A 57107-nucleotide genomic window follows, 5' to 3' on the forward strand; every position below is an offset into this window, starting at 1 on the left:
CGCGCGAAGTCCACGGGTTCGGAGCCCATTGTCATGAAAATTGAAATGGACGGTGGCCACGGCGGCGCGTCCGGCCGCTATGAGGGCTGGAAGACTCGCGCCTGGGACTACGCGTTCCTGGCCGACGCGTTGGGAGCCACTTCGCTCCGCTAGGCACTCCCCCAGTACGACGGCGGCCGGCAGGCCAAGGTTGTTGGCCGCCGGACCGTCCCCACCCACCAGAGGATGCCCGCCAAATGCCCCGCCAAGCCTAGAGTGGGTGCATGTATGGAATTGGCGAGCTTTTGTTCGGCCGGATGAACGGCCCCCTCGATGTTGCATCCATGGCCTTGACGATCCTTGGCGCGCTGCTGATCTGCGCGTCACTGGGACTGCTGGCCCGGCGCAGCGACACGGGCTGGTGGCTGGCGGGGGCCGCGTTCCTCTTGCAGGGGCTGGCGCAATTGATGAACTTCCCGGGACTTCTGGCGGCCTCGACAACCGGGCTACTGATGTTTGCCGCAGGCGTGGCCATCCCGCTCGCCGTGGCGGTGGGATCCGCCGCGTATGGGTTTCTGTCCTTCCAGAAGCTGCCGCAAGCATCCCGGCGGCTTCGGACTTTTGCGCTGCGGCCGTTCAGTGGCGTGGACCTGCTGGCACCGGCAGCCGTGGCACTGGTCTACGCACTGGGGTCGATGCTCGTTGTGGCCTCGATCTTTGCGGGGTTCTCCGCCCCGCTCGCCCGCATCCCCTGGGCGTCCCTGCTGCTCACCGGCTTTCTGATGGGCTTGCTGCCGGCCGCGCTGGTAGGTCTGGCCCACCGTTCACGCTGGGCGTGGCTGCTGGTCATCGTGGCGTCCGTGGCGTCGGTCTATTCCACCACCATGCTGGCTCAGGGCTCTGTGCTGATCTTCCTGTTCGTGGCCCAGGCAGCCCTGGCGTTCCTGGGCTGGCAGCGTTGGGGAACCTTCCCGACTTACGGCCCGAAAGCAGCCCGGTGAGACAGCGCTTATGCCGCTGGCCTGATCGTGCCAGGCAGGAAAGGCAGCCACGGCGCCGAGTACACCAGCGGAACCGATGCGCCCGGTTCAACCGTGAAGTTCACTTCGCCAAATTTCCATATCCGGTTGAACAGGAAAATGGTCACAGTTGCTGCATCTGCGCCAGGAACCTTCCAGTTCCTGGTTCCCCACTGGGTTGGCTGGGCCACCCCGTCCACAACGACTGTGGGCTTGGGGAACCAGCCCAGCCAAGGCTTGCGCAGGGTCAGCTCAAAACGGCGTGTGGTGTTTGTCGGCTCGATCACACGTTCCAGCCTAACGCTTGCCGGCCAGAGTTTCTTGATCAGGATAGTGCGCTGGCCAGCACTCCAGCCCTCGATTTTTTGAATGCGCCGGCAGCTGCTCGGGAGCGCGCGGGAACTCACAGCCGCTTCGCATAAGCTTCCTTGGGTGATTACTGAGCAACTGCAACCCCTCACCGCTGTCGACTCTTGGTGGCAGTCGGTGTTGTCGGGTTTTGTCCATGCGGAGACCCCCGCAGTCCCTGTCGCACTTTTACTTGGCATTGTTGCTGCCGCAGTGATTCTGAGCATCCCGCGAGTGACCTGGCGTTGGTTTGGCCTCTACGTGACGTTTGTGCACGAGCTCGGCCACGCCTTTGCCGCCCTGATGACCGGCCGGTTTGTGCACGGCCTCAAGATTGGGCTTGATCATTCAGGGCAGCTGGTCAGCAGCGGTCGGCGCGGATTTAGCGCCACCTGGTCAGGTTTTTGGGGCTACCCAGCCCCTGCCGTGGTTGGCTTGGCACTAGTCTGGTCCGTATCAGCCGGCTGGGCAGGCGCCGCCGCATCCGTGGGCGCATTGGTGCTCCTGGTGGCGTTGATCTTCCTGCGCAATTTCACCGGCATCATGGTGGCCCTAGTGAGCGCAGCCATTGCCCAATGCCTAGTCATGTTCGCCAATCAGCAAACCGTCAACTATGTGATCTTGACTCTGGGCATCGCCCTGGGCGTCGGCTCGGTCCGTGACTTTTTCAAGGTGGCGGCCGTCCACACCCGACGCCGCAATCAACTAGCCAGCTCCGACGCCTACATCCTCGCTCAGTCCACCGGTGCGCCGTCGTTCATCTGGCTTAGCGGCTTTGCCATCATGATCGCCGGCTCAGCCGTGTGCTCGGCATACCTGCTGTGGGGCATGCTGGCCCGCTAGACCTAAGCCCGGCAGTGGGCGGGAGCTAGAGCCGGAAAGCAGCCACCACGACGGCGCCGGAAATGACCATGCGAATATCCGCAGTCGCTGCACCACGGTGAGATGGCAGCTCGAAGCTCATCTCGCCACTGCTCCCGGCTGGTATATCCAGCGCCACCCACGGCACCCAACTCCCTGCTGCCCCTGCCCGCTCAAAGGCGAGGTGTCCGCCGTCGCTCCTGGCGACGCGCACCATGCCTCGGCCAGCCGGGCCTGCCGGAACCGAGGCTGGGGCACTGGCCCAGTTGCGGTATTGTGCCACTGCCCTCTGATGCCCCGCCAGCACAGCGACGGCCGTCCCACGGAGGTGGGTTTCGGGCACCAGTTCCAGACCATGGGCAGCATCAAAATGCTCGGCGCGCACCTGATCCCCGGCTTGCCTGTCAGGGCTGCCCGCACCGGATAGGACCACTCTTGCCGCAAGGGGCAGGTCTGCGGCTGATTTACCGGCCAAGAAAATATACTCACCAGGCTCCGTGAGCATGCGCAGGGCCGTGACGCTAAAGGTGGCCAATCGCTCGCGCGCAACCCTCACGGTAACGCGGCGCTGCTCGCCTGCTGGTACTTGGACCCTGCTGTGGCCGGCCAGGAGACGGTGCGGGAACTCAAAGCGATGTCCCGGCGCTGCGACATATATCTGGACCAGTTCTTGCGCATCCCGTGGTCCGGTGTTGCGCACGGTGACCGTCACCTCAATCCCCTGCCCGCCGTGATCGGCAACGAGCAGTTCGCTGTACTCAACCTCGGCATAGCCCAGGCCGTGGCCCATTGCGTAAAGCGGTTCAGCTGTCGAATACTGGTAAGTAGCGCCGGCCGCGATGATGTCATAGTCCAAAATATCGGGCAGGTCCGAGTCCTTGGCAAACCACGTCTGTGGGAGCCGTCCGTAAGGCTCAGCCGACCCGGAAATCACTGCCGCCAGTCCGTGACCCAGTTCCTGGCCTGCGTGCGAGGACCACAAAATCGCCGGCACACTCGCCAATTCACCCAGAGCGTACGGGTAAGAGGAAATAATCACCAGGACCGTATTGGGGTTGGCTTCACGCACCACCTGCACCATCTCCTGGTCGCGCTGGGCAAGCTCCAGAGTGCACCGGTCCAGTGTTTCCCGCCCACCCAGGTGGGGATCGTTTCCAACCACGACGACGGCGACACTCGCCGCGGCGGCCGCCTTCGCCGCAGCTTCCAAGCCATTTCCGGCCATCCTGAGGGTAAAAGTATCGGCAACCTCGATGGTGCCGGCCACCAGCAATGCACTGCCAGTATGAGTTTCCACGTGCACCCATTTTCCGGTGCCAACATGCTGAATCCGCACGCAGCCGTCGCTGCCGCGGTGCAGGCGGAAGGTTTCCTGGACAATCCAGCCGCCAACTCTGCTGGCGCTCGGGTACAGATAGCCGTCATTTCCGGCAGCCAGCAGCAGCCCGTTCGATCGTGCGCGCAGAGTGACTTCCCCGCCGCCCCAATCCTGCAGTTCAAAGAGCTGGTCCGCGCCCGCCGCCGCGGACGTTGCCGCCAGGGCTGCCGTGTCACCGGCGCTGCCCAAATAACATCCGGTGCGGATGCTGCGCAGGGCCACCACATCATGCCCGCCAACTGCTGCCACCTCTGGGTAAAGCTCGCCAAGCCCCTCAGCAAGGCTGAGCGAATACTCCGGCGTCCCGCTGTACCAGTCGGTGAGAACGTGAGTTCCCAGCGCACCGATCACGGCCACCTGCCCGGGTGCAGCTGACAGCGGCAGCAAGGGGCCCGGCGTCGAATTTTCAGTTGAAGCGGCCGGCGCATTATTGGCCAGTAGGACCACGGATTTGGCCGCTGCTTCACTGGCCAGCAGCCGGTGCGCTTCGCTTTGACTGGCCCCATCGGGCCCATCCGCGTACGGGTTCGTTTCGGCACCGAATTCCCCGGTGGCCGCGCGCAGGCGCAGCAGCCGCAGGACACTGGCGTCGACGTCGTCCATGGAAATCAGCCCGCGCTCAAGTGCCTGCTCCAGATGCGAAATTGAGGGCGCGGAATCTGCGCCGTCGTCAGTGAAATTGTCCACCCCGGCCAACAGCGCAGCAGCATAGGCTGCCGGGGCGTCAGGAAAATACTTCTCGGCCTTATACAAGCTCGTGGGCGCACCAGCATCTGTCACAATCGTCAGCTCGGAGCCTCCGGGCCACTGGCGCAAGTGCTCCGCCACCAGGTCCGAAACGTGGGCGGGCATGCCGTTGACGAGATTGTAGGAGAGCATGACGGCACCCACGGCACCATCGGCGATGGGCGTGCTGTAGGCGGGCAGTTCATATTCGTGCAACACCCTGGCGCGCAGCTGCGTGGAGGAGACGTTACGGTCCACCTCATTGTTGTAACCCAGAAAATGCTTGAGGGTGGGAGTAGTTTGCCAAACATTTGGGTCATTGCCACGCAAGCCCTGGCAGAAGGCCGACGCCAGCTTGCCTGTCAGCACCGGATCTTCGGAAAAACCCTCCTCGTTCCGCCCCCACAACGGGTGCCGCAGCGGGTTGACCACCGGCGCCCACACGTTGAGGCTGATCGATGGATCTGCCGCGTGTTTTGAACGCACTTCGACCCCCACCGCTTCACCCACGCGACGCAACAGATCCTCATCCCACGTGGCAGCTAGTCCCACGGGCTGCGGGAAAACTGTTGCCTTCCCCAGCCAGGCCACGCCGTGTGCTCCTTCGGTGCCGGTCTGGAACGCGGCAATACCCAATAGTTCCACGCCCGGAGAATGCTGATGCAGCATGGCCAGTTTCTCTGCCGTGCTCAGCTGCGCCAGCAGTGCCTCAGCAATCCCGCCGTGCACTGCTGGCTGTGTCGTGGATGCCGAATCAGTGGACGCCATCAATGGGTGGGCAGGGGGCAGAAGCATGACTGGTCCTCAAGGATTAGGCATTTGCTGTTTAAGCGCTTGCGTACGGGATTGCGTTTCATTCTTACATCAATATACCTGTGAGGTACAGCACAAAATATTGTTGCGTGATTGACACCACATGCCTTAGGCTCGACTCAATCGAAGCGCATCGACACATTCTTCAACGATTTTCCAATCTTTTCCTTCGGGTGCTGGACCCGCACCGAAGAATCCATGAGACACACCATCACAAAGGAGTGACACATTATGAAGAAGCATGAATCGGCAACACCCACAGGCCTTGGCACCAAGAATCTCAACCGTAGGTCTTTTCTGGGACTTGCAGGTATCTCCGCCGTTGCCCTGAGCACGGCGGCCGTCCTGACATCCTGCAGCAACGGCGCCAGCAAGGCCCAAGTGACATCTTCCTTGGGTTTGGCTGATTCAGTGGCGAAAGTTGTCCCCAGCTACGTCCCCATCGATCTGGTGACCCCTGACATTGCCAGCGTCAACGGTTCAACTCCGGGATTCACCACCATCCCTGCCACCTTGGTCAAATCCGTCACTGAAGTTCCGGGCAAGGGTGGAAGCTACAAAGCCATGACCCCCGCCTGGTGGACAGTACCGCCGGCCTTGGCTGACAACAGTTACTACCAAGCAGTCAACAAAGCCCTCGGCGCCACCATCGATTTCCAGGTCAACGATGGAAACAGCTACGGGGATAAGATCCAGACAGTCCTAGCCTCCCCCAAGGACGTCCCCGACTGGGTGGTCATCCCCTCGTGGAACCTGCCTCCGCGCTTTAGCCAAGCCGTGACCACCGTCTTTGAAGACCTTTCCCCGTACTTGGCTGGCGACAAGGCCAAAAAGTACCCCAACCTCGCCAACATCCCCACAGCGGCCTGGAAATTCAGCGCCTTCGCCGACGGACTCTACGGTCTCCCTTACCCGTCCACGCTCATTACTGACGCCATTTTCTACCGCAAGGACATCTTTACGGAGATGGGTCTGGAAGCCCCCAAGAGTGCCGATGAATATCTGTCCATCGCCAAGGAACTGACGGACCCGGCCAAGAAGCGTTGGGGTTCCGAGGATGTTTGGAACGGTGCGCAGCTGATGTTCGGAGTGGTCCCGAAATGGGATCTCGTTGACGGCGCTCTGGTCAACAAGGTGGAAACCGATGAATACCGCGCAGCTCTGGAATGGATCGCCAAACTCTTCGCCTCCGGCGCGGTTCACCCCGACGCCGTCGCCGGCAACTTGCAGCAGGCCAAGTCCCGCTTTGAATCCGGCGCCTCCCTCATGTCCACTGACGGGCTGGGCAGTTGGCATGAATCATTGGCCCGGGTACTGCCCACCAACCCCAAATACGACATGCAACCCATGGATTTCTTCTCTGCCGACGGAGGCAAGCCCACCCTCTTCCAGGGCTCCCCGGCCAGCATCTTCAGCTTCATCAAGAAGAACAGCGACAAAACCAAGATCGAGGAATTGCTCGCGCTGGCAAACTACATGGCAGCCCCGTTTGGAACCGAGGAATACCAGCTGATCAACTTCGGCGTTGAAGGCGTCCACTTCACCAAGGACGATCAGAACATTCCCCAGACAACCGATAAGGGTCGCGCGGAAGTGGCAAGCACTTACGCGTTCCTGGTCAACTCCCCCATCGTCAACGCAAAGGTCCAGTACCCGGGCTACGTGCAGTCCGCCAGCGAGTGGGAGGCCCGCCAGGCCCCGTTCGTCAAGGAGCCGGAGTTCTTTGGCCTGCAGATCGAAGAGCCCAGCAAGTTCGGTTCACTGAGCAAGCCCTTTGACGATCTGGCCATGGACATTGCCCGCGGCCGCAAGAAGATCAGCGATCTAGATGCCGCGATTGCCACGTGGAAGAAGAACGGTGGCGATGAGCTCCGGGAGTTCTACACCGGATTCCTGAGCGCGTGAGCGGGCAGCGTTCCATGAGCACCCTGTTGAAGACGGACACTGATGCCGTCACGGGAAACGGCGCGCCAGGCGGGCGCGCCGACTCCACCAAAACCCGTAACAAGTCCAAGCTGGCCCCTGGCGTCAGGTCCAGCCTCGGTCTCAAGGCGAGATTCCGCCGTGACAAATCCTTGATCTTCATGACGTTGCCGGCGGTTCTGCTGTTGGCAGTTTTCGCCTACGTACCCATCATGGGCAATATTGTGGCGTTTCAGGACTACTCCCCGTTCGTGGGAATCGCGAACAGCCCGTGGGTTGGTTTGGACAACTTTGCCAGGGTTCTCAGTGATTCCAACTTCTGGGTTGCCGTCAAGAACACCCTGGTCATTACTGCGTTCCAGCTTTTCTTCTTCTTCCCCATTCCCATTGTCCTGGCGATCTTGCTCAATTCGCTCGTGCGTCCGTCACTGCGCGCCACCATCCAAGCAATCGTCTACCTACCCCATTTCTTTTCATGGGTTTTAGTGGTTGCCGTATTTCAACAGATTCTGGGTGGGGCAGGGTTGCTCAACCAGCAGCTGCTGGCCCATGGTTGGCAGGGGCTGGACATCATGACCAACCCGGACACCTTCTTGTTCCTGATCACCTCCCAATCTATTTGGAAGGATGCTGGCTGGGGCATGATCGTGTTCCTGGCGGCATTGAACGCCATCGACCCCTCACAATATGAGGCGGCTGCGGTGGATGGGGCCAACAGATGGAGCCGCATGTGGCACATCACCTTGCCCGGTTTGCGACCGGTCATCATCTTGCTTCTGATCTTGCGTCTTGGCGATTCCTTGTCGGTCGGCTTCGAACAGCTGATCTTGCAACGCGATGCTGTAGGCGCCGGCGCCTCGGAAGTTCTCGACACCTTCGTTTACTACACCGGTGTCCAAAACGGCGACTGGAGTTATGCCGCAGCCGCCGGGCTCCTCAAGGGCTTGGTGTCGCTGGCACTGATCCTCGGGGCCAACAAGATTGCCCACCTATTCGGCGAAGCAGGGGTGTACTCCAAAAAATGACCACCATCGAGAAGTCCCAGAAGAAACCGGCCGGCCTGCGCTGGCCACGCAATGAGACACCTGCCCGTGCAGCGTGGGAAGAGGAACCCTCACTCACTGTCAAGGCGGCCAAGTCAGCGACGTTGATCGTTGTCGTCCTAGCCGTGCTGCTGCCCCTATACACAATCGTCCTAACCAGCTTGTCCTCCCAGTCCACCATCACCAACGCCGGGGGGCTGGTGATTATCCCCGGCGAAATCAGCTGGGACGCGTACCGGCAAATCTTCACAGGCGGTGTTGTCACCCGGGCCATCATGGTCAGCGTCGGCATTACGGCCGTCGGCACCATCTTGAGCATGGTGGTCTCAGTACTGTGCGCGTACGGACTGTCCCGCCCCGGCACCTTGGCACACACGCCGCTTCTGTTCGTCTTGTTGATCACCATGTTCTTCGCAGCCGGCATGATCCCGTCCTACCTATTGGTCTCCGGCCTGGGCATGATCGACAGCTACGCGGCACTGATCCTGCCCAGCTGTATCTCCGTGTTCAACATCATCATTTTGCGCGGGTTCTTCATGGGCATCGATCAAGGCATCTTGGACAGCGCCCGGATTGACGGCGCCAGCGAGTGGCGCATCCTGGCTCAGATCGTCATGCCGATGTCCAAGGCTGTCACCGCCGTGATCGCACTGTTCTACGGCGTGGGCTACTGGAACGCGTTCTTCAACGCCATCTTGTACATCAACGACAGTTCGAAGAACCCCCTTCAGGTGGTGCTGCGGTCCTACGTACTGCAGGGCGTTTCCGTGCCCGGTCAAATCGCCGTCGGACAGGGAGTAGCCGCATCATTGGCCCTGCAGATGGCTGTGATCGTTGTGGCCATGGTGCCGATCCTGTTTGTGTACCCGTTCGTACAAAAGCACTTCACCAAGGGCGTCATGATTGGTGCGGTGAAGGGCTAATGCACTCGCCCATCCTTGGATTCGCTTGTCACAGCCACAGTGGTGCCACGTTCGACCAGCGTGGGCACAATCAAGCGCACCTCCGTCGGCTTCTCGGAATGCATCCGCTCCATGACCATCTCGACGGCGGTCCTGCCAATGTCGTGCGCGGGGATGCTCACAGCAGTCCACGGAACGGTGCTGGCCAACGCCACGTCGGTGGGGGCGATGGCCACGATGGACAGGTCCTCGGGAACCCTCAAGCCCATGGTGGCGAGGGTGTCCCGCAGGAACGGGATCAGGAATTCGTTGTGCACTACAAGACCCGTTGCTGCCTGTGGTCCCGTGACGAGTTCCTGGAGCGCCTCAACCAAGGCACTCGAGGTTGGCTCACAGGCGCGGCTGGCGAAGTGGGCGCCGGCGTTTCGGCAGGCCTCCTCGAAGCCACTGCGCACTCGATCGGCGTAGGTCGCATGCCGTTCAAGGGATGCTTGCGGAGAGCCGATCAGGGCAATCCGGCGATGACCCAGCTCCACCAAGTGACGGACGGAAACCCGGGACGCTGCGGCGAAATCAAAGTCAACGCAGCTCAGACCGTGGGCATCATCGGGTACCCCAATCAAAACTGCAGGCTTGCGCATCTTGGCCAGCAGCGGGATTCGCGGGTCCCTGGCCTCGATGTCCATCATGACCAGACCATCAACCACCGATTGAGACGTCACCCGTTCAATGCCACCGATGTCGTCCTGGGTCAAGAGCAGCACGTCCTGCTCGAAGTTGCGTGCCGTAGTCACCACCGCGGCAACAAACTGCATCACAACGCTGACGTTGACGTCATCGCGCAAAGGCACCACAAGCCCCAAAACATTGGACCTGTTCGAGGCAAGTGCACGAGCGCCAGCGTGGGGACTGTAACCGAGTTTTTCAATGGCGGCCAGAACCTGATTCCGGGTGTCAGCGGAAATGGTCCGCTTCCCGCTGAGCACATACGACACAGTGCTGGTGGATACCCCGGCGGCCCTGGCAACATCATTCATCGTGGCCATGCCACACTCCTTTTTCAGCCCATCCCAAGCTCACCATCGTAGCGAACCGCTTCGATACAATCTGAGCACATTTTTCAAGACATATCCACAAACATGCAAAGAATTTCGTCGAAATACGCAGCTTCAGTTTCGATTCAGACTACTTATGCCAGAAGGAATTTCATGAACAAGCAACGCCTCGGATTGGCACCGTCAATGCCGAGTGACGGGCTGCTCTTCGGGGCCGACTACAACCCTGAACAGTGGCCCCGGGAAAGTTGGCCGGAGGACATCAGGCTCATGCAGGAAGCCGGGATCAATCTGGTCACAGTCGGTGTGTTCAGCTGGGCGCAGCTGGAACCGGCAGAGGGCCAATGGAATTTTGCTTGGTTAGATGAGGTGTTGGACTTGTTGCATGCTGGCGGCATCAGGGTCAGCCTGGCAACCCCGACGGCATCACCCCCTCCTTGGCTGGGGAAAAAATATCCTCGGACTCTGCCCACGGATGCCCACGGTCACACACTTTGGTACGGCTCACGCAACCAATTCAACCCCTCATCGACTCAATATCGCGCAGCCGCGGCCCGCATCACTGAGCAACTGGCAGCAAGATACTCTGACCACCCGGCCTTGGCCATGTGGCATGTGGGCAATGAACTGGGCCAGATTAGTTACGACGACGAAACAGCGTGCGCATTTCGCCGCTGGCTCATGGACAGGCACACCTCACTGGAACGCGTCAACGCGGCCTGGGGCACCACGTTCTGGTCCCAGCAATATTCAACATGGGAAGAGATCCTGCCACCACGCAGCGCCCCGTATATTGGCAATCCCAGCCAGGAGTTGGATTTCAAACGCTTTACCTCTGACCAACTGATTTCCTTGTACCGGGCAGAGCGGGACATCATCACACGCCATGACACCGTCCATCCCGTCACCACCAACATGATGGGATTCTTTCCGGGCCTGGACTACTTTAAGTTGGCCAAGGAAACGGACTTCGTGGCCAATGACTGGTACACGGATCCAGGCGATCGGCAGTCGTGGCAGCTAGGTTCGCTGACTCACGATCTGTGCCGCGGCCTCGCCGGAGGGACACCCTGGTTGTTGATGGAGTCTGCCACCTCGGCGGTGAACTGGCGCCCCCACAATGTGGCCAAAGACCCCGGAGCCTTGCGAGTCGACGCACTCTCAGCCGTGGCCCGCGGCGCCGACGGCGTGTGCTTCTTCCAGTTTCGGCAATCGGCTTTCGGCGCCGAAAGGTTCCACTCTGCAGTGGTTCCACTGGCCGGAGCCGAGACCCGGGTGTTCCGCGAAGCTGCCGCGTTGGGAGCCGAAATGGCCCAATTGGGGGCACTGGCCGGCACCACCAGCCAGGCAAAGATCGCGATCTTGTTCGACTGGTCCAGTTGGTGGGCGGCGGAGTCCGCAGCCCGCCCCTCGTCGCGGCTCAAAGTCATGGACCAGCTACTGGCCTACTACCAGCCGTTGCTGCGGCATGGCTTGTCCGTGGAAGTTGTGCATCCTGACTCGGCGTTGAAACGCTTTGACCTAGTGCTGCTGCCCAACCTGTTCATTGTGGGACAGGAACAAGCCACTGCGTTAGAGCACTATGTCGCGGACGGCGGGCACATCCTGGTGGGTCCTTTCAGCGCCGTAGCCGATGAGGAGGCCAAGCTGGCTACGGGCCGCTTCCCCAAGATCCTGTCCAACGTTTTGGGTGTTTCTGGTGAAGAGTGGCTGCCCTTGGCAGAGCCCGTCCCCCTAGTTTTTACCAGTCCTGACGCGGATGCGGGCGTCCCAGACACCCACGCAACCCTGTGGTCTGAGGATCTGGAAGTCCACGGTGCCCACACGCGGACTCTGGCCTGCTTTGCTGGGGGTCGTTTGGCGGGGCAAGCTGCCGTGACGGCAAATCCGTGGGGTGCCGGGGAGGCTTGGTACGTCGGGGCAGATCTTCCCGCCCCAGCCTTGGCATCACTGGTCATCTCCGCCGTTACCGCGGCTGGTATTGAAATTCCGGTGCCGCAGGGGCTGCCCGACGACGTCGAAGCCGTAGAGCGCGCAGGCAAGCTCTTCCTACTCAACCACGGTCCCGCCACCTGCTCCGTGGACATGCCCGGCAACCACGGCACCACCACCAGCATCACCCTTCCCCCGTACGGGGCCACTGTACTTTCACAAAAAACGAATCGAGTATTTTCATGAAATTCACCGACGGCTACTGGATGCACCGCCCAGGAATCACCGCACTCAACCCCCAGGACGTTTCAGATGTTGTCGCCGAAGGCAGCAAGCTTTCGGTGTACGCCCCCACCCAGCCCATCAATGCCCGTGGCGACGCACTCAACTGCCCGCAGCTGACCATCACCTTTGATTCGCCATTGCCGGACGTCATCTCCGTAACCATTGAACATTTTCAAGGCGCCTTGGATCTGGGCCCGCATTTCGAGGTGGCGGAGACCAACCCGGAGGTCAACATAGCGATCGGCGAGACGGAGACGGTGTACGCCTCGGGCGCCTTGAGTGCACGAATCAAGACCGACGGCGCCTGGGGCGTTGACTTCATGGCCGGCGGCCACGTGCTCACCAGTTCCGTACCCCGCAGCATCGGCCTCATCAGCGATGCCGCAGGCAAGAACTTCGTGCACGAACAGCTCACGCTCGGCGTTGGAACCAATGTGTACGGCTTAGGCGAACGGTTCGGCGCCTTCGTCAAGAACGGCCAGTCAGTTGACATCTGGAATGAGGACGGCGGCACCTCCAGCGACCTCGCCTATAAGAATGTGCCCTTTTACCTGACAAATAGCGGTTACGGGATCTTCGTCAACCATCCGGAACAGGTGTCCTTTGAGGTGGGCTCGGAAGTTGTTTCCCGCACACAGTTCAGTGTTGAAGGCCAGAAGCTGCAGTATTTTGTCATTCATGGGGACACCCCGAAGGATATTTTGGCCCGCTACACGGAACTGACGGGACGCCCGTCCCGGATTCCGGCCTGGTCCTACGGGCTGTGGCTCTCCACCTCGTTCACCACCAACTACAACGAAGAAACTGTCATGGGATTCATTGACGGCATGGAGCAGCGCGGCCTGCCGTTGTCAGTTTTCCACTTTGACTGCCACTGGATGCGTGCTTTCCACTGGTCAGATTTCATCTGGGACCCCGCCACGTTCCCGGACCCTGAGGGCATGTTGGCACGTTTGCACGACCGCGGCCTGAAGGTTTGCGTCTGGATCAACCCCTACATCGCCCAACGCTCCTACCTGTTCAAGGAAGGCATGGAGCTGGGGTACCTGGTAAAAAAGGAGGATGGCTCCCTCTGGCAGTGGGACATGTGGCAGGCGGGCATGGCACTGGTGGACTTCACCAACCCGGAAGCCACCCGCTGGTACCAGGACAAGTTGCGCACCCTGCTGGGCCAGGGCGTGGATTCCTTCAAAACAGACTTTGGCGAACGGATTCCCACCAACGTCCGCTGGCACGACGGTTCCAGCCCCGAACGCATGCACAACTACTACGCGCAGCTCTACAACCAGGTGGTCTTTGACCTGCTGACCAAGGAGCTGGGCGCTGGTGAGGCAGTCCTCTTTGCCCGCTCCGCCACTGCCGGCGGGCAAAAGCTGCCCGTCCACTGGGGCGGAGACTGCGAATCGACGTTCGCCGCAATGTCCGAGTCATTGCGTGGCGGATTGTCACTGGCATCCTCGGGTTTTGGGTTTTGGAGCCACGATATCGGCGGCTTCGAGGGAACCCCGGACCCGGATATCTTCAAGCGCTGGATTGCCTTTGGTCTGTTGTCCTCACATTCACGCCTGCACGGTTCCAACTCTTACCGGGTCCCGTGGCTGGTGGACGATGAGTCCAGTGAGGTTCTCAAACACTTCACCGAACTTAAGATGCGCCTGATGCCCTATCTGCTGGCCAGTGCCGAGGAGGCGTATGCCTCAGGGACGCCCATGATGCGCCCCATGTTCCTTGAATTTCCGCAGGACCCGGGCTGTGCTGGCCTGGATCGCCAATACCTGCTGGGCCCGGATTTGCTGGTTGCCCCGGTCATGGACGCCAGCGGTACTGTTCAGTTCTACCTGCCCGAGGGAACCTGGACTCATCTTGAAACCGGTGGGCAGATCAGCGGACCGGGCTGGCACACCAAGACCTTCTCGGTATTCCAAGCCGCCACCTATGTCCGGCAGGGTGCTGTAATCCCGCTGGGAACCGTCTGCGACAGGCCAGAATATGATTGGTCAAGGGAGGTTGAGTTCGTAGCTTTTGCCCCCACCGAGGGCCAACAGTCGATCGTGCGAATTCCCCAGCAGGGCGGCGGCAGCGCCGTCTTTGACGTCACCGTGACGAACGTGAGCAGCAGCGGAAGCCACGTCGCCGCCGTCGAACGCGTCGATAACGCCGGGATCAAATGAGCATCGACCAGAGCATCATTACTGAGCGGATGCTCTCAGCAGCGGAGCACCCGGTCATCCGGGGATTCCATCCCGACCCTTCGATTTGCCGCGTCGGCGACGACTACTACCTGGTCAATTCCTCCTTCGAGTATTCACCGGGCGTGCCGTTGTGGCGCAGCTCCGACCTGGTGAACTGGACGCAGATCGGGAACATCCTGGACCGCGCCGACCAATTTTCGGCCGGAGCCGCAGGGTCCAACGGTGGAATTTACGCCCCCACGATCCGCCATCACGACGGTCGGTTCTGGATGATCACCACCAACGTCTCGGGAGAGCCCGGGCAACTTTTGGTCTCCGCAACCAACCCGCAGGGGCCATGGTCCGCCGCTGTCATCATCCCCGGATTGAACGGCATAGATCCAGATCTGGCCTGGGGCGATGACGGCACCTGCTACGTGACCTTCTGTTCCAATGATCCCGAAACCTCAGGCATCGCCCAGGTGCGGGTCGACCTCGAGCACGGGATTGCGTTGGAGGCTCCGCGGCGCCTGTGGCAGGGCACCGGCTTGGCATATCCGGAGGGGCCGCACCTGTTCCGGAGGGGCGAATGGTGGTACCTGCTGATCTCCGAGGGCGGGACTGAACGGGGGCATGCCATCACCATGGCTCGCTCGCGTTCACCGCAGGGCCCCTTCGAATCGGCGCCCAACAACCCGCTGTTCTCCCGCCGCAGCACCACATTCCCCACCCAGAATACGGGGCACGCGGATTTCATCGAGTGCGCCGACGGATCATGGGCCATGGTCTACCTCGGTGTCCGCCCGCGCGGCGGCACTCCGCTGTTCCACGTCAATGGACGCGAGACCTTCGTGGCCAAAATAGAGTGGGATCGCAGTGGCTGGCCCACCATTGTGCCCGATGGATTCGCTGTGCCTGCCCCGCACGGCTTTACCGATGATTTCACCGGCCCCGGGCTTGCCCCGCGCTGGATCTCACCTGGTGCCGGGTTCTCGGACTTTCTCAGCTTCCATCCCGAGGGCGGGGTTGCACTTCGAGCAGCGGCAGCCATTAACGAAGCACCGGCCCTGCTTTCCGTGCGGGCTCAGGACGAACGGTGGCGATTCACGGCCGTGTTGGAGCTGCCGACGGCGGCCGGCCTGCGAGTGCGCATGGACGAGAGGCACTGGTACGAGATCCGGGTTGTGGACGGTGTTGCCCAGGTGCAGGCGCAGATCGGCCCGGTGCACAACGTCGTCGTGGACCAGCAGCAGCTTTCCGGATCGAGTGTGGAGTTGATGGTTGAGGCAGCGGATCCAACCTCAAACGGACCGGACGACCTCAGTTTCTCCGTTGCCGATGCCACCGGAACACGTGAGCTCGGCCGCTTGGACGGGCGTTACCTCTCTACCGAGGTGGCCGGCGGCTTTACTGGCCGCACCATCGGGGTACATGCCCTCGACGGTGTGGCGCGGCTGCTCCGGGTCAGCTACGAACCGTTGGAGTAAGGCGCGTCTAAAAAGTCCGCCGGGCCCAGCGCCGTCCAGTCCTTTTCACTGACATGCACGACGGCGCTGCGTCCGCCCCAGCGCAGCGTCACCGCCCCTGCGGTCTGCTGTGTGCGGGCGCGCAGCCGGGCTGAGCGCAAAGCCGGCGTTCCAGTGGGTGAATGCCAGGCCAGGTCCAGTTCGAGTCCGGGGCGCACCACCAGCCCGCGGGCAGTTCCGTCCGGCCACACCGTCGGCATGGCCGGAAGTAGATCAATACTGCCGCCATGGCTTTGGACCAGGCACTCAAGAACTGCTGCCACAAAGCCAAAGTTGCCGTCGATCTGGAAGGGCGGGTGGGCGGCGAACATGTTCGGGTACAGGCCACCAGCATGGGGGTTGTGCTGCTCGCCAGCGGTCCTGAACATCAAAACCAAGAGTCGCTCGACAGCTTCGGTGTCCCTGAGCCGGGCGCGCAGGGCCAGCTTCCAGGCCAGCGACCACCCGGTGGAATCATCGCCCCGGGCGTCGAGGGTCCGCGCCACGGCATGGGCCAGCGTGGGGGTCAGCTCGGTCTCGCCGGGGTAGGCAAAGTACAGGTGCGAGACGTGCCTGTGGGTTGGTTCCGGCTGACCGAAGGGCTGGGCCCATTCCTGGACGGTGCCGTCCACCGCCAACACAATGGCGGGCAGGCGCTCCAAGGCATCCCGGATGTCAGCTACGAGGGGCTCCCCCGCCGGTGCCAACTCGAGTGCCGCCCGGAAGAGCCTGCCGATGATGGTGATGTCCGCCGTCGAGCTGTGGCTTGCGCCCGCCATGACGCCGTCCGCTGTCAGGAAGTGGTTTTCCGGGGAGGTGGACGGGGATGTGCCCAGCGTGCCATCCAGCTGCGGGACCAGCCAGCCTAGGGCGAATTCGCTGGCACCCTTGATGACCGGCCAGGCCCGTTCGGCAGCGAATTCGCTGCCGCCGCCGTGGCGGACGTGTTCCCACAGATGCGTTGCCAGCCAGGCACCGCCCATGGGCCAGAAAGACCATGCGGCGTCGCCAGCAACAGGTGAGGTGAAGGCCCAGGCGTCACTGTTGTGGTGGGCCACCCAGCCGTCGAGCCCGTAGACGGTGCGTGCCGTGTGCCGTCCTGCAACAGACAAGGCGTCCAAGAGGTCAAAGAGCGGTTCATGGCATGGTGCGAGGTTTGCCCCCTCGGCCGCCCAATAGTTCATCTGGGTGTTGATGTTGATGGTGTAGTTGGAGCTCCATGGCGGCTGCATGGATTCGTTCCAGATCCCTTGCAGATTGCCGGCAAGGGTGCCCGGGCGGGAACTGCTGATCAGCAGGTATCTGCCGTAGTTAAAAAGCAGGGCGGCGAGCGCCGGGTCGGAGGGGCTCTGGCGCAGGCGCAGGTTCAGTGGGTGTTCCGGATCTCCGGTGGGCTGGCCGAGATCCAGCTCCGCTCTGTCATAGAGTTCGCTGTGCGCGCCAATATGGGCGTCCAAAAGCTCATTGGAGGCACGTGCCGAGGCTGATTGGACACGCGCCGTTGCCAGCTTCAGGGGCGCGGCCTGATCGGTGTTCAGTGCCTGCGCCGATCCCACGAAGGTAGTTCCGGTGGAAAGGACGATGCGCAAACGGGAGACGCCGGCGGCAGCCAACACTCCGCCGTCGTGCGTGCCGTAATCCTGGTCAAGGTCCGTGCCGTCATGCTGCCAGTGCGCCACGACGGCGCCGCGCAACGATTCCCGGCCGGGCTGGTCGTATTGCACACCGGTGGGCGGGTTGGCGTGGGAGGGAGCCACGTCCGTGGGCAGCCGAAGCTGCAGGCCCAGGGATCCGGGCTGCACCGTTGATTTTTCCACCCGCAGGGGGCTGGACAGCGCGGCGCTAACCCTGGGCAGGCGGCCGCCGGCGACCCGAAGCTCCAGCACCAGCACCTGGTGAGCGGCCGAGACATACACCTGCTCGGTGATGGTTCGACCGGCCACGGTGTAGCTGTGTTCATGCACTGCGCTGCGCAAATCCAGGGCGCGGCGGTAGTGCAGCGGCGTTTCAAGGCTCGCCGGGTCGCCGAAATCCAGGTCCAGCAGCAGCTCGGCAAAGGGCAGGTAGCTTTGCGTGTGGGCCGTGGTCAGCGTGGCCAATTCCAGCTCCGCGGCGGCGTGCTCCCCGGCGTCGAGGGCTTCCCGGGCCCGGGCAACAACGCCCGGCCCATCAACCAGCGTGGGCCCGTTCGCGGCTTCGCTGCCGGGAGACCCAGACCAGGCAGTGGCGTCATTGAGCTGGATCCGGGCCTGCCGGGTGCCGCCGTAACACATGGCCCCGAGCTGCCCGTTGCCCAACGGTAGGGCTTGGGTAAATTCCTGTGCTGGCGTATCGAACCACAGGGTGTGGGCGTCCGATGTTCTACTGGCCGAGGTCAGATCCGTCAGCAGTTCACCGGCCGGGCAGGGTTGTGTCATGGTTGCTCTCTGGCGAGGGGATTGGCGAACGTGACAGGGCCGCGTTCACAGTCCATGCTTCCAGAAACGCCAGCCCCTCAGTATTTTGTGACGCGCAAAAGCGGCTGGATTCTCAATCAACTTTCACGCCGTAGTGGAGATGGACGACGCCGTTGCCGAACCTGCGCTGTTCCAGCAGTTCCAGCGAGGTACTGGCACCGTCGGGCAGTGCCCGCTTGCCGCCGCCCACCATGACCGGCGACATCAGCAAGTGAATCTCATCCACCAATCCAGCCTTGAGTGCCTGTCCGGCCAGTTCGGCGCCGCCCACGGAGAGATCCGTTGTGGCTTCCGCTTTCAACCTGCGGATGGAATCCGGGTCAAAGGTGGGCTCTATTCGCGTGTTTGCTGCGCCGGGTTCGCTCAAGGTTGTTGAGTAGATGATCTTCTGGGCCTGATGCCAAATGGCGGCGTAGTCCTCCATTTCCTTGGGCAGGCCGTCCTGTCCGTAGAAGGTGTCCCACACCTTCATGACGTCGTAGAGGCGCCTGCCCAGCAGGTATGTGCCAATGGGGCGCTCAAGGTCATTGACGAAGGCGTGAACCTCCGCGTCGGGCGTGCTCCAGTCAAAATTGCCGGCAGTATCTGCAATGTAGCCGTCCAGTGACGTGATGGCGGCGTAGATGAGCTTGCCCACGGATATAGCCTCCTACGAGTCGTTGAGCTGTCCTTTCCCAGTATTCGCTCCCCCTCTTGGTGAGGGAAGCTATTTGCCCATTTTCTTCAGCAGCCATTTCACAATTTGGTCCGTCTGGCTGCCAAAGGGGTTTTCATCAACAACATAGGTCCAAGTGGTGGAGCCCCTGCGGATGCCCGCAGCCTCCAGGTCTACACTGCCGTCCACTATCTCCAGCGCCCCCACCGTGGCCAGGGCAGTGTCATTAACGGCGTCGAAGAAACCCTCGAAGGCCCTGATGGTCTCGCGCCGGAATTCATCCAAGGGGTTTTGCCGCCCCAGTGCCCGCAGGTGGATGGCCGCGCGCTGTTCCGAAAGCAGCGCCAAGTGATCGCTCCAGGCCGCGTCTAGCTCAAAGAGCATGATGGCCTTGCAGATTTTGGCCGTCTCTTCCCCGCCCAAGGCGATGCGAAGATCGAGCAACCGAGCGGTGCCTTCGCCCGTGGCCTCACCGTCAAGACGGTCTTCAAGGGATTCCAGAAGCTCCAGGGCTGCGGCGTCATCGGCCAGGATCCTGTCGCGCTCGGACAGGACCACCTTGCGCTGGTAGGCAATCAACTCGTTATATTTCCAGGAGTTTTCCTGTGTGGTGAAGCGTTCCTGCTCGGCCAGGCGCTGGGCCCTGTCCAGGAGTCGAGACACGCCCTCCCTGGTGACCAATCCGGCGTCGTCAGCGTCCTGGGACACGGAATCACTGAGTTCCAAGCCGTGCGCCTCCTGCCCGTTGGCGGCAGGGTCCTCCATGCTGGAGAAGACCACACTGGCGCCGGGATCGCCCTGCCGCCCGGCCCGGCCGCGAAGCTGGGCGTCGAGGCGGGGCGAATAAAAGCGGCCCACGATGATGACCAGCAGCCCGCCCAAGGCAACCACATCTCCGTGATCTTGCTCGTTTGCGCCGGTTCCGCCCAACAGAATGTCGGTGCCGCGCCCCGCCATCTGCGTGGACACCGTGACCATGGCCTTGCGCCCGGCCTGGGCAATGATCTGCGCCTCCACACTGTCATTGCGGGCGTTGAGGATCTGGGCGTCAACCCCGCGCCCTGCCAAGTTGGCCGCGAACCGCTCCGAGGTGGCAACGTCATGGGTGCCGATGAGGACTGGTTGGCCGGCGGCATGGGCCATTGTTGCGGCCTCGATGACAGCGGCATCGCGCTGGGCCGCCGTGGCGTAGATCTGTTCCGGACGGTCATCGCGAATGCATGGCTTGTGGGACCGAATGCGGCCCGCATCCAACTCGTAGTTGTTGCGCAGGTACTCCGAAACCGCCACGGCCGTGCCGCTCATTCCGGTGACACTGGCAAAACTCTTGATCAAATCCCGCACCAGCAGTTGATCGAGGACCTCGCCCTGTTCGGTTTTGTGCAAGCCTTCCTTTGTCTCCACGGCCGCCTGCAGACCGTCCGGCCAGCGCTGCAGATGCGCCACCCGTCCGCGCGAATCGGAAACAATTTCCGCCTTGCCGTCACGCACAATGTAATCAACGTCGCGCTGCAACAGCACCTGAGCATGCAGCGCCACGTTGATGGATGAAAACAGCGGGGTTCCTGCCGCTGAATAAAGCTCGACGTCGGGCCACCGGCCCTCAACGCGGTGCAGGCCGGCATCGGTCAGGGAAACATTGCGTTTGTCTGCTTCAACCGTGTAATCAACCTCGGGCCGCAGGGCACTGACAAAGCTGGCCACGTCAACGCTTTCCAGTTCCGCCCTGGCCGGTCCGGCCAGAACCAGCGGAACTGTGGCTTCATCGACCAACACGGAATCGATCTCATCAACAATGCAGACATCGAACGGTTGCAGGATTGATTGTTCTCGCTCCGTGCACGTCCGTTCCCTCAGCACGTCGAAACCGAGCTCGTTGACGGAGACATAAACAATGCTTGCCCGGTAGGCCGTTTTGCGGGCGGCTGGCTCCATTGCTGATGTCACAGCTTGGGCAGCAACGCCCAAAAGGCCAAAGAACGGACCCATCCACGCGGCATCGCGCCGGGCCAGATAGTCGTTGACAGTGAGGACATGGGCGCGGTTCCCCCGCACTGCGTGGGCACCGGCTACCAGGGCTCCGACGAGGGTTTTTCCTTCGCCGGTATCCATCTCCACAACAGTTCCACGCAGCATGTTGGCGGCCGCCAGCAGTTGCGTGTCGAAGAGGGTCATACCCAGCGACTCCTGTACCAACACGCGGGCGCAGAACAAGTAGCCTTCCAGCTCCGGGTCGCTCCATTGGGTGGCCTTCTCAGGCGAGGAATCCCGCAAGGTGGCAAGGACTTCGTGCGCCTCTGTGAGGCTGTTCGAGACTGTTTTCCCCTGCGAAGCGGGCTCGTGGGCCCTGTTCACGACCCGGGCCACAAGCTGCTCCAGCCCCGCCGTGTCCACCACTCCCGGGGTGTTGAGCAGCCAGTTCTTGAACCTGCTGCCGAGCTGGGGCCGGCTCTTGGCCGCCTGCGGCTTCCCAGATGCTTCCTTTTTCATACGCATTGCCATTTCAACCCATGGTTGTTAGTGATCTTGCTTCTTACTGCCAGCCACTGTGCGAGCTATGGTTCACGTCACAATTCGAACAATAGTGGCCTCATTCCGCACATTCCATAGTTCGGCACTATTTATCAGCTACCGTAAGCATAGATTAGCGCCCAGCGGCGTTCCCCCTCAAAATGTTATCGATAACTTCGGGCGATTCGTCCCACCGGAAAGGCCCTATGCGCATCATCGACAAGATCATGAACTTAGTGGCTTTGCTGTGGCGGGAAGCCCTAAAATTCGGCGCCGTGGGCGGGCTGGGCTGGATCATAGACAACGGAATTTACACGATTCTGTGGCACGGGCCCATGTCTGAGGGCACCATCAAGGCCCGCGTGATTTCCACCATTGTTGCCACCTTGTTCGCCTGGTTTGCCAATCGCTACTGGACGTTTCGCCACCGCCGTTCGGAACGGGTGTGGAAAGAGTTCGCCTTGTTCCTGGTCATGAATGGACTGGGCCTTGGCATCGTGCTGGCCTGCCAAGTCATTTCCCGTTATGTTCTGGGCTTCACCTCCTTCAGCGCCGACTTCATTGCCGGCGGTGTGATCGGCCTAATCCTGGGCACCATCTTCAGGTTCCTGGCATACCGGTACTTCGTTTTTACCGAAGAGCTCAGCGATCTGCCCGTCGCAGCGCGGGGCGCAGTCTCCGCCGGCCCTGCGTCCACGCAGGCGGCAACCACCAGCGCCCGGGCACTGATCAGCGCCGGATCAGGCAACTAGGCGCCCGCCGCAGGCTCAGCGGCTCCGCGCAATAACGGCGTCGAGCTCGGCAACACTCACGCCATGGGCCAGCAGGAACGCACGAACATTCATGCCGCCCACAAATTCCTGCACAGCCTGGCCGCGACCGTGCACCACCTCTGCCAGCTCAGCCTGGTCCAAATGCCGTTCATAGGGATGTTTAACGGGCGCCACCAAATGCCATTCGTTAATGCCGCGCGCCGCCAGCTCGTCCTCCCGCGCCACCCGTTGCGCCTGCCCCAGCAAGGCCAGCAGCATGGTGGCGATCAACCCGGTCCTGTCCCGCCCGGCCGAACAATGAATCACCACAGCACCCTGCGCCGCCGCCAGCTCCTTGAAGACGGCCGCCACCTGGTGCGGAAAGAGGCGCAGAATGTCTGCGTAGAGCCGGGGATGGTTCATGTATGGATGGAAAAGCTCTTGATACGCTGGATCCGCCGGGTCCTCAGTCGGTGAATGCACGACGGCGAACTTCGCCATGGCCACCCCGCTCACCTCCGGGTCGCTTGGCCTGCGCTGGCGCTCCCCGGGGTTCCGAAGATCGATGACCGTGCGGATGCCGTCGTTGTAAAGCTGTTCCCACCCATGCTCGGTGAGCCATTCGCTGCGGCCCATCCGGAAGATGTCACCCGTGAGGCGACGTGCATTGACGGCACCTTCCCACTGCGGCGTACTCAACGTTTCTTGGACAAGCGGTGGTCAAGGCCGCTGCGGACCTGGGGCCACTCGGCAGCCAGAATGGAGAACACCACGGTGTCGCGCAGGGAACCGTCGGGCATGCGGCGATGGGCCCGCAAAACGCCGTCCTGCTTGGCACCCAGCCGGGTAATGGCCTCGCGGGACTGAAAATTCATCCAGTGCGTATTGAATTCAACCGCCACACAGCCAAGCGTTTCAAAGGCATGGGCCAGCAGAAGCCGTTTGCTGTCCGGATTGGTTCCTGAGCCTTGGCTGCTGGCCGCGTTCCAGGTGTAACCGATTTCCAGGCGCGGCAGTTCTGCATTGATATTGCAATACGTGGTCATGCCAATGATTTTTCCGGCTTCCCCCGTGACAGGGTCGTTGAGCCGGGTGGTGAATGGAACCATTGAGCCGATTTCTTGCGCGGCTAACCGCCGTTCAATCTCGTCCTTCATGGCCTCCGGCCGCGGAACCGAGGTGTACCAAAGGTTCCAGAGCTCGCCGTCAGATGCGGCAGCCACCAGGCCGTCATGGTGACTCATACTTAGCGGCTCGAGGGTGACGTATTTTCCGCGCAGGGTCACGGGTGCAATTGCAGTCATGGAAAGACCCTAGCGGACTGTCCTGCGGCACCTGAAAGTGCGTCCAATCGCGTCATGCTCTCCGGTCAATAGTTGACGCATCAATTAATAACTGGGATGATTTTATTGAAGCTTCAATAAATTGACGCTCGGCGCTTCTTTCTGAAGGCCTTTCCATGACCGACACGAAACGTTGAGATTCCCATGCATAACCTTGCACTGAACACCGCTGCCCGTACCGTCCTGCGTATTGTGGTGGGCTTCCTGTTCGCCGCCCACGGCTGGCAGAAGTACAACGAATTCACCATCGCCGGCACCCAGGGCGCTTTTGCCCAGATGGGCGTCCCCGCCGCAGATGTAGTCGCTCCCATCATTGCCACCTTGGAATTGGTCGGCGGCATCGCCTTGATTTTGGGCCTCGCCACCCGGCCCGTCGCAGCCCTGTTGACACTGAACATGCTCGGCGCCATCGTCTTGGTCCACGCCTCCGCAGGCGTCTTCGTTGAGGCTGGCGGCTTTGAACTGGTGCTCCTGCTCGGCGCCTCAGCCCTCGCCTTGGCCCTGGTTGGCCCCGGCAAGTTCTCCTTGGACAACGTCCTCTTTGGCCGCAGCAACTCCAAACTGCGCATCCTGGCTTAAATACTGCTGGACGACCACCGCAAGCACGGGCAGACTCGTCTCATGGCGTATTCATTGCAAATAGTTGTTGACTGCCACGATCCGCACGTGCTTGCCGACTGGTGGGCCGAGACCATGGGTTGGCAGGTGGAACCGTCGGATCCGGACTTCATCCGCTCCATGGTGGAAAAGGGATTCGCCACGGCGGAGCAAACCCTCACCCACAAGGGATCACTGGTCTGGGCGATCGGGGCCGCCATCACCGCTGGAGCGGATGCTGGCCCTGATCAACCCAGGATCCTGTTCCAAAGCAGCCACGAGAACAAGGTGGGCAAGAACCGTGTCCATTGGGATGTGCGGCTGGGCGGCGAGGATAGGGCCACCGTCAGATCCCGTCTGGAAGCCCGGGGTGCCACGTTCCTCTGGGCAGCTGGTCAGGGACCGCACTCCTGGTTCACCATGGCTGATCCAGAAGGCAACGAATTCTGCATCAGCTAGGACTCGCCCGGCGGCAATGGCCGCCGCCCAGCATCAACACACCGCCTGCCAGCTAAGATCGTTAGGGTGAGCAGCGCGCAGAATCTTCCAGATCAGGTATCCGACATTTTCGACCCCACCCGCTGGCGCGTGGTTGAGGGCTTTGACTTCACCGACATGACATACCACCGCCAGGTGGAACGCAGCGAAGACGGCACCATCACCAGGGACCTGCCCACTGTGCGCATCGCCTTCAACCGCCCCGAAGTACGCAATGCATTCCGCCCGGGTACCGTTGATGAGCTGTACCGTGCCATGGACCACGCCCGCATGACCCCGGATGTGGCCACCGTGCTACTGACCGGCAACGGCCCCTCCCCCAAGGACGGCGGGCATTCCTTCTGCTCCGGCGGTGACCAGCGCATCCGCGGCCGCGACGGCTACAAGTATGCAGACGGCGAAACCAAGGAAACCATTGACCCCGCCCGCGCCGGCCGCCTCCACATCCTGGAAGTCCAGCGACTCATGCGCACCATGCCCAAGGTAGTCATTGCCGTGGTCAACGGCTGGGCTGCCGGTGGCGGACACTCCCTGCACGTGGTCTCAGACTTGACCATCGCCTCCCGCGAGCACGGCAAGTTCAAGCAGACCGACGCCACGGTGGGATCCTTCGACGCCGGCTATGGCTCGGCCCTGCTGGCCCGCCAGATCGGCCAGAAATCAGCCCGCGAAATCTTCTTCCTGGCCCGCGAATACTCCGCCGATGACATGGTCCGCATGGGTGCCGTCAACGAGGCCGTGGACCACGCCCGCTTGGAAGAAGTAGCGCTGGAATACGCCGCCGACATTGCCCGCCAGTCCCCACAGGCCATCCGCATGCTCAAATTTGCCTTCAACCTGGCCGATGACGGCCTGGCCGGCCAGCAGGTCTTCGCCGGCGAAGCCACCCGCCTGGCCTACATGACGGACGAGGCAGTGGAGGGCAAGGAAGCGTTCCTGGAAAAGCGCGACCCCGACTGGTCCTCCTTCCCGTACTACTTCTAATCCCCCTATATATAGGTACTCATGAACATTGAACCCCTGCTCAAGGCACTCTCGGAAGCTCTCGCCGGCGAAAGTCCCGCAGTCCAAATCGCCCCCGACGGCAGCTTCATCCTCATCCCGCAAAACGAGCTGGGACTGCCAGCTGGGAGCGAAACGGAGATTGCCGCCGTCGTGCTGACCTCAGGGAGCACCGGCACACCCAAGCGCACGCTGCTGAGCGTTGACGCGCTGGCGGCGTCGTCGGTGGGCACGGCGCTGGCGCTGCGCGGTGAGGGCCAGTGGCTGCTGGCACTGCCCACGAACTATGTGGCGGGCCTGCAGGTTTTGGTGCGCAGCTTGTTCGCCGGGACCCGCCCGTGGGCCATGGACCTGAGCGGCGGATTCACCCCCGAGGCGTTCACCGAGGCGGCGCTGGAGCTCACCGACAAGATGCGCTTCACCTCGCTGGTGCCCACCCAGCTCAGCCGCCTGCTGAACAATCCGAGCGCCGAGACGCTCACGGTGCTGCGCCGTTTCAACGCGATCCTGCTGGGCGGCGGCCCCATCAACCCCGTGCTGCTCGAGGCCGCGCGCGGTGCCGGCCTGAACGTGGTCACCACCTACGGAATGAGCGAAACGTGCGGCGGCTGCGTGTACGACGGCGTCCCGCTCGACGGCGTGCAGCTCACCATCCGCGATGGCTTGGTGGTGCTGGGCGGAGACGTGGTTGCCTCCGGCTATCTGGACAACGCCTCCCTCACCGCGGCATCCTTCTTCGAGGAAGAGCACGACGGCGAACTGGTGCGTTGGTATTCCACCGGGGACTTGGGCGAACTGGACGCTGAGGGACGGTTGCGCGTACTGGGCCGCGTGGATGATGTGATCATCAGCGGCGGCCTGAAGGTTTCTGCAAGCACAGTCACTGACGGGCTGCACAAGGTGCAAGGTGTTCGGGAAGCATTTGTGGCCCCTATTCCTTCGGCGGAATGGGGCCAGGCAGTGGCGGCCATGGTGGTTGGCTCGTGCTCGTTGGCTGAGTTGTTGGACGGGGCAGCGGCAGTCATGGAATCCCATGTGGTCCCCAAGACTGTGGTGTTTGTCTCCGAGCTGCCGCTGCTGGCCACGGGAAAGCCCGACAGAACGGCGATTCTGGCCGCACTTGCGGACGCTGCGCTGGCGCCGAATGCGGAAAATGGGACAACTGCCCGAGCATAATTGCCGCCCACGCGGCAGAATTAGCTAGGCAGGCCCGCCGTCCGGGTCCGCCCAACGATTTTTTCACTTTTCTTTAAGCATCTAAGGAGTAACGCCGTGGCCACTGTGGGGCAATGGATAGCTGGGGCTCGATTGCGGACTCTTCCCATGGCAATAGCTCCCGTAATCATCGGTACAGCCGCAGCCTTCGACATGGGCGCCCTGCACTGGGGGCGGGCTGTGTTGGCAGCCTTGGTGGCGTTGTTGCTGCAAATTGGCGTGAACTACGCCAATGACTACTCCGATGGCATTCGTGGCACCGATGAAGTCCGGGTTGGCCCGCTGCGTCTGGTGGGCAGTGGCGTGGCGAAGCCCGCCCACGTAAAAATGGCGGCCTTCGGTGCCCTGGGCTTGGCCATGCTGGCCGGGCTGGCACTGGTGGTCATGTCCCAAGCCTGGTGGCTGCTGCTGGTGGGCGCCGGCGCGGTTCTGGCCGCGTGGGGCTACACGGGCGGCAAAAACCCCTATGGATACATGGGTTTGGGCGACATCTTCGTGTTTGTCTTCTTCGGGCCGGTGGCCACCTTGGGCACCACCTTCACCCAGGCCGGGGCGGTGAGCACGGCGGCAGTGTTGGGTTCCATCTCAACGGGGCTGATCGCCGTCGCACTTCTCATGGCCAACAACGTCCGAGACATCCCCACGGACACGGAAGTTGGCAAGCGCACTCTCGCGGTGCGGCTGGGCGACAGGAATGCCCGGCTCAGCTATGTGGCGATGCTGGCACTTTCAGTGGTCCTGATGCTGTTCCTGGCTCCGGCGAAGCCGTGGATTTTGCTGGTCCTGCTGCTGATCCCGTTCATGCTGATGCCCAGCTGGCTCATGCTCAAGGGCAAGAAGCGCAAGAGCCTCATCCCGGTGCTGCAACAGACGGGGTTGATCAACCTTGGCTTCAGCGTACTTTTCGCTGCGGCCATGGTGCTCAGCGCACTCTAAAGCGTTAGGCCTGTTCGGGTTCGCGGCTTGACTTGCGGTCGGCGTCCACCCAGATGTCGGGGTTCTCATCAACCAGCGCGTCCTCGGCGTCGGCATCTGCCATGGCACCGGATGACTGGGTGGTGGTGGCGTTGGGGGCAAACCTGTCGGCGATGACAGAAGTGGCGCCGTCGCGCTGCTTGCGCAGGAAGAGGAAGCTGACAACAAAAGCGCAGAGGGCGGCAAGAAGCGCCGATGTCATGTCGCTCAGATGCAGCACCAGGTAGGCGATCAGGAAGAACGCCAGGAACAGGACTGCACGGATTAGGGTGTATTTGAAGAAAGCCACCGGCCAAGTTTAGCCGGTGATTCTGGGTGTCCCCCCGGAACTTTTCTACAGCACGTTCCCTTGTGCCGCGGGCTGGTTCTCAACGCTAGAATGAAATATGCGTTATCTCCCAGTCATCTTCGGTGTTGTCCTCTTTATCTACGGGCTCATTGACTGCATCCGTAGTGAACCCGCCCATGTGCGGAGCATTCCCAAGACTGCCTGGATAGTTGTCATTGTGCTCCTGAACGTCATCGGCGTGGGCTTGTGGTTCTGGTTGGGCCGGCCCCGCTACGCTTCCGGTGCCGTGCAGCGGGTGGGCGGCCCATCCGCAGGAAACCGCGGCCCCCACTCAGCCGGCAACGCCGGCCGTTCCACAGCCCCCGACGACGACCCGGAATTCCTGCGCAACCTGGCTCTGAACCGGGCGCAAAAGCTCGAAGCCGAAAAACTGCGCAAGCTCAAGGCCGAGGCGGATGCACGCGAGGCAAAGCTCCAGGAAGAGCACCCGAACGACGAAACCAAAAAGTAGCTTTCTTTACAACTAGCCCGCAGAAAACGGCGAAAAATGGGCGATTCCACCCATTTTTCGCCGTTTTCTGCGGGCTAGTTCTGTTCGTCTCTGCCTATTCGTGGTTCTGTCTAGTGGCAATGGTGACGTCGTTTGTCTTCATGGTGGCGCAAGGGCGCCGTGGTGCTCATCTCGGCGGAGATCTGACACGCTACTTGGCGGGGTCGGCACACCGCCCAGTTCCGTCATAACTCTGGCGCAAGTTCGCAACCTCATGACCTCTAAGTAGTATTTTCATGGGCTGCCATAGTCATGCCCTGCCGCACCTGACACAGTGCCCAACCAATAGGAACAAAACCCATACATTTTCCAACGCTTGAAGGAACCCGATGACAGCCACGCGCACAGGCAAGCCCGTCGCTCTCTGGGTAGCTGTTCTGCTAGTCGTAGTGATGGCTGGCCTCTATGTTGCTAGTCTCTTGGGGTTCAACCTGTTCAAGACCAACCAGAGCGAAACGACACTGCTGAAGTCGATCCAGGACACCAGCAAATACGTTTCCGCGGTCGGCAACTTTGAGGTGGTGGTCAAAGATAAAGACGCCAACCCACTGATGCCCAACATCCTCTCGGGGCGGCAGACGTTGTTTGCCGGGGCGGGCACTGTCAACGCCTACGTCAATTTTTCCGGTTTTAGCGAGAATGACTTGACCTATTCAGATGATGGCAAAACTGTGGTGGTTCGGCTGCCAGAAGCGAAACTCGACAAGCCCAACCTCGACCAGTCACGATCTGGGGTGGTCTCTCAGGACCTTGGCGTGCTCGACTTAATCAACGATGCATTGTCAGTTCCCGACCAGGCCAAGTTCTACAAAATGGCTGAAGAAAAAATTGCCGCAGCTGCGGAAAAGTCGGAACTGAAGAAGCGGGCCACCGAGAACACCAAGACCATGCTGACGGGCATGTTCAGCTCGGTGAAAATCCAGGCCACCTTCAAGTAGCTTGCCGCTTTCAGAAGTAGCCCGCAGTAGTGGCTGAAAAACACCGCAAAAACGCGTTTTTCAGGGCCCACGCCCGCGAGGGGCCCCGGTCGAGGGACGAGACCGGGGAGTGGGTGGGGACTACTGCGGGCTAGTTGTTTTCCTGGGCGCCAACCAAAAAGTGCCTAGTTTTTGCCGTGATTGCCCTTGCCGGAGTCCTTCGGGAAAATCTGCACTACTGACGGGCGGGGTGCACGCACCTGGCCACGCTTCGGCGTAGTTCCCTCGGCAACGAAGTCGGGGAAAAATGAGGTGTGCGCCGCATAGGTCCCGTCCTCGCCCGGGTGCTGCACGGCCACGTAGACCATGGATTCGTCGTCGTGAATGATGGGACCACAGGTCTCTGCATTGCGCGGCATGGAGGCAAACTGCTCAACGTTGCCGCGGTTACGCCCTTCCAGACCCACCTTGAACAGACCATCGTTGTAGCCAATAGTCGACGGCGCACCATCAGTTGAGATCCACAGGTTGCCCTGGGTGTCGAACGCCAGGTTGTCCGGGCAGGAGATGGGGCTAACCTTCGACGCCGGGAAGCCGCTGAAGTAGGTTTCCGTGTTCTTGGCCGGGTCACCGCAAAGCATGAGCAGGTTCCAGTTGAATGTGGTGGCCGTGGCGTCATTGCGGCGCTCGGTAATCTCCACGACGTGCCCGTCACGGTTTTCCGTGCGGGGATTCGCCTCGTCGGCAACAGCGCCGCTGCCCACGCCGCGCTTGGTGTTGTTGGTGCAGGCCACGTACACCTTGCCGGTTTTCAGGTTCGGCTCCACGTCCTCGCAACGGTCCATCTTCGTGGCGCCTGCCTTGTCCGCGGCCAGGCGCGTGTAGACCAGAACTTCCTGGATACTCATGCCGGAGATGGCGCTCTTGCCGTTGACCACCAGGGGCAGCCAGACGCCGGATCCGTCGAACGCACCGTCCGCGGGGACCGTGCCGGAGCCGTCGATCTCGGCCGCCGAATTGCCCGCGAACTGGGCAACGTAGAGATCGCCCTCGCTCAACAGGGTCATGTTGTGTGCCTTGTCATTCTTCTTGTACTTGTCCTTGGAGACGAACTTGTACAGGTAGTCGAAGCGCTCGTCATCACCCGAGTAGGCCACCACCTTGCCGTTGTCGGCGATGATGACATTAGCGCCCTCATGCTTGAAGCGGCCCAGGCTGGTGTGCTTTTTCGGGACAGAGTTGGGGTCTTCCGGATCGATCTCCACAATGTAGCCGAAGCGGTTGGGCTCGTTGCGGTAGTCCGCGCCGCGGGCATCAAAGCGCGGATCGTCCAACTCCCAGCCCATGCCCGTGGCGGCGTTACCCAAGCCATAGCGTCGGTCCTCGGCGGAGGTTCCATTGGTTCGGAAGAAGCCGTTGAAGTTTTCCTCGCCGGAGAGAATGGTGCCCCAGGGGGTGGTGCCGCCGGCGCAGTTACCCAGGGTGCCCAACACGAAGCGGCCCTCGCGATCCGCTGCTGTCTTCACGAAGTCGGAGCCTGCCAGCGGGCCGGTCAACTCAAAGTTGGTGTCCATGGTGATGCGGCGATTCAGCTGGCCACCGCGTACGTAGCCCCAGGGCTGTCCCTTTTTGTCTCGCTCCAGCTCCACCACGCTCATGCCCACGGCGTTGCGGAAGATATTGCGGCGCTGGGCCTTCTCGGCATCGTTGGCAGGGGCTGCGGGGAACATGATCTGCGGGTTGACGTACTCATGGTTGCAGACCAGCAACCCCTTCTTGCCGTTGGGCTGGCGCAGGATCTCCGTGTAGTCGTTGTTGTAACCAAATTGGCCGGCCTGTGCCGCGGGGGTTTGGTTCGCGAAGTCGAAGTCGGGTGCGTCCTTGAAGATCGGATCGCCCCAACGGATGATGGGCTGCCAGCTGTATCCTTTGGGGACATCGAAGGTGTCCACGGCCGCATCCACAGCCTTGATCGGCTCGAAGGCGAGTTTGCTGCCCTGACCCTTGCTCCCGCCGTCGTACTGGCCACCCTTGCCGTCATTGCCGCTGACCATGACTGCGGCGCTGAGCACGCCAGCTAAGCCAATGCCCATCGCCGAGCGGCGCGAGAACTCTGTGGAGACGATGTCACGGAAGTAGCTGTTGGTGGAGGTGTTGCAGACGGCTTTGGAGCAGGCGCTGTCGCATTTGAGCATGCAGGTGACGGCGCTGCGCTTGCCGCGGGTGTGGCCGAGCATGGGCAAAAGTTTCTTCAGATCGTTCATGGCGAGCCTTCCTAGCGTGGGTGCAATGCACCCACAGTGGCAGGGCCGGACGACGCGTCGGAGGGGAATGGTTGAACTGCGGGTTAATGGGAAGCGAACCGTGGGATGGGGCGGCCACCCATCAGTGACGTGGCGGGCCCACTTCCAGCGCCTGGCGAAGCAGAGCTTGGGCACTCCAACGCATGGACTCGACGGCTTCCTCACGGGACAGCCCGCCAATGTCCGTAAGCCAGACCAGGGATTCAATGCCGGTGGCGCTGCGGATGGCCAGGACCAGGCGGTGAATTTGCGCGTCGGACATCTTGCCGCGCAAAGGTTCCAACGCTTCAGCGATCCACGGAATGGCCCTGCCTTGTCGCAGCGGAAGGTTACCGCCCGTCATGGGTTCCAGCGACAACCGGAGCATTGTTCGTTGCTGATTCTCAGTCTCAACGATCATCGCCGTGAACCTGACCACGACGGCGTCGAGCCGTTCCGTGGGATCGTTGCTCGGGTTGTCAGGCAGCATGGAATGCAGGGCGGTTTCCGGGTGGGCGGCTGCCAGCAGCTCGCGCTGTCCCGGGAAGTAGCGGTACGCCGTGCTTCTGGCCACCCCGGATGCTAGCGCAGCCTCGTCCACAGTGGGCGTCTTGCCCGCTGCAACCATCTCCCGGGCCGCGTCGACCAATGTGTTGAGGGTGCGGCGCTTCTGGCCGCTGCGGCCACGTTCCACATAAGGGGTTGACATGAAGCTTATGATACCGCAGTCTTGTTATGAGACATTAGTCCCATAAACTCATCAGCCCAATAAAGAGGCGAGTCCCATGGACACGACGAAGCAGGCCAAATCATTCATCCGCCAAGCCGGGACGGGTGACCGGCGATGGTTCTACGGGGGCGGCATCCACACGTGGCTGGCCAAGGCCGAGGAGACCGGCGGCGCATCCCTGATCTACAGCGACACCATGGAACGCGGCAAGGTGACGCCCATGCACATCCACCCCGAGACGGATGAGGCTCTCTACATCCTCTCCGGCGAGATCCTCATGAATCTGGATGGCGTTGAAGAACGGCTGGGAGCAGGCGGCTTGGTCATGGCGCTGCGCGGCCAGCCCCACGCATTCAAAGTACTGGCTGATGACACCAGCTTGCTCTGCATCCAGACGCCCGGCAATGCACAAGCCTTTTACATGGGAGCCAGTGTGCCGCTAGATGCTGGCGACAACGCGTCAGGCACGGTTGATTTCGACCGAATTCGCGAATCGGGCAAGCTCTACGGCGGCATCGTCATCGTAGGGCCGCCACCGTTTGACTAGTTTCATCCCCAAGCAGTTGGGAGTTGAAAGCTCTCCCACCATGAACCCACGTTTGCACAAAGCCGCAACAAAATGGTGGGCTGTAGCCATGAAGAAGATTCTGGGGATTCTGGCACTGACATTCTTGACCCTGCTGGGGGTTGCCCCGGCAGCCATGGCATCGCCACCAACGGACATCGTTGTGGAGGACACCGCGGGAGTCCTCTATCAGCCTCAGCTGTTGCCTGCGCTGGAGAAGATCAGCTTCCACTCCCCCACCAAGGTGGTCATCTACACCCGCAATGGCAACACTAGCGAGAACTTCAACGAGGAAGTTCTGCGCTTTGCCCGCGCCAACCACCCCGAGTGGATCAGTGCGGATGGGCAGAAGTGGGCCGACGGCCTGTTCGTCTTGGCAGTAGACCCATCGGCCCGCAAGGTAGGCACCTACATGGGTGAAGACCGCAAGGTGTCGTTGGAAAAGCAGGAAGCCATCCAGGAATCCACCAAAAATCTGTTCCGTGAGGCCCAGTGGACGGATGGCACCATTGCCGGGGTCAAGAAGGCCGCGAAGCTGATCAACCAGCCCTGGTACCAGTCAGCGGGATTCATCGTCACCACCAGCATTGTGGGCGGTTTGGCCGCATTGGGCTTTGGCACCAGGGCTGTGATCAGGTCCAAGAACAGGAAGAAGGCCGCCGAACACCTCAAGCGTGGCGATACTGGCTATTCCAGTGTGAGTTTGGCCCTGGACGTCACAGAACTCAACGCAAACACCATCCCCAGTGAGTCAAGCTACGGCGCCCTGGTGCTGGAGAAGTACCGCAATTTCAGTACCCAGTACCACGAGGCCAGCGATTTGAACCAGGAGTGCCACGCCTTCACCGCGAAGGATCTTTCCAAGGGAGCCAACGTCAAGACTGCGGCCCGCTATGCCGATCTGGCCCAGGAACTGGATAATCTGGATGACGTCATTGCGGACACCAACACTTTGCTCAACAAGTTTGCCGGCTGGGAGGGCGCATGGGACAGGCAGGCCCGCCCCCTGCGCGAGGACTTGGCAGAACTGCCTGCGCTGATCTCCCAGAGCGAGGCCAAAGGCCTGCCCAGCACGGCCGCGCTCGCATCGGTTCACACCCAAAGGACGCATGGACTTCAGCAGCTGGCCGCCGATTTCCGGTCCGGACTCATAACCCCGGAGGCCGCCCTGGACGAGCTGCGATCCATGGGGCAGGAACTGACCACTGTGCTGCAACAACATTCGCAAGCCATGATCGGCAAGTATGCGAAAACCGATTCCGAGAGGACCTCCATGGAAAAGGCCATGGAGAGCAGCCGCATGGACGGCGTCCGCGGCCGCGAATCCACCATTCTGGGGTCCGTGTACCAGTGGTACACCTTTTACCCGGTGCATGCGTTCAGCGTTGGCTACCTGAGTGGTACCAGCACAGTTGACTCCGTTCGGAGCAGCGCCAGTTCCAGCGGGAGCAGCAGTGGTTACGGCTCAAGTGGTGGAAGCTTCTCCGGGTCGGGCAGCTCCTCCAGCTTCTAGGACGACGCCGGGTCCCCGTCAGACGCTCTCGCAGGAATGGTGCCATTTAGGCGAACGCTATCGCCCTCACTGCGATAGCGTCCCCCTGCACCTGGCCATTGCTGCGAGAGCGTTGACGAAAAGCGCCGCGGATGTGAGCGGGCGTTCTTCTTTGGGCCGGCTACTCTTTGAGGGCGACTGCATGTTCGGTGGCTGGCGGCGCAAGCGGACCCTCTGCGGAATCCTCAATGTAGCGTTTGGCGTTGATCATGACGGCGCCGGTCATCATCACCAGCAGGCAGATGCCCAGCATCGCGAAGGATGCGCTCCACGAGCCGGTGGCTTCGCGCATGGTGCCGAACAGCAGGGGCGCAATGCCCGCGCCGGCGTAGCCAATGCCCTGGCTGAATCCTGAAAGAACAGCGGAACCGTGGGTGGTCCGCGAGCGCAGGTTCACCATGAGCAGGGCCGTGGCGAAGGTGCCCTGGCCCAGGCCGGCGAACGTGACCCAGAGCCACGTTCCATCCAAGGGTGAGAGATACAGGCCGAGGTGCCCCGTGGCCCAGCACAGAGCAAACAAGGAGACCGCCACGATGGGGTTCTTCATGCGCGGCACCCACAGCGGCACCAGCAGGCTCACGGGCAGGCCCAGAATGGCAAAGTAGGCCAGTGCCGACCCGGCAGTGGCCGCGTCGATCCCCTGGCCCGCCAGGTACGGCGGCAGCCAGGTGAAGTACACATACGTTTGGGCGGAGTTTCCGGCCAGAAAGATGGCCAGTCCCCAGGCAACGGGAGAGCGCCACGGCCGCAGCTTCGGCACTGTGTCCGAACCTCCCGGGGCGGCACCAAGGTGTGCGGCCTGTTCGGCGGGGGACGCGGCGTCGCCCCTTTCCTTGCGGTCACGGCGGAACTGCAGGATCCAGGGCAGGAGCACCAAGAAACTCACCGATGCCCACATCCCAATGGACACCCGCCAATTGCTCAGCCCGGCCACCGGAACGGCCAGCTGCGGGCTGATGGCGGTGCCAACAGCCAGCAGTGTCACGTACCCGGCCGTCACCAGCCCAACCCTGTCGGGGAAGTACTTTTTCACCAGCGGCGGCAGCACCACGTTGCCAATGCCGTAGCCAGCCATGATCACGGCCGTGAACCCCAGGAATGGCCAGACCTGTTCGGTGGTGGTGCGGGCCAGCTGCCCCAGCACGGCAAGGACCACGGCGGCCACCAGCACCTTCTCCAGGCTGAGGCGACGGATCAGCACCGGGGTCAGCAACCCAAACATGGCAAACACCAGCGGCGGCAGCATGGCCAGCAGGCCGATGGTGTTGGCATCGAAACCCAGTTCACCGCGCAACTCGCCCAGCAGCGGTGGCACCACAGACACGGCAGTGCGCAGGCTCAGGGCCATGACCATGATGCCCAGGAGTGCTCCGATGCGGCCGGCCCAGGGTTTCTTCACAACAAAATTACTCACCCGATAACCCTAGCCACCTTCCATGGCGCCAGACGCCCATCTGGCCTTGACCGGGCACAAGAGCGGCCATAGATTGGGGATTGGCCCGCACACCCCTCCCCCCACGGCAAGGACGTCCCATGGATTTAACGCTCCCCATCACCAAGACCGCTTGTTTGGCCGCCGACCAGGACGATCCCCTGCACCGCTTCCGGGACCAGTTCATCCTGCCGGAGGGCGTGAACTACTTGGACGGCAACTCCCTTGGCGCCAGGCCTGCAACGTCCGCCCAGGTGGCCACGCGCGTCATGGAGGATGAGTGGGGCACGGGCCTGATCCGCAGCTGGAACACGGCCGGCTGGTTTGAGCTGCCGGGCCGCCTGGGCAACAAGCTGGCCGGCCTGCTCGGGGCCGGGGACGGAGAAGTGGTTGTCACGGACACCACCTCACTAAACCTCTTCAAGGCCCTGGCTGCTGCCGTCCGCATCCAGAAGGCCGCCGATCCGGCGCGGAAGGTCATTGTCACCGAACGGGACAACTTCCCCACGGACATTTACATGGCCCAGGGCATGGTGGATTTCCTGGACCAGGGCTACTCGGTGCGCCTGATTGACCATTCCCTGTCCCTGCCGGATGCTTTGGGCGCCGATGTGGCCGTGGTGGCGTTGTCGCACGTCAACTACCGCACCGGGGCCATGTGGGACATGGCTGCCACAAGTTCTGCCATTCACGACGCCGGAGCCTTGGCCGTGTGGGATCTGGCGCATTCCGCCGGGGCCGTCCCCGTTGACCTGCGCGGCGCGGGTGCCGACTTCGCGGTGGGCTGCACATACAAGTACCTCAACGGTGGGCCCGGCTCGCCTGCCTTCATTTGGGTCAGCGCCGCTCATCAGGACCGGTTTTGGCAGCCGTTGTCAGGATGGTGGGGACATGCGCGGCCCTTTGCCATGGAGGATTCCTATGAGCCTGTCTCCGGCATTGGCCGGTTCCTGTGCGGCACCCAGCCCATCCTGTCCATGGCCCTGGTGGAGTGCGGGCTGGACATCAGCTTGGCGGCCCCCATGGCGCAGGTCCGGGAAAAGTCGCTTGCGCTGACAGATCTGTTCATCGCCTTGGTAGAGGCTCGCCGCGGTGACCACGAGCTGGAACTCATCACTCCCATGGACCATGCCCAGCGCGGCAGCCACGTCAGCTACGTTCATCCGCAGGGCTACCCCGTGATGGCGGCCCTCATTGCCCGCGGCATCATTGGCGATTACCGTGAACCCGGGGTGCTTCGCTTTGGTATCACACCGCTGTACGTGGGGTATATGGACGTGTGGAACGCCGTGGAGGCCTTGTTCGACATCCTTGACAACAAGCTCTGGGATACCCCCGAGTTCTTGGCCCGGCTGCAGGTGACCTGAAACTGGCCGGGGCGGTCAGGGGCAGGGCCGGTCAGGGGCAAAGCGGGCCGAGCTCAGCCCGGCGGGCTCAGCCGTACCCGTAATGCTCCCGTTTTTTCAGCACGATCATGCAGATAATCGGCGCTCAGGGCATAGTATGGTGCCACGAAGTCCCTGCGTGGAAAGGTGAGGAGCAATGGATGCTGCCGAACTGGGCGCCACCTTGCGCGCCCGCCGCAAAGCCTTGCACCTGACGCAGAGCGAAACCGCCGATCTGGCCGACATCTCCACCCGTGTGCTCAGTGACCTGGAAAACGGCCGCGAAACCGTGCGCCTGGACATCCTCACGGCGGTGGCCACGGCGCTGGGCATGAACCTGAACTTGACCGTGACGCTGACGTGAAAAAGACGCTGGCGTGAAAAATCTTGAGCAGGCCAAAACTGTCACCCAGGCCGTGATCTTCAAAAGGGGCAGGGCCGCGGCTACCTTGTCCCGCCACCCCAGCGTTGGCGTGGTTTTTTCCTATCTGCCCACCTATCTCAGCTCTGGCGGCCCGGCAATCGCCTCAACCCTGCCAGCCCTTGACGTCCCGGTAACGTTGGGTCACGGCAGCGTTCCGGCGTTCTTTGCGGGCCTGTTGCCGGAGGGCGAACGCCTGTCCAAGCTGCGCTGGGCGGTAAAAACCACCATTAATGACGAGTTTTCCCTCCTAGTCGCCGCGGGCGAGAACCCCGTGGGCGACGTCCAGATTCTGCCGGCAGGGCACGAACCCCAAAAAGTTCCTGCCCTGTTGACTGTCACCAAGAACATGGCCGCCATGAACTTTGGTGATTTTGCTTCCGTCCCCGGCCCCGTTGACCACTCTGCGTTGCCTGGCATGCAGGACAAGGTCACGGCCTCCTACCTGCATGACAAGGACCCCAGCCGCGCCTACATTCTCAAGTTCAACGACGGCAGCCACGCCCGCCAAGTTGAAACGGAATTCATGCTGCTGCGCAAGGCCAGGCAGCTGTCCATACCCGTTGCGGACGCCCGTTTGGTGTACGACGGCGTTGGGCAGGCCGCGCTGCTGGTCTCACGTTTCGACAGGTCCCCCAGCGGGTCGCTGGCGGTAGAGGATTGTTCCCAGCTGATGGGTTTGTTGCCGGGCCGCAAGCATTCGGTCCCTTCCGAGGCCGTGGCCGCGGCCGCCGTGAACATGTGTTCCGCCCAGTCCCTGGCCGCCCGCAACATTTTCCTGCAGTTCCTCTTTGCCTGGCTTACGGGCAACGGCAATCTGCATGCCAAAAACATTTCCGTGGTGCAGCAACACAATGGCGAATGGTTGGTGGCGCCCGCCTACGATCTCCAATGCACCCTTGCCGCCGAGATTGAGCAGGGCTTTGCCGCGGGTGTTCCCGGCGGCATTTTGACTGACCTGACTGACGGCGACCCCTCCCGCGACCCTGGCATGGCACTGCCCGTGGGTGGCAGCGCCGGTAGCCGGACAGGACTGAACCGCAACGACTGGCTCCGCTTTGGCCGTTCCCTGCACATCCCCGAACGACTCGTGGCCAAATGCATCGACAAAGCCCTTGCGGCCTCCGTCATGACCACGGCGGAACTGCCCTTTGAGCGTGGGGTCAGTGCCGCCGTCGTCCGTGTTTTAGGGATTCGGCGCGCAGCCATCCAACGCTAGAACCACCCCAAATACTTTTACTGACGAATTGCCGCTAAAATGTCTCTATGCCACGAATAGCCGCCCCCACGAACGCGGCGCAGCGCGAGCAGACGCAGCGCAAGATCCTCGACGCCTTTGGCGAACTTCTGTTTACGCACGGCCTTCCCGGCCTCACCATGACAGATGTTGCCCGCACGGCAGGGGTGGGACGAACAGCCGTTTACAACTATTTTGCCGACCTGGAACAACTTCTGGTGGCCTACGCGCTGGATGAAACCGGCAAGTTCGTTGCCGAGTTGCGGGCCAAATTGGATGGCCTGGAGAATCCTGTGGACAGGCTGGCCGTGTACGTTCGCGCGCAGCTAGAGGACCTCACCCGGCGCCACCTCCCGCCTGGACCGGCTATGCGATCGGTGCTTTCCAGTGAATCGTTCGCAAAGCTGGGCGTTCACGTGGGTGAGCTCAACACCTTGTTGGAAGACATTTTGCGCACCGGAATGGAGCAGCGGTACTTGCCTGCCTCCGACGTGGATGGCTTGGTGCAGCTCATCCACGGGTCGCTGACAGCCAGCGCCTCCCGCCGCAACTCGGACACACCCGATGAGGACCGCATTGCCGCAGCCGTGAAGTTCATCCAGGCCGGTGTGGGCGCGGCCTTTGACGAGCAGGGCCGCCCCGTCACCGTGGAGCAATAAAGCAGAGCTAGGGCTTGGTGACGGCAGCCGCTGCAGCAGGGCTTGCGGGCTCGCTCGGCGGCGGGCTGAGGCGTGGGCAGGAGAGCGCACCCGGAGTTTGGTCCACCTTGGGCGCGGCCACAAGATCATTGAATTGGCTGGTCAAGATGATGTCCACGCTGGCATCTTCGCGATTATCCTGCACATACTCAGAACCGCCCTGTGTTGCGGCAAAATTGCGCTGCATATTGAAGGCGGAAGCATGCCCCTTGGCGCCTGAAACAATCACCACTGGCGTTAAATACTCGGATCTTGCATTGCCAATAACGCCCACTGCGAAGCCTCGCTGCACGAGTTCCTGCGCCACGGCCCCGGCCCTGCCCTCGGCGGCACCTCCGTTGTAAACATTGACCCTGACGTCCTTGTTGGCAGGGTAGTCCAAAGTCTCACCCGGACATGTGACGGGTGTGGGAGTGGGTTTGCCCGCACCAAATTTCAGCTCCATTTCACCGCGCTGAACCATCCCGGCCAGGACCAGCCCGGTAGCCACCAGAGCCAGCAGCAGGACCAAAATCACGCCGTGGGCAATGCGGCGGCGAACCGTACTGCTGGGAAATTCCGGGGTTTCCGGCTCGGGGAAGGCCTCGGCCAAACCCTTGGAGTCCACAATATGGTGCCCGTGCCAGGAATTGATGTCTTTTTCTTTTTTGCGTTTCTGGCGAAGTTCATAGGCAGCGTCCTTGGCCTGGCGCTTCTCTTCGCGGGCAGCCTTGCGCCGCTGTCTGGCCGTCATCAACACATCATCGTGGAGGGCCTTACCTGGGAAGTGCCGGGGCGGGGGCGGAATGCGGTCAGCGGATTCACCTGGTGGCGGCTCCGCAGGGAGCCTAGTCATCTATCACCAACACTCGGGCGTGCAAAATGGTCCGCTGGTGCAGGGCCGTGCGGACAGCCCGGTGCAGGCCATCCTCCAAATACAAGGTGTCACGCCATTGCACCACGTGCGGGAACAGGTCGCCGAAGAACGTTGAGTCCTCGGCCAGGAGAGCCTCAAGGTCCAGTTGTGCCTTGGTCGTGACGAGTTCGGCCAGCCTGACTTGGCGCGGCGGAACGCTGGCCCAGTCCTTGGGCGTGATGTGGCCATGGTCCGGATACGGGCGTTTGTCGCCAACAGCTTTGAAGATCACTCCTTCAGACTAGGGACTGTGAGGCCCTAAAGGAACTGACCGCGCTGTGGGCGTAACGTCGTGTTGCCAAAAGGTTACGCAAAGTGGCTCTTCCACGGCTTGTGCTGGGACTATGGGGCATGACACTTTTGCAACCCCCACTTGCCCTGCTCCTCGATGTTGACGGCCCCCTGGCCAGCCCCGTGACACGGCAAGTGACCCCCGGCATTATTGCGGACTTGATTGATCTGGTGCGCCGCAACATTCCCGTGGTATTCAATACCGGCCGCTCGGATGCCTTTATTACGGAGCAGCTCATGCGGCCCATGCTGGAAGCCGGGCTGCCGGACGGTTCTGTGGTTCACGCAATTTGTGAGAAGGGGGCTGTCTGGTTTAGTTTCACCCCGAGCGGGCCCGGGCCCATCCACGTGGACAGGGAACTTGCCATGCCCACGGCTTTTGGCGACGACATACGTGAGCTCGTGGCGCGTTCCTACGCCGATCACATGTTCTTCGACGAGACCAAGCGGGCCATGGTCTCGGTGGAGCAGCACATTGAGGTTGAGAGCGGAAGCTATTTGGCGGAGCAGGTAAAGTTCGACGACGATGCCCTGGCTTTGCTGGCAACCCACGACTTGGGTGCCACCCGCCTTGAGCACCGGGCACCGGCGTCGTCCGGGAGCGTGGACTACCGGGTTGACCCGTCCATCATCTCCACTGACATTGAATCAGTTCGCCTGGGCAAGGACCTGGGCGCCAGCCGGGCGGTGGAACTGCTGGCCGCCCAAGGCATTGTTCCGCAGTCGTGGCGCACAGTGGGAGATTCCCGCACCGACTACGCCATGGCCGACTGGCTGCACCACCACGATCACCACGTCATCCACGTTGACGTTCGCCCGGCCGACGGCGTGCCCAGCAAGCCGTACACGATCCAGACCGCCGCTGACCTCAACTTGGGCGAGGAAGTAGTCAACGACTTCTCCGGGGCGGCATTCCTGCAGCACTGGCTGGACGAGCTGGCCCGGTAGCCAGGTTCTTCGCTGACAGGACATCGGAGATTAGAGGAGTGCCGCTTCCACGGCAGCACGCAGCTCCGGTGAGTCAGGCGTTACTGAAGATGAGAAGCGCTCCAGCACGGCGCCGTCGTGCGCGATCAGGAATTTTTCAAAATTCCAGGCGATGGGTTCGTCACCAAGGTTGGTCAACAGGGCGTAGAGCGGGTGCGCTTGGGGGCCGTTGACATCGGTTTTGGTGGCGAGCGGGAAGGTCACGCCAAAGTTCTTGCGGCAGAACTCCACGATTTCCTCCTGCGTGCCCGGTTCCTGCCCACCAAATTGGTTGCACGGCACGCCCACCACCGTCAGGCCCTGCGGGCGGTACTTCTCATGGAGGGACTCGAGGGCGTCGTATTGGCTGGTGAAGCCGCATTCTGAGGCCACGTTGACCAGCAAAACGGCTTTCGCGGCCAGCTGTGACAATGACTTTTCGGTCCCGTCGCTCAAGGCGAGGGGGATGCTGTTCAGGGTTTCTGTAATCACAGGCCGAGTCTAACCGGCGCAGCTGAAGGCTTGGGCGGGCATTGACTTAAACTACAAAAGGCCCGGAATCATCATGATTCCGGGCCTTTCATTGGCGGAGGATGGGGGATTTGAACCCCCGAGGGCGTTAACCCAACACGCGTTCCAGGCGTGCGCCATAGGCCGCTAGGCGAATCCTCCAGCTTGCCGTGCAGAACACGGCAGGTTCAAGAGTACCTGACAAAGTGCCCAACTCGCGAATCGAGTGTCCGGGGCCTGAGAATACGCGGCAAATAGGGCAATTCCGGGCAAGAAATAAGGGCAGTTCGGCCCCGTTCAAGCCTCACCACCCTTACTCCCCCATGCGGTCATTGCGGAAGGCAGACCACTTGCAAAGGATTGGGCACTCAAAGCACCCCCCCATACAGCCATCGGCGGCGCTCTATTCCGCGACGGCGGTACATTTCAAACTTTACAACATTGTCACACGCACGTGACATTCCTCACGTCTTCTTTACGTCATGAAGCCCGTTGCCGTTAGTGCCCCGCACGCATGGCCAGAACCGCGGTGACGAAACCCGCCAACGCAAAGCCGGCCGCAAGCATCCACAGCAGGAACGTCTGGCCGGCATGATGCCGGGTGCGTTGGGTTGAGTTAGTGGAGAACACTTCGATGCGGGTCAGGGCAAGAATCCCCGCACCGAAGGCCAGCACCCAAAAAAACCATTCAAAGAATCCAAATCCCAACATGGTGACTCGCTCCTTCATGGGCCAGGCCGCGCAAGGGCAAAAGCGCGCCGGGACCAGCTTGGCTTTAGCGTCATTGCCCCTTCTGGCGAACGTATCACCGTGGCCGCAAAATTGAAATGGTCCACAGGGTGCCGCGCGGATTCGCCCGTGCCGCCACAGTCAGGTAAGCTAATTCCCGGCCCCTCATGTGGCGTCACCCTGTGAACTCCCCCAGGACCGGAAGGTAGCAAGGGTAAGCGGGCTCTGGCGGGTGCATGGGGGGTCTTTATTTATCCCCAGATGCGCCCCAAACGCCGCATCCATGCGGCAATTTGTCAGGCGGATTAGATAGGGTTTCAACTGTGAGCGCACCAACAGCCCTGTATCGCCGGTACCGTCCCGATTCCTTTGCGACCGTCATTGGCCAAGAGCATGTCACTTCCCCCTTGATGACTGCCCTGGATAAGAACCGCGTCAACCACGCGTACCTGTTTTCCGGCCCTCGCGGCTGCGGTAAGACCACCTCCGCGCGCATCCTTGCCCGCTGCCTCAATTGCGCCCAGGGCCCCACCTCACATCCCTGCGGGACATGCGAAAGCTGCGTGGAATTGGCCCGCGGCGGCACCGGCTCCCTGGATGTCATTGAAATTGACGCAGCCAGCCACGGTGGCGTTGACGACGCCCGCGACCTTCGCGAACGCGCCACTTTTGCCCCCATCAGGGACCGCTACAAAATTTTCATCATTGATGAGGCCCATATGGTCACCTCGGCGGGTTTTAACGCGCTGTTGAAGATTGTTGAAGAGCCGCCGGAGCATATCAAGTTCATCTTTGCCACCACGGAACCTGACAAGGTCATTGGCACCATCCGCTCGCGCACCCACCATTACCCCTTCCGACTGGTGCCGCCCGAGCCTCTCATGGCGTATTTGGCGCAGTTGTGCGAACAAGAGAATGTGCCCGTGGCCCCCGGTGTTCTCTCACTGGTGGTGCGTGCCGGCGGCGGATCAGTGCGTGACTCACTGTCAGTTCTTGACCAGTTGATGGCCGGCGCTGGCGCTTCCGGGTTGGACTATGACCTGGCTGTTGACCTGCTGGGATACACCCACGCCTCACTCCTTGACGACGTGGTGGAAGCGCTGGCCGCCTCCGACTCGGCAACCGTTTTCAAATCGGTGGACAGGGTCATCCAGACCGGCCACGACCCCCGCCGTTTTGTGGAAGACCTCCTGGAGCGTTTCCGCGACCTCATCATTGTTCAGGCAATGCCCGAGAGCGCCCACGCAATCCTGCGCGGCACCCCCGAAGAGCTGATTGCGCGCATGCAGTCGCAGGCCGCCCAGCTTGGTGCCGCCGAACTCTCCCGTGCCGCCGACGTCACCAATGCTGCGTTCAACGAAATGACCGGCGCCACCTCGCCGCGGCTGCACCTGGAATTGCTGGGCGCACGCCTGCTCCTGCCGGGCGCCGATTCCTCCACACGCGGCATGGCCACCCGGCTTGAGCAGCTGGAACGGCGCCTGAACTATGCTGGCACCCCCGCTGCAGCCCCCGCTTCTGCCGCCCCCATGGCTGCCGCTCCGGAGCGAGATGCTCCTTCCCAACGTTCGACGCCGGCCCCCACCTACGCTGACCCGTCCCACTCCGACCCCGCCGCCTCAAGCGGTGGCTTGGCCGCCGTACGGGCACAATTGGCGCGTGCCAAGGAAGCAGCTGGCGCCGAAGTGGCCGCCCGGCAAACTCCGGTGCAGTCTCCTACGCCGGCCCCTGCGGAAACTCCCACGGTGGCGGCACCCCCCGCGGCAGCTGCCCCGACGGTAGAGCAGATTCCGCAGCCAATGGTGGCGCAGCACCAGGCACCCCCCGCTGCAGTTGCTGAGCCCGTTCGGTCAGCTCAAAGCGCCGCTGCGGCGCAGTCCTGGGACAGCGCCCCCACACCTGCTGCCAAGGTTGCGGCTGCCGCACAGCAGCCGCAACCTGCCGCATCCAGTGAGCCGCAATCCGTTGCGCCCCCCAGCGGCGCATCCGGCGGAGGTACCTCCAACATTGAGATCATCCGCCGCGCCTGGCCGGAGATCCTTGGTGCACTGCGCAACATCCGCATGGCGTCCTGGGTCATCGTCAATCAGAACGTGGTGCCGCAAACCTTTGACGGCCAAGAACTCCGTGTGGGGCTTCCATCCGCCGGCCTGATCAGCACTTTCACCAACAGTGGCCACCTGGAGAATCTGCAGCAGGCCATCAATCAGGTGCTGGGCATGACCATTGCGATCATGCCTGCCGCCGGCGATGCGCCGAAGGCGAGCGCTGAGCCAAACCCAAAAGTTCAAACTGGTAATCAGCCTGCAGCACCCCGGAGTGGTCGCGGCACAAACACTGGCGCCACGGCTCCGCTAGGCGACGCCCCAGCACCGGCACCGTCTGCTCCGCCTCAGACGCTCCCTGCCCCAGCAGCGTCCGCCCCGGCACCCTTGGATGCGTGGGGTCTTCCGGCTGCACCCGTGGCAGCGCCGCAGATTCCGGCAACCGCTGCGCCTGTGCCTGCCCAGACCGCACCAACATCGCAGCCACAGCCAGCTCAGGCTCCATTGGCTGACTCTGTGCCGACCACTGTTGCGTCAGCACCAGCGCAGTCGGCGCCCACAGAGGAGCCGGCGTACTGGGACGGTCCCAGTGAACCCAGTGACCCCTGGGATGAGCCGCACCCGGATTCGTATCCACCGGCCGATCCCTATCAGGATCAGTTCACGGAAACAGCTCAATCATCGGCCTCGCTGCCGGAATACCAGGCACCGTCGGCGCAGCCAGCGGCTGCAGAACCGCAAGCCCATACTGTGCCACGGGTTTCACCCATTGCTGCCTGGACCACCGGCTGGGATGCGCCGGCTGCCGCCGAAGAGCCCGCCACCCAGGCGCCGGCGCAAGTCGAGGCCCCCAAACGAAGCGCTCTCTTGGCTGCGCAAATGTCACAAGCGGCCCCGCAGGACTGGGGCGTATCGCTGGGAGCGCCCGCACGAAGCGACGTGGCAGACCCGGGGTGGGGCAGCATGTCCAACGCCCCTGACTGGGCGCAGGCCGAATCGTCCGCCGCGCCAACAGATACGCCAACAGAAACGCCAGCAGAGACTCCAGCGGCGGCGCATGCAGACACGGCAACTTCGGCGCCTGCCGACCCTGCTGAACCCGCAATTGCTGTGCCGATCGCACCCGCGCCACCTGCACCCCCTGCAACCGCCGCCCCCGAAACCCCCGCGCAAGCAAGCGTCCCAGCTCAGGAGGCTCCGGCGTCGAACATTGACAATGGTGGGGCCAAGATGAGCAGGTACCAGCGCCTGGCCACGAGCCCCGAAGCCCAGGCGGCCCGCGCCCAGGCACCCGCGGTGATGGCGCAGACTCCCTATGTGGAGGACGTCCCCAGCCCGGATGACGTCACCATTGAGGAATCCGGTGTAGTGGGCCAAGCCGCGGTGGAGCGTATTCTGGGCGGAGTGCTCATTGAGGAACGCCCGCTCAACGCGTCGCACTAAACGAGCTCGGCGCCACCACCATTTTTGAACCAATAGACAAGAGGCATTGTGTACGAGGGAGCAGTTCAGGAGCTCATCGATGAGTTGGGGCGCCTGCCGGGAATTGGGCCCAAATCAGCCCAGCGGCTCGCCTTCCACATTCTGGAAGCGGACACCGAGGACATGCAGCGGCTGGTCCGGGCCATTGTCACGGTCAAGGAGCGCGTGAAGTTCTGCACAGTGTGCGGCAATGTCACCGAGGCGGAGTTGTGCAACATTTGTCGGGACCCGCGCCGCGACCCCAGCATCATCTGCGTGGTGGAGGAATCCAAGGACGTGCTCGCCGTGGAACGCACCCGCGCCTTCCGCGGCCGCTATCACGTGCTGGGCGGCTCCATCAACCCCATCGCGGGTATTGGCCCGGACCAGTTGCGCATCCGTGAACTGCTGACCCGCCTGAACGACAGCCAAATCCAGGAGGTCATCATCGCCACCGACCCCAACTTGGAAGGTGAGGCCACGGCAACGTACCTCTCCCGCATGCTCAAAACCATTGGGATCGCCGTGACCCGGCTGGCTTCAGGCCTCCCCGTGGGCGGCGACTTGGAGTACGCCGATGAAGTCACCCTGGGCCGCGCCTTTGAGGGCCGCCGCAACGCTCTGACGTAACCCTCACATTGCCTCGCGAACGGGCAGTAGTTGTTGATGTTGCGCGCAAACATCAACAACTACTGCCCGCTCGGCAGGCGCAGTCGGCTGCCGCCTGAATCGACCCCTATCCTGTTCCCGTCGTCAGCTGGGCAAGCCGTTCGCGTGTGGGCGTGCCGGGTGTGGGTGTGTAGAGCACAAAGTGCAGGTCCGGGGCGTCTGAGGGCACCAGCCTGTGGTGCTCAAAGGTCAGCTCACCCACCTCCGGATGGACAAAGATGCGCTGCCGGGAGGCAAAGCCGGCCACCCCGTGATCGGACCAAATCCGGGCAAACTCGTCGCTGGCCGCGGCCAGCCTGGCCACCAACGCCGTATGCGCCGCCGAACCGAGCCGGGGGCCTGCCTCGGCCCGGAATTCGGCCACAAAATTCCTTGACGTTTCTTCCCAGTCAGGCAACATCCGGCGCAGCGCCGGATCGGTAAAGATCAGCCACAACAGGTTCCGCTGCTCCGGTACAACCTCAGCAATGCGTGAATACAGGCCGGCGTAGGCACTGTTCCACCCCGCAATCCCCCAATCCGGGGCCACGGCAAAGGCCGGGAAATCCAGGGCGTCCAGCAACGCCTGCAAATGCGGCGGTGCGGCTTCGATGGCTGTAACTTCAGCCAGGGGCAGGGCCGCGTAACCGCCCATGGCCAGCAGATACGCCTGCTCGGCGGCGCTCAGGCGCAGCACCCTCCCAATGGACTCGAGTACCTGGCGGGACGCGTTGATGTCCCGGCCCTGTTCCAGCCAGGTGTACCAGGTGACGCTGACGGCTGCGAAGGCCGCAATTTCCTCACGCCGCAAACCCAAGGTGCGGCTGCGGCCAATGGGAGGCAGCCCATGTTCGGCGCGGACTAGATTGGCGCGGCGGTCACGCAGAAACTGACCCAGCTCCCGCCGTCGTTCTTCATCCATGCCACCAAATCTAGCACTGCCACTACTAGTATTAGCGCCGTCTTCCTGTCAGGGCCAAAATGCTGGTTAACTGTCCCTATGCCTCCATTACGTTCACGCACAGTCACCCACGGCCGCAACATGGCAGGCGCACGCGCCCTCATGATGGCCTCCGGCGTCGCCAAGTCAGACATCGGCAAGCCCATTGTTGCCGTGGCCAACTCCTTCACCGAGTTCGTCCCCGGCCACACCCACCTCGCACCCGTGGGCCGCATTGTCTCCGACGCCATTCACAAGGCTGGTGCCATCGCCCGCGAATTCAACACCATCGCCGTGGATGACGGCATCGCCATGGGCCACGGCGGCATGCTGTACTCCCTGCCCTCCCGCGACCTCATTGCCGACTCCGTCGAGTACATGGTCAACGCCCACTGCGCCGACGTGCTGGTCTGTATCTCCAACTGCGACAAGATCACCCCCGGCATGCTCATGGCAGCCCTGCGCTTGAACATCCCCACCGTGTTTGTCTCCGGCGGCCCCATGGAAGCCGGCCGGGTGACCCTGACTGACGGCTCCATCCGCTCACTCGACCTGGTCAACGCCATCTCCGACGCCGTGGACGCCACCGTCTCCGACGAAGACATCGAGCTCATCGAAGACAACGCATGCCCCACCTGCGGTTCCTGCTCCGGCATGTTCACCGCCAACTCGATGAACTGCCTCACCGAAGCCATCGGCCTGTCCCTGCCGGGCAACGGCTCGCTGCTGGCCACTCACACCGCGCGCAAGGAGCTGTACGAGCGCGCAGGCGCCACCGCCGTCGAGATCGCCAAGCGCTACTACGAGGACGACGACGAATCGGTCCTGCCGCGCTCGATCGCCAGCTTCGAGGCGTTCGATAACGCCATGGCCCTGGACATCGCCATGGGCGGCTCCACCAACACGATCCTGCACCTCCTCGCAGCAGCGCAGGAAGCGGGCCTGAAGTACGATCTGGAGGACATCGACGCCAAGTCACGCCAGGTGCCGTGCCTTGCCAAGGTGGCTCCGAACGTTGCCGGCAAGAAGACGTTTTACATGGAGGACGTGCACCGCGCCGGCGGCATCCCCGCCCTCTTGGGGGAGCTGAACCGTGGCGGACTGCTCCACACGAACGTCAAGTCAGTCCACTCCGAGGGCCTCACCGACTGGCTGGACGACTGGGACATCCGCGGAGGCAAGGCCACCGATGAAGCTCAAGCACTGTGGACCGCTGCCCCGGGTGGCCAGCGCTCCTCCACCGCCTTCTCACAGTCGGCCGAGTGGACCTCATTGGACACCGACGCGGCCGAAGGCTGCCTGCGCGATGTGGAGCATGCCTTCTCCAAGGACGGCGGCTTGGGCGTGCTGCGCGGCAACATCGCCCTCGACGGCGCCGTCGTGAAGACTGCCGGCGTGGACGAGTCCATCTGGACGTTTGAAGGACCCGCCGTGGTCTGCGAATCTCAGGACGAAGCCGTTGAAAAGATCCTGTCGAAGACTGTCAAGGCCGGCGACGTGGTGGTTATCCGCTACGAAGGCCCCCGCGGCGGCCCCGGCATGCAGGAAATGCTGTACCCCACCTCATTCCTGAAGGGCCTGGGCCTGGGCAAGGTCTGCGCCTTGATCACCGACGGCCGCTTCTCCGGCGGCACCTCCGGCCTGTCCATTGGCCATGTCTCCCCCGAGGCGGCCGCCGGCGGCACCATCGCGCTGGTTCAGGATGGGGACCGCATCCGCATCGACATCCCCAACCGGTCCATGGAGCTCCTGGTGAGTGAATCCGAGCTGGATGAGCGCCGCGAGCTGCTCGAGACCACCACCGGTTACCGTCCGGTGGGCCGTGTACGCGAAGTATCCGCCGCCTTGCGGGCTTACGCCTCCATGGCCACCAGCGCCGACAAGGGTGCCATTCGCCAGGTCCCTGCCGACGAGGTCCTGATGCGCGCGCCGCGGGCTGAAGTGTCCGTCTCCTAGCTAGTCCACGCCCCCGTCTATGACGCAGTAGATGCGGCGGAAAGCGCCTTCCGGGGCGGTTTTCGCGCAACTAGTGCGTCACAGATCCTGACCGCTGGCATGTTCGACGGCGTTCGACCCACCCAGGTGGGTTGAACGCCGTCGTGCGTTTTACGCTAGGCCACGCGCGTGCCCTTGGGCAGTTTCCCTGCAGGTGTGCGCAGGGCCCGCCAACCCAGTGCCACCACTCCACCGGCCACCAACAGTTGCAAACCCAGGCCCTGCGGCCACAGTGGCGTCTTCTGGTCCATGTAGTCGGCCGTGAGCTTGCCATTGGCACAAGGGTAGGTGCCTTCAGGACCGGCCTGCGCATACCTGGCCCCTTGGCTGATCGTCTCAAAGATGCCGGTAGTAGTCCTGTCCTCCGTCACCGATTTTTGGTAGGGGATGGAATCGGCAATCACCACAAACGGGTTCATGCTCAGCATCCAGGCAACCCGTTCCGTGCGCACGGTTTCCATCTCCTGGATGATCCCAAAGCAGTACCTGTTGCCATCACTGTCGGTGACATTGTTCGGCAGCGGCGGAATATAGTCCGGCGGCACCGGCTCCTTGATGTCGCCGCTGTCATAGCCGTACATGCCTGTGTACCCCATTTGATTGGCATTCACCTTTCCTTGGCTGACCATGGACCCGAGCCCAAAGGCGATGAGGGTTCCAAAGACCAGCAGTGAGACCACCAAGTAGGTGACAACTATGGAGAACAAGGGCCGGTTGGCGAGCGCAGAGATGCCAACACCCAACGCGCACACCACGGCAATTTCCACGGCGAGCATCAGCAGCGCAATGGCTATGTGCCCGAATCCCAGGCCGCCTTGGGCAATGCCAAAGACCAGGAACGGGACGCTGGCTGCCAGGAACGCAATCCCCGCAATCCATGAGGCAAGAAATTTCCCCCACAGGATCTGCCCGGAACTGAGCAACGTCACCTGCAGAATCGCCAAGGTGCCGCCGGCCCTGTCTCCATTGATGGCATTGGCGGAAAATGCCGGGGCCACCAGCAGGCCAAACAACAGCACAAAGGCCAGCACAATTTCAAAGATCAGCGGGCCCGGGCCTCTGCTAGCGGCGCTTGTATCCCACGCCACATTGGCCTGCTGGGCATTCCAGCTCCACCACGTCAGCCACGTGACTATTCCGATGATGACAAACCACAATGCCAACATGATGTACCAGCCACGGGAGCGCAGCCTTTGGCGCATCTCCATGCCCACTACGGCAAAGACACCCTCACAGTAGGCGCGCAAGCCGGCGTGCCGCCCCGCGTTGCCGGCCACCGGCTGCGGGCCTGCATCATTTTGAGTCTGTGTCATGGCTGTTCCACCTTCATGCTCATGTAGGTCTCTTCCAAAGCACCCGTAGCCGGGGCGAACGCGCACACGTCAACACCGGCCATCACCAGATCCCGCAACAGCGCGGAGGCGTACTCCTGAGTGGGCCCTGTGATGATGACGGAGTCCCTGCGCCCATTCCCTGACTCAAAGGCCACTCCCAACGCTGTCAGGGCAGCAACCAACGCGGCGGGATCCAGGGCCGAAATGGAATACTTGCGCCCCTGCCCGGCCGCCTGGTCCACTGTCTGCGTCAGCACGGTGCGGCCCTGATTCACAAACACTGCACCGTCTGCTATCTCATCCAGTTCAGCCAAAACATGGGAGGAAACCACTATGGCTTTCCCTTCGGCGGCAAGCTGGCGCAGGATTCCCCGCAGAGCAACCCGCGAACCCGGGTCCAGTCCTGACGCCGGCTCATCAAGCAGCAACACCTGCGGATCATGAATCAAGGCGCGGGCCAGGCTGAGCCGCTGTTGCTGGCCACGCGAAAGCACCCGCGCCTTCTGATCCGCCAAGGGCGTCAGGTTCACCAGGGTCAACAGATCCTGGACCCTGGTGGGAATTTTTTCCTTGGGCAAACGGTAAAACTTGCCCATGGTGTTGAGGATTTCGCGTGCTGTCAGCGCCTCCCACACTCCGAGAGTGTCCGGCATCCACCCGATCTTTGCCCTGGCCGCGGCTGGGTCCTTGATGGGGTCAATGCCCATGACCCTGACAGTGCCGGAATCCGGCGCCAGCAACGAGGCAAGCATGAGAAGCAACGTGGTTTTTCCGGCGCCGTTGGGGCCAATAAGTGCCGTCACCTGCCCTGCGGGTGCCTGCAGATCCATATTGACGACGGCGTGAACCGCACCAAAGCTGCGGGACAGCCCCGTGGCGGACAAGCCATCGAAGGCCTCCAGCAACGCTGGCGGGTCCTGTTCCTGTTCCTGTGGTATTTGCTGGGTCATGGTGTCCCTCCCCGATGGTCCGCAATAGCGGATATGCAATCAGCATAGGCTCAGCTGGGCACCTGAGTCATCATCCCGGCGTCGGATAGTCATCAGCTTTCAGCTGGCTGGCCCCACCCCTTTATCAAGACCACATAATGACCTTCAAGTATCATCATGTGGACATCATAATTCCGTGTTAACGCGCCACCGCGCTAAACTGACTTAAAACTGCCTTCCGCGCTGATGATGCCGCACTGGCCCAGCGCGCAGGCGCGGCTCTGGCGTGAGCGGCAGCAAATTTCCTTCTCCTAGTGTTGCGTTAGGTAAGCCAATGAGTGTGCATCCATGAGTCTGATAGTTCAAAAGTACGGCGGCTCGTCCGTGTCCGACGCCGAAGGCATTCTGCGCGTAGCCCGCAGGGTTGTCAGCACCCAAGCAGCAGGCCATGAAGTAGTGGTAGTTGTCTCCGCAATGGGCGACACCACGGATGAACTGTTGGATCTGGCCGCGCAAGTTTCCGAGCACCCCCCGGCCCGCGAGCTGGACATGCTCATGACGGCCGGAGAACGCATTTCCATGGCCCTGCTCGCCATGGCCATCAGCTCACTGGGTGGTGTGGCACAGTCCTTCACGGGCAGCCAGGCTGGCATGATCACCGACGGCATCCACGGCAAGGCCCGCATCATCGATGTGGATCCGCACCGTGTCCGCACGGCCCTGGACAAGGGCAAGGTGGCCATTGTGGCCGGGTTCCAGGGCATGAGCCGCCAGACCAATGAGATCACCACCATGGGCCGCGGCGGCTCGGACACCACAGCTGTTGCCCTTGCCGCGGCATTGAACGCCGATGTGTGCGAAATTTACACTGACGTTGACGGCGTTTACACGGCCGATCCGCGCGTTGTTTCCAGCGCCCAGAAGATCAGCAAGATCTCCAGCGAAGAGATGTTGGAAATGGCCGCCTCGGGCGCCAAGATCCTCCACCTTCGCTGCGTGGAATACGCTAGGCGTTTTGGACTGCCCATCCATGTGCGGTCCTCTTTTAGTGACAATGAGGGAACCTGGGTTTTGCCCAGCCCTGACGACAAAATCAAGATCTCAGAGGGAGTTGCCTTGGAGCAGCCAATCATCTCCGGCGTGGCTCACGACCGGTCAGAAGCTAAAGTCACAGTTGTTGGCGTGCCGGACATCCCCGGCAAGGCTGCCATGATCTTTGGCATCATTGCCGGTGCGCATTCAAACATTGACATGATTGTGCAGAACATTTCCACGAAGGGCTCCGGAAAGACGGACATCTCCTTCACACTGCCCATGGTGGAAGGCGAGGACGCCCTGAGCGCCCTGCGCGCCAAGCAGGACGAGGTCGGCTTCGAGGACCTGATCTACGACGACCAGATCGGCAAGCTTTCCCTGATCGGTGCCGGCATGCGCTCCAACCCGGGCGTTTCCTACCGTTTCTTCCAGGCCCTGTCCGACGCCGGTGTGAACATTGATTTGATCTCCACCTCCGAGATCCGCATCTCTGTTGTGACCCGCGCAGACTTGCTCGATGTTGCAGTGCGCGCCGTCCACCAGGCCTTTGGCTTGGATGGCGACGACGAGGCGACAGTTTACGGCGGCACGGGCCGCTAGCCCACACACACACAAACTGACCCGCAGAAAACGTCGAAAATCACGGTAAAGCCGTGATTTTTCGGCGTTTTCTGCGGGTCAGTTGTTTAAGGGGCTACTCCGCAGATTCTTCCTTGCGGACGGCGTAGTGGTGGCCCTGTGAATCAGTCTCCTGCTCAAAGTGGGAGAGCTGCTCCTCGCTGCTGTCTTCAGAGGCATCATGACGATGCACCACCGGGGCATCCATGTCTCCGTGGTCTGCCGGCCCAAAAACCTTCTTGAGCTTCTCGGTGCCATGCATCAATTTGTCCACGAACTTTTCACCGCTCGCCATCATCAACACCCACTCTCAGCAGAGGAAAATCGTGCCACCGGAACGCCTTCAGTTTACTCCTGCTGCCCACCAATGGCACTGGCGGGTTGCTCCACTGGTGAGCTGCGCAAGTGCTAGCGCAAGGACTTGTCAGTGGGGTCTTTGGGCACCAAATAGGTGCTGCCGTCAGCCCGGGTGACAGTAATCCACTGCACCGTGGCCTCTTGTTGACTCTTCAACAGTGCCTTGTTCTCCGGCGTCATCTCATGATCCAGGGGGCTGCTGCTGGCGGGGCCCAGAATGTAGCGCAGGCGGCCTGTAAAGCGCATCAGTTTTTGTACTGGACTCATCTTGGACATGGGCGAAATTCCTTGTGGCGCTCGGGCCGGTGAGGGAATCCCCGGCTGACTCAGAAAGGCGATACTATACATAGTACCCTGATAGTTAGGGCACTAACTAAAATGAGGGAGCAAGGCAATGGGTACCACAGAGAACGATCTGCTCTTGGAGCGGCAGCTTTGTTTTGGTCTCAGTGTGGCCTCCCGCAGTGTCATTGCAGCCTACAAACCAGTGCTCTCCGCCCTGGGACTCACCCACCCGCAGTATCTGGTCATGCTGGCCCTGTGGGAGCAGGCACCACGGAAAGTCAAGGACATTGGCAGCGCCCTGCTGCTGGAATCGGCCACTCTCTCCCCGCTGCTGAAGCGTCTTGAGGCGCTGGGCCTCATTACCCGCGGCCGGGACGCCAGCGATGAGCGCGCCCTGGCCATTGACCTCACACCCGCCGGCCGAGCACTGCGGGACCAAGCCCTTTCCGTGCCGGGGACCATGATGGCGCGACTGGGTCTGGACCGCGACGGCGCCATGGCGCTGCACAGCAGCATGATGGCACTGATCGAGGCGGCCACGCACAACCTGGAAATTGCGGACACCAGCACCGCGGCCGTGGCGGATAATTGAAAGCATGACTTCTGCCCCACTCCCCCTCGCTGAGGATGCCTGGCAGGCCCGCGCCGCAGCTCACCACGACCGCGTCAACCGCTACGCAGCCCCTTATCTGGCCCGCCGCTCGGCTAATCAAAAGCACCCGGTGGAAGACTTCCTGTTCACCTATTACAACCAAAAGCCTGGCCAGCTGCAGCGCTGGCACCCGGGCGCCGGAGTAGTCCTCACGGGCGAGTCCGCCGCTGAGCGCTTGAAGTGGAAGTTTTACCGAGCTGTGCACGACGGCGACCCCCAGGCAGGCGGGGCAGCTCAGGGAAGGTCCGGCGTCGTCTTTGACAGGGAAAAGTTTCTGGTTGAACGCAAGGACGCGCTTGATTTTGCCCAGATAATTCTGGGCCGCACGGCCGCCCGTCCGGCGCAGTTTGGCTGCTTTGGACTCCACGAGTGGGCCATGGTGTACAAGCAGGAAGCCAACCAGGTCCGGCACGAATACCTTGAACTGCGCCTGGGTTCCAGCGGCACGGACCAAGTGGTTGAAGAGAGCAAGATCCGCTGCACGCACTTTGATGCGTACCGCTTTTACACCCCGCAGGCAACGGGCCTCAACGAGCTGACGCCGACCCGCGAGAACCAGCGTGACATGGAACAACCCGGCTGCCTGCACGCCAACATGGACCTTTACAAGTGGGCCTACAAGCTCTCACCCGCCCTCCCCAGCGAGCTGGTGATGGACTGCTTTGAGCTGTCCTGGCGCATTCGCGCCATGGACATGCGGGCATCACCCTATGACCTGGCTCAATGGGGCTACCCCGCCATCACCATTGAAACGGTCGCCGGAAAAGCTGACTACGTGGCGGCACAGCGTGCGTTTAGCGCCGAGTCGGCCGTGCTGCGTGAGAGGTTGCGCGCCGCCGTGGACGCATTGGTTTCTGATCGCCACCTTTGACCTCACCCTACATGAGACCTACTCTTATTTCACCCAACAATAATTAGATTTCATATTGCGAAATTTAGGAGACTCATGTCAACCGCACTCACCACAGGCCAAGCAGCGCCCGGATTCATCCTCCCTGATGCCAGTGGCCAGAATATTTCACTGTCCGACTACTCCGGACGCCAAGTGGTCGTCTACTTCTACCCCAAGGCGGCCACCCCAGGTTGCACCACCGAAGCTTGCGATTTTCGCGACAGCCTGGCCGCATTGCAGGCGGCAGGGGTGGACGTAGTGGGAATTTCCACTGACGCGACGGACACCCTGGCCAGCTTTGCCAACGAATTTGAGCTGAATTTCCCACTCCTCTCCGACGTGGACCACAAGATCGCCGAGGCATGGGGCGCCTGGGGCGAGAAGCTCGTCAACAACAAAACAGTCACGGGAACTTTGCGGTCCACAGTGGTGGTCAATGTTGATGGAACCGTGCGATCCGCCGAATACAACGTCAGCGCTGAAGGCCACGTGGCCCGCCTCCGTGGCGAACTGGGACTCTAGC

52 protein-coding genes, 1 tRNA gene and 1 other RNA gene (1 of these 54 running past the window's edge) are annotated in these 57107 nt (G+C 61.9%); 32 read left to right on the forward strand and 22 right to left on the reverse strand.

Features of this window, described 5'->3' with window-relative positions:
- Both CVS28_RS16130 and CVS28_RS16135 read left to right on the forward strand, forming a co-directional pair.
- On the forward strand, positions 1–153 hold the final stretch of the coding sequence (locus tag CVS28_RS16130; protein ID WP_103465026.1) for a S9 family peptidase. It extends 2040 nt beyond the left edge of the window; the window shows 153 of its 2193 coding nt (coding positions 2041–2193); the start codon falls outside the window, past its left edge; it ends in the stop codon at positions 151–153.
- A gap of 110 nt (positions 154–263) precedes the next feature.
- Positions 264–980 (forward strand): hypothetical protein, encoded by a 717-nt coding sequence (locus CVS28_RS16135; RefSeq protein WP_133159173.1) that lies wholly within the window; start codon positions 264–266, stop codon positions 978–980.
- Between the two features lie 8 nt (positions 981–988).
- Here the strand turns inward: CVS28_RS16135 and CVS28_RS16140 are convergent, their stop codons facing one another.
- Positions 989–1285, reverse strand: a complete 297-nt coding sequence (locus CVS28_RS16140; RefSeq protein WP_103465028.1) for a hypothetical protein — start codon at positions 1283–1285, stop codon at positions 989–991.
- A 145-nt stretch (positions 1286–1430) separates the two neighbouring features.
- Here CVS28_RS16140 and CVS28_RS16145 point away from each other — a divergent pair, with 145 nt between their 5' ends.
- Entirely contained in the window at positions 1431–2189 is a 759-nt protein-coding gene (locus tag CVS28_RS16145; protein ID WP_243399933.1) for a M50 family metallopeptidase, read from the forward strand.
- Positions 2190–2214: 25 nt separating this feature from the next.
- On the opposite strand, the gene CVS28_RS16150 is transcribed toward CVS28_RS16145, so the two are convergent.
- Positions 2215–5106, reverse strand: a complete 2892-nt coding sequence (locus CVS28_RS16150) for a beta-glucosidase (protein ID WP_207797240.1) — start codon at positions 5104–5106, stop codon at positions 2215–2217.
- Positions 5107–5355: 249 nt separating this feature from the next.
- Between CVS28_RS16150 and CVS28_RS16155 the strand changes: the two genes are divergently transcribed.
- The 3 genes from CVS28_RS16155 to CVS28_RS16165 are packed head-to-tail and all read left to right on the forward strand — an operon-like array spanning position 5356 to position 9013.
- The gene (locus tag CVS28_RS16155; protein ID WP_103482157.1) at positions 5356–7029 is read left to right on the forward strand and encodes an extracellular solute-binding protein; all 1674 of its coding nucleotides are present in this window, start codon (positions 5356–5358) and stop codon (positions 7027–7029) included.
- A gap of 14 nt (positions 7030–7043) precedes the next feature.
- On the forward strand, positions 7044–8072 hold the full coding sequence (locus CVS28_RS16160; RefSeq protein WP_103465095.1) for an ABC transporter permease: 1029 nt from the start codon (positions 7044–7046) through the stop codon (positions 8070–8072).
- Entirely contained in the window at positions 8069–9013 is a 945-nt protein-coding gene (locus CVS28_RS16165) for a carbohydrate ABC transporter permease (RefSeq protein ID WP_103482158.1), read from the forward strand. The genes CVS28_RS16160 and CVS28_RS16165 overlap by 4 nt, the downstream gene beginning before the upstream one ends.
- Here CVS28_RS16165 and CVS28_RS16170 read toward each other — a convergent pair.
- A complete protein-coding gene (locus CVS28_RS16170; protein ID WP_103465033.1) occupies positions 9010–10038 on the reverse strand; it encodes a LacI family DNA-binding transcriptional regulator in 1029 nt (342 codons plus the stop codon). The two genes, CVS28_RS16165 and CVS28_RS16170, sit on opposite strands and share 4 nt — an antisense overlap.
- Before the next feature lie 162 nt (positions 10039–10200).
- Between CVS28_RS16170 and CVS28_RS16175 the strand changes: the two genes are divergently transcribed.
- From CVS28_RS16175 to CVS28_RS16185, 3 genes are read left to right on the forward strand one after another with little or no spacing between them, the layout of a single operon-like run.
- Positions 10201–12225 (forward strand): beta-galactosidase, encoded by a 2025-nt coding sequence (locus CVS28_RS16175; RefSeq protein ID WP_165788182.1) that lies wholly within the window; start codon positions 10201–10203, stop codon positions 12223–12225.
- Positions 12222–14435, forward strand: coding sequence for an alpha-xylosidase (yicI, locus tag CVS28_RS16180; RefSeq protein ID WP_103482160.1), 2214 nt, complete (start codon positions 12222–12224; stop codon positions 14433–14435). The genes CVS28_RS16175 and yicI overlap by 4 nt, the downstream gene beginning before the upstream one ends.
- Positions 14432–15922, forward strand: a complete 1491-nt coding sequence (locus CVS28_RS16185) for a glycoside hydrolase family 43 protein (RefSeq protein ID WP_207797241.1) — start codon at positions 14432–14434, stop codon at positions 15920–15922. Before yicI ends, CVS28_RS16185 begins: the two co-directional genes overlap by 4 nt.
- Here the strand turns inward: CVS28_RS16185 and CVS28_RS16190 are convergent.
- From CVS28_RS16190 to secA2, 3 genes are all read right to left on the reverse strand, one after another.
- Positions 15904–18357 carry a glycoside hydrolase family 95 protein gene (locus CVS28_RS16190; RefSeq protein ID WP_103482161.1) on the reverse strand — a complete coding sequence of 818 codons (2454 nt, stop codon included), beginning with the start codon at positions 18355–18357 and terminating at the stop codon, positions 15904–15906. The two genes, CVS28_RS16185 and CVS28_RS16190, sit on opposite strands and share 19 nt — an antisense overlap.
- Before the next feature lie 112 nt (positions 18358–18469).
- Positions 18470–19033 (reverse strand): dihydrofolate reductase family protein, encoded by a 564-nt coding sequence (locus CVS28_RS16195; RefSeq protein WP_103465037.1) that lies wholly within the window; start codon positions 19031–19033, stop codon positions 18470–18472.
- 69 nt (positions 19034–19102) lie between these two features.
- Positions 19103–21541 (reverse strand): accessory Sec system translocase SecA2, encoded by a 2439-nt coding sequence (gene secA2 / locus CVS28_RS16200; protein WP_165788183.1) that lies wholly within the window; start codon positions 21539–21541, stop codon positions 19103–19105.
- 248 nt (positions 21542–21789) lie between these two features.
- Here secA2 and CVS28_RS16205 point away from each other — a divergent pair, with 248 nt between their 5' ends.
- Entirely contained in the window at positions 21790–22314 is a 525-nt protein-coding gene (locus CVS28_RS16205; RefSeq protein WP_165788271.1) for a GtrA family protein, read from the forward strand.
- 15 nt (positions 22315–22329) lie between these two features.
- On the opposite strand, the gene CVS28_RS16210 is transcribed toward CVS28_RS16205, so the two are convergent.
- Together CVS28_RS16210 and CVS28_RS16215 are read right to left on the reverse strand one after the other, a co-directional pair.
- Positions 22330–23013 carry a tyrosine-protein phosphatase gene (locus CVS28_RS16210; RefSeq protein ID WP_243399934.1) on the reverse strand — a complete coding sequence of 228 codons (684 nt, stop codon included), beginning with the start codon at positions 23011–23013 and terminating at the stop codon, positions 22330–22332.
- Positions 23010–23618: a GNAT family N-acetyltransferase gene (locus tag CVS28_RS16215; protein ID WP_103482163.1), complete on the reverse strand. Its 609-nt coding sequence runs from the start codon at positions 23616–23618 to the stop codon at positions 23010–23012. The genes CVS28_RS16210 and CVS28_RS16215 overlap by 4 nt, the downstream gene beginning before the upstream one ends.
- Positions 23619–23801: 183 nt before the next feature.
- On the opposite strand from CVS28_RS16215, the gene CVS28_RS16220 reads away from it, so the two are divergent.
- The 5 genes from CVS28_RS16220 to CVS28_RS16240 all read left to right on the forward strand — a co-directional run bounded on the left by CVS28_RS16220 (position 23802) and on the right by CVS28_RS16240 (position 27905).
- A complete protein-coding gene (locus CVS28_RS16220) occupies positions 23802–24236 on the forward strand; it encodes a DoxX family protein (protein WP_103482164.1) in 435 nt (144 codons plus the stop codon).
- Positions 24237–24278: 42 nt separating this feature from the next.
- Positions 24279–24713: a VOC family protein gene (locus CVS28_RS16225; protein ID WP_103482165.1), complete on the forward strand. Its 435-nt coding sequence runs from the start codon at positions 24279–24281 to the stop codon at positions 24711–24713.
- 66 nt (positions 24714–24779) lie between these two features.
- Entirely contained in the window at positions 24780–25736 is a 957-nt protein-coding gene (locus CVS28_RS16230; RefSeq protein ID WP_103465043.1) for a 1,4-dihydroxy-2-naphthoyl-CoA synthase, read from the forward strand.
- A gap of 21 nt (positions 25737–25757) precedes the next feature.
- Positions 25758–26930, forward strand: a complete 1173-nt coding sequence (locus CVS28_RS16235; protein WP_103482166.1) for an AMP-binding protein — start codon at positions 25758–25760, stop codon at positions 26928–26930.
- 96 nt (positions 26931–27026) lie between these two features.
- Positions 27027–27905 (forward strand): 1,4-dihydroxy-2-naphthoate polyprenyltransferase, encoded by an 879-nt coding sequence (locus tag CVS28_RS16240; RefSeq protein WP_103465045.1) that lies wholly within the window; start codon positions 27027–27029, stop codon positions 27903–27905.
- 4 nt (positions 27906–27909) lie between these two features.
- Here CVS28_RS16240 and CVS28_RS16245 read toward each other — a convergent pair whose 3' ends face one another.
- Positions 27910–28233, reverse strand: coding sequence for a DUF4229 domain-containing protein (locus tag CVS28_RS16245; protein WP_103465046.1), 324 nt, complete (start codon positions 28231–28233; stop codon positions 27910–27912).
- A 97-nt stretch (positions 28234–28330) separates the two neighbouring features.
- Between CVS28_RS16245 and CVS28_RS16250 the strand changes: the two genes are divergently transcribed.
- Positions 28331–28744: a PLD nuclease N-terminal domain-containing protein gene (locus tag CVS28_RS16250; RefSeq protein WP_103465047.1), complete on the forward strand. Its 414-nt coding sequence runs from the start codon at positions 28331–28333 to the stop codon at positions 28742–28744.
- 368 nt (positions 28745–29112) lie between these two features.
- Positions 29113–29721: a DUF4230 domain-containing protein gene (locus tag CVS28_RS16255; protein WP_103482167.1), complete on the forward strand. Its 609-nt coding sequence runs from the start codon at positions 29113–29115 to the stop codon at positions 29719–29721.
- A gap of 164 nt (positions 29722–29885) precedes the next feature.
- Here CVS28_RS16255 and CVS28_RS16260 read toward each other — a convergent pair whose 3' ends face one another.
- The gene (locus CVS28_RS16260) at positions 29886–31964 is read right to left on the reverse strand and encodes a PhoX family protein (RefSeq protein ID WP_103482168.1); all 2079 of its coding nucleotides are present in this window, start codon (positions 31962–31964) and stop codon (positions 29886–29888) included.
- Positions 31965–32085: 121 nt separating this feature from the next.
- Complete coding sequence (locus CVS28_RS16265; protein ID WP_165788185.1) at positions 32086–32691, reverse strand: TetR/AcrR family transcriptional regulator; 606 nt, start codon at positions 32689–32691, stop codon at positions 32086–32088.
- Positions 32692–32767: 76 nt separating this feature from the next.
- On the opposite strand from CVS28_RS16265, the gene CVS28_RS16270 reads away from it, so the two are divergent.
- Together CVS28_RS16270 and CVS28_RS16275 are read left to right on the forward strand one after the other, a co-directional pair.
- Positions 32768–33259 carry a cupin domain-containing protein gene (locus tag CVS28_RS16270; RefSeq protein ID WP_103482170.1) on the forward strand — a complete coding sequence of 164 codons (492 nt, stop codon included), beginning with the start codon at positions 32768–32770 and terminating at the stop codon, positions 33257–33259.
- Positions 33260–33347: 88 nt separating this feature from the next.
- A complete protein-coding gene (locus CVS28_RS16275) occupies positions 33348–34790 on the forward strand; it encodes a DUF5129 domain-containing protein (RefSeq protein WP_103482184.1) in 1443 nt (480 codons plus the stop codon).
- 160 nt (positions 34791–34950) lie between these two features.
- On the opposite strand, the gene CVS28_RS16280 is transcribed toward CVS28_RS16275, so the two are convergent.
- Entirely contained in the window at positions 34951–36243 is a 1293-nt protein-coding gene (locus CVS28_RS16280) for an MFS transporter (RefSeq protein WP_243399935.1), read from the reverse strand.
- A gap of 119 nt (positions 36244–36362) precedes the next feature.
- Here CVS28_RS16280 and kynU point away from each other — a divergent pair, with 119 nt between their 5' ends.
- The 4 genes from kynU to CVS28_RS16300 all read left to right on the forward strand — a co-directional run bounded on the left by kynU (position 36363) and on the right by CVS28_RS16300 (position 39963).
- Complete coding sequence (kynU, locus tag CVS28_RS16285; RefSeq protein ID WP_103465051.1) at positions 36363–37628, forward strand: kynureninase; 1266 nt, start codon at positions 36363–36365, stop codon at positions 37626–37628.
- 175 nt (positions 37629–37803) lie between these two features.
- Positions 37804–38010, forward strand: a complete 207-nt coding sequence (locus CVS28_RS16290) for a helix-turn-helix domain-containing protein (RefSeq protein WP_103482171.1) — start codon at positions 37804–37806, stop codon at positions 38008–38010.
- 13 nt (positions 38011–38023) lie between these two features.
- Positions 38024–39286: a type II toxin-antitoxin system HipA family toxin gene (locus tag CVS28_RS16295; protein ID WP_103482172.1), complete on the forward strand. Its 1263-nt coding sequence runs from the start codon at positions 38024–38026 to the stop codon at positions 39284–39286.
- A gap of 47 nt (positions 39287–39333) precedes the next feature.
- A complete protein-coding gene (locus CVS28_RS16300) occupies positions 39334–39963 on the forward strand; it encodes a TetR/AcrR family transcriptional regulator (RefSeq protein WP_103465054.1) in 630 nt (209 codons plus the stop codon).
- Positions 39964–39970: 7 nt separating this feature from the next.
- Here the strand turns inward: CVS28_RS16300 and CVS28_RS16305 are convergent, their stop codons facing one another.
- Both CVS28_RS16305 and CVS28_RS16310 read right to left on the reverse strand, forming a co-directional pair.
- A complete protein-coding gene (locus CVS28_RS16305) occupies positions 39971–40735 on the reverse strand; it encodes a LytR C-terminal domain-containing protein (protein ID WP_165788186.1) in 765 nt (254 codons plus the stop codon).
- Positions 40736–40829: 94 nt separating this feature from the next.
- The gene (locus CVS28_RS16310; protein ID WP_103465056.1) at positions 40830–41129 is read right to left on the reverse strand and encodes a type II toxin-antitoxin system VapB family antitoxin; all 300 of its coding nucleotides are present in this window, start codon (positions 41127–41129) and stop codon (positions 40830–40832) included.
- Positions 41130–41248: 119 nt separating this feature from the next.
- Here CVS28_RS16310 and CVS28_RS16315 point away from each other — a divergent pair, with 119 nt between their 5' ends.
- A complete protein-coding gene (locus tag CVS28_RS16315; RefSeq protein WP_103482173.1) occupies positions 41249–42136 on the forward strand; it encodes a Cof-type HAD-IIB family hydrolase in 888 nt (295 codons plus the stop codon).
- Between the two features lie 30 nt (positions 42137–42166).
- Here CVS28_RS16315 and CVS28_RS16320 read toward each other — a convergent pair whose 3' ends face one another.
- The 3 genes from CVS28_RS16320 to CVS28_RS16330 all read right to left on the reverse strand — a co-directional run bounded on the left by CVS28_RS16320 (position 42167) and on the right by CVS28_RS16330 (position 43375).
- The gene (locus tag CVS28_RS16320) at positions 42167–42646 is read right to left on the reverse strand and encodes a glutathione peroxidase (RefSeq protein ID WP_243399936.1); all 480 of its coding nucleotides are present in this window, start codon (positions 42644–42646) and stop codon (positions 42167–42169) included.
- A 92-nt stretch (positions 42647–42738) separates the two neighbouring features.
- Positions 42739–42826 (reverse strand) — tRNA-Ser (locus tag CVS28_RS16325).
- 336 nt (positions 42827–43162) lie between these two features.
- The gene (locus CVS28_RS16330; RefSeq protein WP_103465058.1) at positions 43163–43375 is read right to left on the reverse strand and encodes a hypothetical protein; all 213 of its coding nucleotides are present in this window, start codon (positions 43373–43375) and stop codon (positions 43163–43165) included.
- A 174-nt stretch (positions 43376–43549) separates the two neighbouring features.
- On the opposite strand from CVS28_RS16330, the gene ffs reads away from it, so the two are divergent.
- From ffs to recR, 3 genes are all read left to right on the forward strand, one after another.
- An RNA gene (ffs, locus tag CVS28_RS16335) (signal recognition particle sRNA small type) lies at positions 43550–43645 on the forward strand.
- 71 nt (positions 43646–43716) lie between these two features.
- Positions 43717–46881, forward strand: coding sequence for a DNA polymerase III subunit gamma and tau (locus CVS28_RS16340; RefSeq protein ID WP_103482174.1), 3165 nt, complete (start codon positions 43717–43719; stop codon positions 46879–46881).
- A gap of 48 nt (positions 46882–46929) precedes the next feature.
- A complete protein-coding gene (gene recR, locus CVS28_RS16345) occupies positions 46930–47529 on the forward strand; it encodes a recombination mediator RecR (RefSeq protein WP_103465060.1) in 600 nt (199 codons plus the stop codon).
- Positions 47530–47635: 106 nt separating this feature from the next.
- On the opposite strand, the gene CVS28_RS16350 is transcribed toward recR, so the two are convergent.
- On the reverse strand, positions 47636–48469 hold the full coding sequence (locus CVS28_RS16350) for a helix-turn-helix transcriptional regulator (protein ID WP_103465061.1): 834 nt from the start codon (positions 48467–48469) through the stop codon (positions 47636–47638).
- A 78-nt stretch (positions 48470–48547) separates the two neighbouring features.
- Between CVS28_RS16350 and ilvD the strand changes: the two genes are divergently transcribed.
- Positions 48548–50443: a dihydroxy-acid dehydratase gene (gene ilvD / locus CVS28_RS16355; RefSeq protein WP_103465062.1), complete on the forward strand. Its 1896-nt coding sequence runs from the start codon at positions 48548–48550 to the stop codon at positions 50441–50443.
- 155 nt (positions 50444–50598) lie between these two features.
- On the opposite strand, the gene CVS28_RS16360 is transcribed toward ilvD, so the two are convergent.
- Entirely contained in the window at positions 50599–51795 is a 1197-nt protein-coding gene (locus CVS28_RS16360; protein ID WP_103482175.1) for an ABC transporter permease, read from the reverse strand.
- Positions 51792–52766 (reverse strand): ABC transporter ATP-binding protein, encoded by a 975-nt coding sequence (locus CVS28_RS16365; protein ID WP_103482176.1) that lies wholly within the window; start codon positions 52764–52766, stop codon positions 51792–51794. Before CVS28_RS16365 ends, CVS28_RS16360 begins: the two co-directional genes overlap by 4 nt.
- A 327-nt stretch (positions 52767–53093) precedes the next feature.
- On the opposite strand from CVS28_RS16365, the gene CVS28_RS16370 reads away from it, so the two are divergent.
- The gene (locus CVS28_RS16370) at positions 53094–54380 is read left to right on the forward strand and encodes an aspartate kinase (RefSeq protein WP_103465065.1); all 1287 of its coding nucleotides are present in this window, start codon (positions 53094–53096) and stop codon (positions 54378–54380) included.
- 94 nt (positions 54381–54474) lie between these two features.
- Here CVS28_RS16370 and CVS28_RS16375 read toward each other — a convergent pair whose 3' ends face one another.
- Positions 54475–54693: a hypothetical protein gene (locus CVS28_RS16375; protein WP_103465101.1), complete on the reverse strand. Its 219-nt coding sequence runs from the start codon at positions 54691–54693 to the stop codon at positions 54475–54477.
- Positions 54694–54806: 113 nt separating this feature from the next.
- Complete coding sequence (locus CVS28_RS16380; protein ID WP_103482177.1) at positions 54807–55031, reverse strand: hypothetical protein; 225 nt, start codon at positions 55029–55031, stop codon at positions 54807–54809.
- Positions 55032–55149: 118 nt separating this feature from the next.
- On the opposite strand from CVS28_RS16380, the gene CVS28_RS16385 reads away from it, so the two are divergent.
- From CVS28_RS16385 to bcp, 3 genes are all read left to right on the forward strand, one after another.
- Positions 55150–55632, forward strand: a complete 483-nt coding sequence (locus CVS28_RS16385; protein ID WP_103465067.1) for a MarR family winged helix-turn-helix transcriptional regulator — start codon at positions 55150–55152, stop codon at positions 55630–55632.
- Positions 55633–55636: 4 nt separating this feature from the next.
- Positions 55637–56563, forward strand: coding sequence for a 3-methyladenine DNA glycosylase (locus CVS28_RS16390; RefSeq protein WP_103465068.1), 927 nt, complete (start codon positions 55637–55639; stop codon positions 56561–56563).
- 75 nt (positions 56564–56638) lie between these two features.
- A complete protein-coding gene (gene bcp, locus CVS28_RS16395) occupies positions 56639–57106 on the forward strand; it encodes a thioredoxin-dependent thiol peroxidase (RefSeq protein WP_103465069.1) in 468 nt (155 codons plus the stop codon).
- Position 57107: the final 1 nt, after the last annotated feature.

The sequence above is a fragment of the Arthrobacter glacialis genome (genome assembly GCF_002909415.1).
Taxonomy (GTDB): Bacteria; Actinomycetota; Actinomycetes; order Actinomycetales; family Micrococcaceae; genus Specibacter; species Specibacter glacialis.

Excerpts from the sequence above, each read along its gene's own strand:
- CVS28_RS16165 (WP_103482158.1), top strand. The coding sequence starts at position 8,069 with ATGACCACCATCGAGAAGTCCCAGAAGAAACCGGCCGGCCTGCGCTGG.
- CVS28_RS16135 (WP_133159173.1), top strand. The coding sequence starts at position 264 with ATGTATGGAATTGGCGAGCTTTTGTTCGGCCGGATGAACGGCCCCCTC.
- CVS28_RS16360 (WP_103482175.1), bottom strand. The coding sequence starts at position 51,795 with ATGACACAGACTCAAAATGATGCAGGCCCGCAGCCGGTGGCCGGCAAC.
- CVS28_RS16350 (WP_103465061.1), bottom strand. The coding sequence starts at position 48,469 with ATGGATGAAGAACGACGGCGGGAGCTGGGTCAGTTTCTGCGTGACCGC.
- CVS28_RS16265 (WP_165788185.1), bottom strand. The coding sequence starts at position 32,691 with ATGTCAACCCCTTATGTGGAACGTGGCCGCAGCGGCCAGAAGCGCCGC.
- CVS28_RS16365 (WP_103482176.1), bottom strand. The coding sequence starts at position 52,766 with ATGACCCAGCAAATACCACAGGAACAGGAACAGGACCCGCCAGCGTTG.
- CVS28_RS16300 (WP_103465054.1), top strand. The coding sequence starts at position 39,334 with ATGCCACGAATAGCCGCCCCCACGAACGCGGCGCAGCGCGAGCAGACG.
- CVS28_RS16235 (WP_103482166.1), top strand. The coding sequence starts at position 25,758 with ATGAACATTGAACCCCTGCTCAAGGCACTCTCGGAAGCTCTCGCCGGC.
- CVS28_RS16205 (WP_165788271.1), top strand. The coding sequence starts at position 21,790 with ATGAACTTAGTGGCTTTGCTGTGGCGGGAAGCCCTAAAATTCGGCGCC.
- CVS28_RS16275 (WP_103482184.1), top strand. The coding sequence starts at position 33,348 with ATGAAGAAGATTCTGGGGATTCTGGCACTGACATTCTTGACCCTGCTG.
- CVS28_RS16330 (WP_103465058.1), bottom strand. The coding sequence starts at position 43,375 with ATGTTGGGATTTGGATTCTTTGAATGGTTTTTTTGGGTGCTGGCCTTC.
- CVS28_RS16260 (WP_103482168.1), bottom strand. The coding sequence starts at position 31,964 with ATGAACGATCTGAAGAAACTTTTGCCCATGCTCGGCCACACCCGCGGC.
- CVS28_RS16380 (WP_103482177.1), bottom strand. The coding sequence starts at position 55,031 with ATGTCCAAGATGAGTCCAGTACAAAAACTGATGCGCTTTACAGGCCGC.
- CVS28_RS16255 (WP_103482167.1), top strand. The coding sequence starts at position 29,113 with ATGACAGCCACGCGCACAGGCAAGCCCGTCGCTCTCTGGGTAGCTGTT.
- ilvD (WP_103465062.1), top strand. The coding sequence starts at position 48,548 with ATGCCTCCATTACGTTCACGCACAGTCACCCACGGCCGCAACATGGCA.
- CVS28_RS16315 (WP_103482173.1), top strand. The coding sequence starts at position 41,249 with ATGACACTTTTGCAACCCCCACTTGCCCTGCTCCTCGATGTTGACGGC.
- bcp (WP_103465069.1), top strand. The coding sequence starts at position 56,639 with ATGTCAACCGCACTCACCACAGGCCAAGCAGCGCCCGGATTCATCCTC.
- CVS28_RS16215 (WP_103482163.1), bottom strand. The coding sequence starts at position 23,618 with ATGACTGCAATTGCACCCGTGACCCTGCGCGGAAAATACGTCACCCTC.
- CVS28_RS16160 (WP_103465095.1), top strand. The coding sequence starts at position 7,044 with ATGAGCACCCTGTTGAAGACGGACACTGATGCCGTCACGGGAAACGGC.
- CVS28_RS16250 (WP_103465047.1), top strand. The coding sequence starts at position 28,331 with ATGCGTTATCTCCCAGTCATCTTCGGTGTTGTCCTCTTTATCTACGGG.
- CVS28_RS16185 (WP_207797241.1), top strand. The coding sequence starts at position 14,432 with ATGAGCATCGACCAGAGCATCATTACTGAGCGGATGCTCTCAGCAGCG.
- CVS28_RS16170 (WP_103465033.1), bottom strand. The coding sequence starts at position 10,038 with ATGGCCACGATGAATGATGTTGCCAGGGCCGCCGGGGTATCCACCAGC.
- CVS28_RS16370 (WP_103465065.1), top strand. The coding sequence starts at position 53,094 with ATGAGTCTGATAGTTCAAAAGTACGGCGGCTCGTCCGTGTCCGACGCC.
- CVS28_RS16375 (WP_103465101.1), bottom strand. The coding sequence starts at position 54,693 with ATGGCGAGCGGTGAAAAGTTCGTGGACAAATTGATGCATGGCACCGAG.
- CVS28_RS16305 (WP_165788186.1), bottom strand. The coding sequence starts at position 40,735 with ATGACGGCCAGACAGCGGCGCAAGGCTGCCCGCGAAGAGAAGCGCCAG.
- CVS28_RS16220 (WP_103482164.1), top strand. The coding sequence starts at position 23,802 with ATGCATAACCTTGCACTGAACACCGCTGCCCGTACCGTCCTGCGTATT.
- CVS28_RS16390 (WP_103465068.1), top strand. The coding sequence starts at position 55,637 with ATGACTTCTGCCCCACTCCCCCTCGCTGAGGATGCCTGGCAGGCCCGC.
- CVS28_RS16290 (WP_103482171.1), top strand. The coding sequence starts at position 37,804 with ATGGATGCTGCCGAACTGGGCGCCACCTTGCGCGCCCGCCGCAAAGCC.
- kynU (WP_103465051.1), top strand. The coding sequence starts at position 36,363 with ATGGATTTAACGCTCCCCATCACCAAGACCGCTTGTTTGGCCGCCGAC.
- CVS28_RS16175 (WP_165788182.1), top strand. The coding sequence starts at position 10,201 with ATGAACAAGCAACGCCTCGGATTGGCACCGTCAATGCCGAGTGACGGG.
- CVS28_RS16270 (WP_103482170.1), top strand. The coding sequence starts at position 32,768 with ATGGACACGACGAAGCAGGCCAAATCATTCATCCGCCAAGCCGGGACG.
- CVS28_RS16225 (WP_103482165.1), top strand. The coding sequence starts at position 24,279 with ATGGCGTATTCATTGCAAATAGTTGTTGACTGCCACGATCCGCACGTG.
- CVS28_RS16150 (WP_207797240.1), bottom strand. The coding sequence starts at position 5,106 with ATGCTTCTGCCCCCTGCCCACCCATTGATGGCGTCCACTGATTCGGCA.
- CVS28_RS16385 (WP_103465067.1), top strand. The coding sequence starts at position 55,150 with ATGGGTACCACAGAGAACGATCTGCTCTTGGAGCGGCAGCTTTGTTTT.
- CVS28_RS16190 (WP_103482161.1), bottom strand. The coding sequence starts at position 18,357 with ATGACACAACCCTGCCCGGCCGGTGAACTGCTGACGGATCTGACCTCG.
- yicI (WP_103482160.1), top strand. The coding sequence starts at position 12,222 with ATGAAATTCACCGACGGCTACTGGATGCACCGCCCAGGAATCACCGCA.
- CVS28_RS16155 (WP_103482157.1), top strand. The coding sequence starts at position 5,356 with ATGAAGAAGCATGAATCGGCAACACCCACAGGCCTTGGCACCAAGAAT.
- secA2 (WP_165788183.1), bottom strand. The coding sequence starts at position 21,541 with ATGAAAAAGGAAGCATCTGGGAAGCCGCAGGCGGCCAAGAGCCGGCCC.